The organism is Leifsonia sp. Root4, from assembly GCF_001425085.1.
Taxonomy (GTDB): domain Bacteria; phylum Actinomycetota; class Actinomycetes; order Actinomycetales; family Microbacteriaceae; genus Microterricola.
In genome coordinates this window covers 281,085-338,755 of sequence record NZ_LMDN01000001.1, presented here as the reverse complement: position 1 = coordinate 338,755, position 57,671 = coordinate 281,085, and the positions used below count along the sequence as shown (strand labels likewise).

General features: G+C 68.5%; 51 protein-coding genes and 3 tRNA genes (2 of these 54 cut by a window edge). 36 read left to right on the top strand and 18 right to left on the bottom strand.

Translation table 11 applies throughout. The features are described 5' to 3' along the window. Positions 1-232, top strand: the 3' portion of a protein-coding gene (locus ASC66_RS01650) for a PHP domain-containing protein (RefSeq protein ID WP_055833797.1). 638 nt of this gene lie to the left of the window's left edge; the window shows 232 of its 870 coding nt (coding positions 639-870); the start codon falls outside the window, past its left edge; the stop codon is at positions 230-232. Positions 233-471: 239 nt separating this feature from the next. Here the strand turns inward: ASC66_RS01650 and ASC66_RS01645 are convergent, their stop codons facing one another. Both ASC66_RS01645 and ASC66_RS01640 read right to left on the bottom strand, forming a co-directional pair. After that, complete coding sequence (locus tag ASC66_RS01645) at positions 472-2,094, bottom strand: DEAD/DEAH box helicase (RefSeq protein ID WP_200944675.1); 1,623 nt, start codon at positions 2,092-2,094, stop codon at positions 472-474. Positions 2,095-2,260: 166 nt separating this feature from the next. Further along, the gene (locus tag ASC66_RS01640) at positions 2,261-2,623 is read right to left on the bottom strand and encodes a cupin domain-containing protein (RefSeq protein WP_055836128.1); all 363 of its coding nucleotides are present in this window, start codon (positions 2,621-2,623) and stop codon (positions 2,261-2,263) included. 251 nt (positions 2,624-2,874) lie between these two features. Here ASC66_RS01640 and ASC66_RS01635 point away from each other — a divergent pair, with 251 nt between their 5' ends. Then, on the top strand, positions 2,875-3,603 hold the full coding sequence (locus ASC66_RS01635; RefSeq protein ID WP_055833791.1) for a ferritin-like fold-containing protein: 729 nt from the start codon (positions 2,875-2,877) through the stop codon (positions 3,601-3,603). A gap of 36 nt (positions 3,604-3,639) precedes the next feature. Further along, positions 3,640-5,355: a long-chain-fatty-acid--CoA ligase gene (locus tag ASC66_RS01630; RefSeq protein ID WP_055833788.1), complete on the top strand. Its 1,716-nt coding sequence runs from the start codon at positions 3,640-3,642 to the stop codon at positions 5,353-5,355. A gap of 108 nt (positions 5,356-5,463) precedes the next feature. On the opposite strand, the gene ASC66_RS01625 is transcribed toward ASC66_RS01630, so the two are convergent. Both ASC66_RS01625 and ASC66_RS01620 read right to left on the bottom strand, forming a co-directional pair. Continuing rightward, entirely contained in the window at positions 5,464-5,760 is a 297-nt protein-coding gene (locus ASC66_RS01625) for a hypothetical protein (protein WP_055833786.1), read from the bottom strand. Between the two features lie 2 nt (positions 5,761-5,762). Next, a complete protein-coding gene (locus ASC66_RS01620; protein ID WP_055833783.1) occupies positions 5,763-5,987 on the bottom strand; it encodes a DUF3107 domain-containing protein in 225 nt (74 codons plus the stop codon). Positions 5,988-6,111: 124 nt separating this feature from the next. Here ASC66_RS01620 and ASC66_RS01615 point away from each other — a divergent pair, with 124 nt between their 5' ends. Further along, complete coding sequence (locus ASC66_RS01615; RefSeq protein WP_055833780.1) at positions 6,112-9,321, top strand: ATP-dependent DNA helicase; 3,210 nt, start codon at positions 6,112-6,114, stop codon at positions 9,319-9,321. Next, entirely contained in the window at positions 9,318-12,656 is a 3,339-nt protein-coding gene (locus ASC66_RS01610; RefSeq protein ID WP_082491936.1) for an ATP-dependent helicase, read from the top strand. Before ASC66_RS01615 ends, ASC66_RS01610 begins: the two co-directional genes overlap by 4 nt. A 27-nt stretch (positions 12,657-12,683) precedes the next feature. Here the strand turns inward: ASC66_RS01610 and ASC66_RS01605 are convergent, their stop codons facing one another. After that, a complete protein-coding gene (locus ASC66_RS01605; protein ID WP_082491935.1) occupies positions 12,684-13,904 on the bottom strand; it encodes a phosphotransferase in 1,221 nt (406 codons plus the stop codon). Between the two features lie 139 nt (positions 13,905-14,043). On the opposite strand from ASC66_RS01605, the gene nudC reads away from it, so the two are divergent. After that, on the top strand, positions 14,044-14,970 hold the full coding sequence (nudC, locus tag ASC66_RS17995) for an NAD(+) diphosphatase (protein WP_353612507.1): 927 nt from the start codon (positions 14,044-14,046) through the stop codon (positions 14,968-14,970). Continuing rightward, complete coding sequence (locus tag ASC66_RS01595) at positions 14,967-16,706, top strand: ATP-dependent helicase (RefSeq protein ID WP_055833775.1); 1,740 nt, start codon at positions 14,967-14,969, stop codon at positions 16,704-16,706. Before nudC ends, ASC66_RS01595 begins: the two co-directional genes overlap by 4 nt. Positions 16,707-17,743: 1,037 nt before the next feature. On the opposite strand, the gene ASC66_RS01590 is transcribed toward ASC66_RS01595, so the two are convergent. Continuing rightward, positions 17,744-19,075 carry a zinc-dependent metalloprotease gene (locus tag ASC66_RS01590; protein ID WP_055836119.1) on the bottom strand — a complete coding sequence of 444 codons (1,332 nt, stop codon included), beginning with the start codon at positions 19,073-19,075 and terminating at the stop codon, positions 17,744-17,746. A gap of 198 nt (positions 19,076-19,273) precedes the next feature. Here ASC66_RS01590 and ASC66_RS01585 point away from each other — a divergent pair, with 198 nt between their 5' ends. From ASC66_RS01585 to ASC66_RS01555, 7 genes are all read left to right on the top strand, one after another. Continuing rightward, on the top strand, positions 19,274-20,398 hold the full coding sequence (locus ASC66_RS01585) for a YlbL family protein (RefSeq protein ID WP_055833772.1): 1,125 nt from the start codon (positions 19,274-19,276) through the stop codon (positions 20,396-20,398). 62 nt (positions 20,399-20,460) lie between these two features. After that, positions 20,461-23,397, top strand: a complete 2,937-nt coding sequence (locus tag ASC66_RS01580; protein WP_200944673.1) for a UPF0182 family membrane protein — start codon at positions 20,461-20,463, stop codon at positions 23,395-23,397. A gap of 201 nt (positions 23,398-23,598) precedes the next feature. Then, positions 23,599-23,672, top strand: a tRNA-Met gene (locus ASC66_RS01575). Between the two features lie 272 nt (positions 23,673-23,944). Next, a complete protein-coding gene (locus tag ASC66_RS01570; protein WP_082491934.1) occupies positions 23,945-25,198 on the top strand; it encodes an AI-2E family transporter in 1,254 nt (417 codons plus the stop codon). Between the two features lie 69 nt (positions 25,199-25,267). After that, a tRNA-Met gene (locus ASC66_RS01565) sits at positions 25,268-25,341 on the top strand. A gap of 108 nt (positions 25,342-25,449) precedes the next feature. Beyond that, a complete protein-coding gene (locus tag ASC66_RS01560; RefSeq protein ID WP_055833770.1) occupies positions 25,450-26,580 on the top strand; it encodes a hypothetical protein in 1,131 nt (376 codons plus the stop codon). Positions 26,581-26,615: 35 nt separating this feature from the next. Continuing rightward, positions 26,616-27,440, top strand: coding sequence for a carbon-nitrogen hydrolase family protein (locus tag ASC66_RS01555; RefSeq protein WP_055833767.1), 825 nt, complete (start codon positions 26,616-26,618; stop codon positions 27,438-27,440). Here the strand turns inward: ASC66_RS01555 and ASC66_RS01550 are convergent. After that, entirely contained in the window at positions 27,437-28,648 is a 1,212-nt protein-coding gene (locus ASC66_RS01550) for an aminotransferase class I/II-fold pyridoxal phosphate-dependent enzyme (protein ID WP_055833764.1), read from the bottom strand. The two genes, ASC66_RS01555 and ASC66_RS01550, sit on opposite strands and share 4 nt — an antisense overlap. Before the next feature lie 180 nt (positions 28,649-28,828). Here ASC66_RS01550 and ASC66_RS01545 point away from each other — a divergent pair, with 180 nt between their 5' ends. From ASC66_RS01545 to ASC66_RS01525, 5 genes are all read left to right on the top strand, one after another. Next, positions 28,829-30,589 (top strand): S1C family serine protease, encoded by a 1,761-nt coding sequence (locus tag ASC66_RS01545; RefSeq protein ID WP_082491933.1) that lies wholly within the window; start codon positions 28,829-28,831, stop codon positions 30,587-30,589. Between the two features lie 119 nt (positions 30,590-30,708). Further along, the gene (locus ASC66_RS01540) at positions 30,709-31,764 is read left to right on the top strand and encodes a glycosyltransferase family 2 protein (protein WP_200944671.1); all 1,056 of its coding nucleotides are present in this window, start codon (positions 30,709-30,711) and stop codon (positions 31,762-31,764) included. A gap of 2 nt (positions 31,765-31,766) precedes the next feature. Then, positions 31,767-32,579, top strand: coding sequence for a CDP-alcohol phosphatidyltransferase family protein (locus ASC66_RS01535; protein ID WP_055833761.1), 813 nt, complete (start codon positions 31,767-31,769; stop codon positions 32,577-32,579). 31 nt (positions 32,580-32,610) lie between these two features. Next, the gene (locus ASC66_RS01530; RefSeq protein WP_235496715.1) at positions 32,611-33,531 is read left to right on the top strand and encodes a glycosyltransferase family 2 protein; all 921 of its coding nucleotides are present in this window, start codon (positions 32,611-32,613) and stop codon (positions 33,529-33,531) included. 62 nt (positions 33,532-33,593) lie between these two features. Beyond that, entirely contained in the window at positions 33,594-34,892 is a 1,299-nt protein-coding gene (locus ASC66_RS01525) for a CDP-glycerol glycerophosphotransferase family protein (protein ID WP_055833758.1), read from the top strand. A gap of 211 nt (positions 34,893-35,103) precedes the next feature. On the opposite strand, the gene ASC66_RS01520 is transcribed toward ASC66_RS01525, so the two are convergent. Next, positions 35,104-36,084, bottom strand: coding sequence for a hypothetical protein (locus tag ASC66_RS01520; RefSeq protein ID WP_082491932.1), 981 nt, complete (start codon positions 36,082-36,084; stop codon positions 35,104-35,106). A 95-nt stretch (positions 36,085-36,179) separates the two neighbouring features. Here ASC66_RS01520 and ASC66_RS01515 point away from each other — a divergent pair, with 95 nt between their 5' ends. Next, positions 36,180-36,800 (top strand): tetratricopeptide repeat protein, encoded by a 621-nt coding sequence (locus ASC66_RS01515; protein ID WP_055833752.1) that lies wholly within the window; start codon positions 36,180-36,182, stop codon positions 36,798-36,800. A 77-nt stretch (positions 36,801-36,877) separates the two neighbouring features. Continuing rightward, positions 36,878-37,180: a helix-turn-helix domain-containing protein gene (locus ASC66_RS01510; protein WP_055833750.1), complete on the top strand. Its 303-nt coding sequence runs from the start codon at positions 36,878-36,880 to the stop codon at positions 37,178-37,180. Between the two features lie 183 nt (positions 37,181-37,363). On the opposite strand, the gene ASC66_RS01505 is transcribed toward ASC66_RS01510, so the two are convergent. The 4 genes from ASC66_RS01505 to ASC66_RS01490 all read right to left on the bottom strand — a co-directional run bounded on the left by ASC66_RS01505 (position 37,364) and on the right by ASC66_RS01490 (position 40,098). After that, positions 37,364-37,666 (bottom strand): hypothetical protein, encoded by a 303-nt coding sequence (locus ASC66_RS01505; protein WP_157509595.1) that lies wholly within the window; start codon positions 37,664-37,666, stop codon positions 37,364-37,366. Between the two features lie 109 nt (positions 37,667-37,775). Next, the gene (locus tag ASC66_RS01500; RefSeq protein ID WP_055833747.1) at positions 37,776-38,522 is read right to left on the bottom strand and encodes an ABC transporter ATP-binding protein; all 747 of its coding nucleotides are present in this window, start codon (positions 38,520-38,522) and stop codon (positions 37,776-37,778) included. Beyond that, positions 38,522-39,334, bottom strand: coding sequence for an ABC transporter permease (locus ASC66_RS01495; RefSeq protein WP_055833744.1), 813 nt, complete (start codon positions 39,332-39,334; stop codon positions 38,522-38,524). Before ASC66_RS01495 ends, ASC66_RS01500 begins: the two co-directional genes overlap by 1 nt. A 71-nt stretch (positions 39,335-39,405) precedes the next feature. Next, positions 39,406-40,098, bottom strand: a complete 693-nt coding sequence (locus ASC66_RS01490) for a phosphocholine cytidylyltransferase family protein (RefSeq protein ID WP_055833741.1) — start codon at positions 40,096-40,098, stop codon at positions 39,406-39,408. Between the two features lie 291 nt (positions 40,099-40,389). Here ASC66_RS01490 and ASC66_RS18640 point away from each other — a divergent pair, with 291 nt between their 5' ends. Genes ASC66_RS18640 through ASC66_RS01470 form a run of 3 tightly spaced genes read left to right on the top strand, consistent with a single transcriptional unit; the run spans position 40,390 to position 43,964 of the window. Beyond that, on the top strand, positions 40,390-42,084 hold the full coding sequence (locus ASC66_RS18640; RefSeq protein ID WP_502691542.1) for an ABC transporter ATP-binding protein: 1,695 nt from the start codon (positions 40,390-40,392) through the stop codon (positions 42,082-42,084). Beyond that, positions 42,060-43,634, top strand: coding sequence for a hypothetical protein (locus ASC66_RS01475; protein WP_235496628.1), 1,575 nt, complete (start codon positions 42,060-42,062; stop codon positions 43,632-43,634). The genes ASC66_RS18640 and ASC66_RS01475 overlap by 25 nt, the downstream gene beginning before the upstream one ends. A gap of 42 nt (positions 43,635-43,676) precedes the next feature. Beyond that, positions 43,677-43,964 carry a DUF3039 domain-containing protein gene (locus ASC66_RS01470; protein WP_055833735.1) on the top strand — a complete coding sequence of 96 codons (288 nt, stop codon included), beginning with the start codon at positions 43,677-43,679 and terminating at the stop codon, positions 43,962-43,964. Positions 43,965-44,040: 76 nt separating this feature from the next. On the opposite strand, the gene ASC66_RS01465 is transcribed toward ASC66_RS01470, so the two are convergent. Then, a complete protein-coding gene (locus ASC66_RS01465) occupies positions 44,041-45,372 on the bottom strand; it encodes a nicotinate phosphoribosyltransferase (protein WP_200944669.1) in 1,332 nt (443 codons plus the stop codon). Positions 45,373-45,400: 28 nt separating this feature from the next. On the opposite strand from ASC66_RS01465, the gene murI reads away from it, so the two are divergent. Genes murI through ASC66_RS01445 form a run of 4 tightly spaced genes read left to right on the top strand, consistent with a single transcriptional unit; the run spans position 45,401 to position 48,586 of the window. Beyond that, complete coding sequence (murI, locus tag ASC66_RS01460; protein WP_055833732.1) at positions 45,401-46,231, top strand: glutamate racemase; 831 nt, start codon at positions 45,401-45,403, stop codon at positions 46,229-46,231. A gap of 8 nt (positions 46,232-46,239) precedes the next feature. Beyond that, a complete protein-coding gene (rph, locus tag ASC66_RS01455; RefSeq protein ID WP_235496626.1) occupies positions 46,240-46,998 on the top strand; it encodes a ribonuclease PH in 759 nt (252 codons plus the stop codon). Next, on the top strand, positions 46,995-47,621 hold the full coding sequence (locus ASC66_RS01450) for a non-canonical purine NTP pyrophosphatase (protein WP_055833729.1): 627 nt from the start codon (positions 46,995-46,997) through the stop codon (positions 47,619-47,621). Before rph ends, ASC66_RS01450 begins: the two co-directional genes overlap by 4 nt. 50 nt (positions 47,622-47,671) lie before the next feature. Next, complete coding sequence (locus ASC66_RS01445; protein ID WP_055833726.1) at positions 47,672-48,586, top strand: cation diffusion facilitator family transporter; 915 nt, start codon at positions 47,672-47,674, stop codon at positions 48,584-48,586. A gap of 17 nt (positions 48,587-48,603) precedes the next feature. Here ASC66_RS01445 and ASC66_RS01440 read toward each other — a convergent pair whose 3' ends face one another. The 3 genes from ASC66_RS01440 to ASC66_RS01430 are packed head-to-tail and all read right to left on the bottom strand — an operon-like array spanning position 48,604 to position 50,778. Next, positions 48,604-49,341 (bottom strand): DedA family protein, encoded by a 738-nt coding sequence (locus tag ASC66_RS01440; protein ID WP_200944745.1) that lies wholly within the window; start codon positions 49,339-49,341, stop codon positions 48,604-48,606. Positions 49,342-49,396: 55 nt separating this feature from the next. Further along, positions 49,397-50,089 carry a DedA family protein gene (locus ASC66_RS01435; protein WP_082491930.1) on the bottom strand — a complete coding sequence of 231 codons (693 nt, stop codon included), beginning with the start codon at positions 50,087-50,089 and terminating at the stop codon, positions 49,397-49,399. Between the two features lie 2 nt (positions 50,090-50,091). Next, positions 50,092-50,778: a biliverdin-producing heme oxygenase gene (locus tag ASC66_RS01430; RefSeq protein ID WP_055833721.1), complete on the bottom strand. Its 687-nt coding sequence runs from the start codon at positions 50,776-50,778 to the stop codon at positions 50,092-50,094. A gap of 207 nt (positions 50,779-50,985) precedes the next feature. Between ASC66_RS01430 and ASC66_RS01425 the strand changes: the two genes are divergently transcribed. After that, positions 50,986-51,429 (top strand): hypothetical protein, encoded by a 444-nt coding sequence (locus ASC66_RS01425; RefSeq protein ID WP_157509594.1) that lies wholly within the window; start codon positions 50,986-50,988, stop codon positions 51,427-51,429. Positions 51,430-51,456: 27 nt separating this feature from the next. On the opposite strand, the gene ASC66_RS01420 is transcribed toward ASC66_RS01425, so the two are convergent. Beyond that, positions 51,457-51,538 (bottom strand) — tRNA-Leu (locus ASC66_RS01420). A gap of 75 nt (positions 51,539-51,613) precedes the next feature. Next, positions 51,614-53,197 carry an MFS transporter gene (locus ASC66_RS01415; RefSeq protein ID WP_055833715.1) on the bottom strand — a complete coding sequence of 528 codons (1,584 nt, stop codon included), beginning with the start codon at positions 53,195-53,197 and terminating at the stop codon, positions 51,614-51,616. 151 nt (positions 53,198-53,348) lie between these two features. On the opposite strand from ASC66_RS01415, the gene ASC66_RS01410 reads away from it, so the two are divergent. The 7 genes in view from ASC66_RS01410 to ASC66_RS01385 are tightly spaced (at most 26 nt apart) and all read left to right on the top strand, a layout consistent with a single transcriptional unit that may run on beyond the window. Continuing rightward, positions 53,349-54,611 (top strand): TadA family conjugal transfer-associated ATPase, encoded by a 1,263-nt coding sequence (locus ASC66_RS01410; RefSeq protein ID WP_235496624.1) that lies wholly within the window; start codon positions 53,349-53,351, stop codon positions 54,609-54,611. Further along, positions 54,608-55,498, top strand: a complete 891-nt coding sequence (locus ASC66_RS01405) for a type II secretion system F family protein (RefSeq protein WP_055833709.1) — start codon at positions 54,608-54,610, stop codon at positions 55,496-55,498. The genes ASC66_RS01410 and ASC66_RS01405 overlap by 4 nt, the downstream gene beginning before the upstream one ends. Next, positions 55,495-56,433 carry a type II secretion system F family protein gene (locus ASC66_RS01400; RefSeq protein ID WP_055836086.1) on the top strand — a complete coding sequence of 313 codons (939 nt, stop codon included), beginning with the start codon at positions 55,495-55,497 and terminating at the stop codon, positions 56,431-56,433. The genes ASC66_RS01405 and ASC66_RS01400 overlap by 4 nt, the downstream gene beginning before the upstream one ends. Positions 56,434-56,458: 25 nt before the next feature. Further along, a complete protein-coding gene (locus tag ASC66_RS18305; RefSeq protein ID WP_165397283.1) occupies positions 56,459-56,614 on the top strand; it encodes a hypothetical protein in 156 nt (51 codons plus the stop codon). Between the two features lie 15 nt (positions 56,615-56,629). Continuing rightward, the gene (locus tag ASC66_RS01395) at positions 56,630-57,037 is read left to right on the top strand and encodes a TadE/TadG family type IV pilus assembly protein (protein WP_055833706.1); all 408 of its coding nucleotides are present in this window, start codon (positions 56,630-56,632) and stop codon (positions 57,035-57,037) included. Next, positions 57,012-57,482, top strand: coding sequence for a hypothetical protein (locus ASC66_RS01390; RefSeq protein WP_055833703.1), 471 nt, complete (start codon positions 57,012-57,014; stop codon positions 57,480-57,482). Before ASC66_RS01395 ends, ASC66_RS01390 begins: the two co-directional genes overlap by 26 nt. Before the next feature lie 26 nt (positions 57,483-57,508). Beyond that, positions 57,509-57,671, top strand: the 5' end (the start) of a protein-coding gene (locus ASC66_RS01385) for a pilus assembly protein TadG-related protein (protein WP_235496623.1). 278 nt of this gene lie beyond the right edge of the window; 163 of the gene's 441 nt are visible here — the first part of the coding sequence; the start codon lies at positions 57,509-57,511; the stop codon falls past the right edge of the window.

The following is a 57,671-nucleotide window of genomic DNA, read 5'->3' as shown; positions in this document are numbered from 1 at the left end:
GCTCGCCGATGCCGGGCTGTTCGGCCTTGAGATCGACCACCGCGAGAACCTGCCGGACGCCAAGAAGCGGCTGCACGCCCTGGCCGACAAGCTCGGCCTCGCCGTGACCGGTTCCAGCGATTACCACGGCGACGGCAAGCCGAACCGTCTCGGCGAGAACACGACGGCGCCAGAGGTGCTGGAGCGCATGATCGCCGAGTCAACGGGCAGCGAGCCGGTCTACCCCGACTGACGGGCCTCTGGCCGCCCGTTCGGGCGGGCGTGCATCCGACCGATGCTCAAGTAGGGGGCGGCATTCTCACGCTGGCTTGAGGGAGCGCCAGCGACCGAAGCCCTGATCGGATGGCCGAATCGGCTCGCCGCCGATGTCGAGACTGCCGTTTCGACGGAGCCGCTCAGGGCTTCGCGTGCGGCGCTGCTCCTTCGTCGCGGCGCCGCTCGCTCAAGCCAACGTGTAAATCGGCGCTGGTGCTACTCGGCGCTGGGGGCGCTGCGGCGCGAGCGGTTGCGGCTGCGACGGCGCGGTGCGCTGTTGCCGTCGTGGTGCTCGTGCCCGCCGCCGTCGTGCACGCCGGATGCCGGGTGGCCAGGAGCCTGGAACGGGTCGGCGATCGCGGCAACCGTCGCGGTCCCGGTCGTTGCCGTGGCCTCGCCGGTCGATGATGCTGCAGCGGTCTGGGCGACGGCCGGTGCGGCCGAGCCCTCTCCGCCGCGGGTGCGGCGACGCGAGCGGCTGCTGCGCGATGCGGTCTCACCCGTCTCGCCTGCGGGAGCCGCCGTGGCCGAGGAGTCTCCCCGTGCTGAGCCGCCGCGGGACGAGCCGGAACGGCCACCGTCGCGTGAGCCGTCACGGCCGCCGCGAGCGGCATCCGACGTGCCCTCGCGGGGAGCGCGCTCCTTGATCGGCGTCGGCTTGAGGCGGCCCTTGGAACCGGCCGGGATGTCGAGTTCGGCGAACAGGTGCGGCGAGGAGGAGTACGTCTCGACGGGCTCCGGCTGGTTCATCTCGAGCGCGCGGTTGATGAGCGCCCACTTGTGCAGGTCGTCCCAGTCCACGAAGGTCACGGCGATGCCGGTCTTGCCAGCACGGCCGGTACGGCCGGCGCGGTGCAGGTAGGTGTCGTGGTCGTCGGGGACCGTGTGGTTGATCACGTGGGTCACGTCGTTGACGTCGATGCCGCGGGCCGCGACATCCGTGGCGATGAGGATGTCCTTCTTGCCCGCCTTGAACGCGGCCATGGCGCGCTCGCGCTGTTCCTGGTTCAGGTCACCGTGCACGGCTGCGGCGTTGAAGCCACGGTCGTTCAGCTCCTCGACCAGCTTCGCGGCAGCACGCTTCGTGCGGGTGAAGACCACGGTCTTGCCGCGACCCTCTGCCTGCAGGATGCGGGCGACGACCTCGTCCTTGTCGAGCGAGTGCGCGCGGTAGACGACGTGCTTGATGTTTGCCTGCGTGAGTCCCTCGTTGGGGTCCGTCGCGCGGATGTGGATCGGCTTGCTCATGAAGCGGCGGGCCAGGGCAACGATCGGGCCGGGCATCGTCGCAGAGAACAGCATCGTGTGGCGGTCGGCCGGGGTCTTGGCGAAGAGCTTCTCGATGTCGGCGAGGAAGCCGAGGTCGAGCATCTTGTCGGCCTCGTCGAGCACCATCTCGCGCACCTTGCCGAGGTCGAGCAGGCGCTGCGACGCCAGGTCGAGCAGACGGCCGGGGGTGCCGACGACGATCTGGGCGCCGGCCTTGATCTCTTCGATCTGACCCTCATAGGCCTTGCCGCCGTAGATGGCGACAATGTTGGTCGCGCGGTTGGACGTGGCCAGCTCGAGGTCCTGCGCCACCTGCACGCAGAGTTCGCGGGTCGGCACGACGATGAGTGCCTGCACGCCGGGCTCCGGGTTCAGGCCGAGGCGCTGGATGAGCGGGAGGCCGAACCCGAAGGTCTTGCCCGTTCCGGTCTTCGCCTGACCGATGATGTCCTGGCCGGTCAGTGCCAGTGGGATCGTCTGCTCCTGAATGGGGAACGGTTCGATGATGCCCTTCGAAGCGAGGGCGTCGACCATGTCTTGTTCAATGGTCAGATCTGAAAATGTAGTCACGTGTGAGGCCTGTCAGTACTGCGTTCAAGAGGATGCGCCCTTGGTTGCTCAGGCGCACGACCGCGGATCCATCGCCCGCGGGATGCCTCCAGCCTAGCGCGGCGTGTCTGAATGGCCGCCTGACGCCGCGCTGGCCGAAGGCAATCTGCGCTTCGGATGCCGCGGCTCAGCGCTTCGCGTAGTCGCTGAAGCCCTGCCAGTCGATGAAGACGCACGGCTCGTCGCCGATGGTCCAGGCGTCGTGGCCGGGCGCCATGCTGGCGTAGTCGCCCGGCCCGTACTCCATCTCCTCGCCGTCATCCATCACGACCTTCATGCGGCCGGAGAGGAAGTAGCCGACATGGCTGGCCTGGCAGCTGTCGGTCTTCGCGATGGGCTTCACGTGCTCGGACCACCGCCATCCCGGCTGGAAGGTGGCGCGACCGATCGCCCCCTGCTCGGTGTTGACGAGCTGCAGTTGTCCGGCGTCGGCCTCGAACGGCCGTGTTTCGTCGGGTGTGTCGAGACTCTTACGGACGAGACTTGACATGATGACCTCCTTGATCGATTCGTTGATCGAAGGCAGCACGGAGACGCGGGCTCACAGTCGAGGGGTTCGGAGGTGCGTCCCGCCGTCAGCGAGCCCGCAACGGTCATGAGCGGCATCAGCCCAGCCGCTTCGAGCGCAGTCTACGCCGGGGCTCTCTGCCTGTCACCCGCTGCCGGGGAGCCCGCGCTGCGGTGCTCCCGGCCACACGGACGGCTCGCGCGTCGGGTTCACGCACGCCCTAAGCTGAACTCGTGGTCTCATGGTTCTCGCAGAACAAGCTCCGTGTGGAGTTGCCGCGGCTCAAGCCCCGTGGTGAGTCTTCGGCGACCAAGGTCGACTTCGCCGAATACACGCCGCAACTCCTGCCGTTCCTCGGTCAGGTCGCGGCCCTGAACCTCGAGGTGGCCGAGAACCTGGCCCGCGCGCTCGCCGTGGCCCCCGGCTTCGAGACCAAGCAGCGCATCAGCTATGCCACGGCGCAGGTGCTCGCCACGCAGCACGCGCTGGTCGCCGAGATCCGCTCGCTCCACGCCGACCCCGACGAGCACATGCGACCATTCGCCGATGCCCTCGAGCGCTACCGCACCCTGGCGACCAGCTCCGACTGGCACGAGCTCCTGCTCACGTGCTACCTCAGCGGCGGCATGCTCGGCGACTTCTTCGAGCAGCTCGCGCGCGGCATCGGCGGCGACGTCGGCAGACGGGTCGCCATCCTCCTGTCCAAGGATGCCGGCGCGGCCGATCTCGCCGCCATGCTGCGGGCCTCGATCAGCGCCGACGCGGTGCTCGCCTCCAGGCTGGCGATGTGGGGACGCCGTCTGGTCGGCGACACCCTCCTCGTCGCCCGCTCCGCCCTGGCCGATGTCGACTCGCCCGGCACGCCGCTGCACCACGCGGCAGAGGCCAACATCGAACCCGTCTTCACCGAGCTCATTGCCGCACACACCCGCCGCATGGACGGGCTCGGACTCACCGCCTGACGGCCGGCCGCACGGCCGCATTCCAGAGAGGTCGTCATGACCACCGCATCACCCTTCTCCAGCCGCCCGTGGCTCGGTTCCTACGCCCAGGGCGTTCCCGCCGACGTCGTCGTGCCGGAGGAGAGCCTCGTCGACATGCTCGACGCCTCCGCGCGGGCGAACCGGGCATCCGTCGCCCTGGAGTTCTTCGGTGAGACGACGACGTACGCCGAGATGGCCGACCAGATCGCCAGGGCGGCCAACGGCCTGCGGAAGCTCGGCGTTCGCCACGGAGACCGGGTGGCCATCGTGCTGCCCAACTGCCCGCAGCACATCGTCGCCTTCTACGCGGTGCTGCGCCTCGGCGCGATCGTCGTCGAGCACAACCCGCTCTACACGCCGAGTGAACTGCGCCACCAGTTCGAGGACCACGGAGCGACCGTGGCGATCGTCTGGGACAAGGTGCACGACACGGTCATCGACTTCCCCGCCGACATGGGCGTCGAGCACGTCATCGCCGTCAATCTCACCCGCGCGATGCCCATGCTCAAGCGGATCGCGCTGCGCCTGCCGATCAGCAAGGCGCGCGAGGCCAGGGGCGCCCTGACCGCGCAGCCTCGGGCCAAGAATGCGCTGCGCTGGGAAGACCTGCTGGAGACGCGCCGCCTGAAGAAGTCGCACCCGCGCCCGGTCGCGGCCGACACCGCGGTGCTGCAGTACACGAGCGGCACGACGGGCAGCCCGAAGGGCGCGATCCTCAGCCACCGGAATCTGCGCGCCAACGCGCTGCAGGGTCAGGCCTGGGTGCCTGGTCTGCGCCAGGGCAAGGAGGTCTTCTACGCCGTGCTGCCGATGTTCCACGCCTATGGGCTCACGCTCTGCCTGACCTTTGCGATGAGCATGGGCGCCAGGCTCGTGCTGTTCCCCAAGTTCGACGAGGGCCTGGTCCTGGATGCCGCGCGCACGAGCCCGCCCACCTTCCTGCCCGCCGTTCCGCCGATCTATGAGCGTCTGGCGAAGGCTGCAGAGAAGCGCAAGGTGAGCCTCGGCAGCATCCGCTTCGCCATCTCGGGCGCGATGAATCTGCCGCTCAGCACGGTGGAGAGCTGGGAGCGCTCAACGGGCGGGCAGCTGGTCGAGGGCTACGGCATGACGGAGAGCTCTCCGGTCGCCGCAGGCAACCCGTTCAGCCCCGCACGGAGGGCCGGCACCGTCGGTGTGCCGTTCCCGAGCACTGAGATCCGCGTCATCGACCCGGAGAACCCGCACATCGACAGGGGCGTCGGCGAGGAGGGCGAGCTGCTGCTGCGCGGTCCGCAGGTCTTCAGCGGCTACTGGAACCGGCCGGACGAGACGCTCGCCGTGCTGCTGCCTGCGTCGGACGGCGGCGCACCGTGGCTGCGCAGCGGCGACATCGTCACGGTCTCTGCCGACGGCTTCATCACCATCGTCGATCGGATGAAGGAACTCATCATCACCGGTGGGTTCAACGTGGCGCCGAGCGAGGTCGAGGAGGCGCTGCTCTCCCACGAGTCCATCGCCGATGCCGCCGTCGTCGGGCTGCCGTCGCCGGGCGGCGGCGAGGTCGTCACTGCCGCCGTCGTGCTCGCGGCCGGATCCTCGCTCGACGTCGCGGCGCTCCGCGAGCACTGCCGCGGCAAGCTCAGCGCGTACAAGGTGCCGCGCCAGATCGTGGCGGTTGACGAGCTCCCGCGCTCACTGATCGGCAAGGTGCTGCGCCGCCAGGTGCGCGAGCAGCTCACCGCGCGCTAGCGAGCTCTGCGGCCCCAGGGCTCGCCAGTTCGGAGGAGAAAGCACGATCGGGAGGACGAAACTCGACGTTTCGTCCTCCCGATCGTGTGAAGTCCTCCCGTGCGGCCGCTAGGCGGCGGCGGCGCTCAGCTGGGCGAGCAGACGATCATCGGATGCCGCGCGGGCACGCCCGAGCAGAAGCGCCGTGACCGCCGAGGCGGCCGCTGCCACCGCGAGCGTGACCAGCCAGATCCAGCCGCTGTCCCACTGCATGCCGAGCCAGGTCAGCGCGACCCAGACGACTGCTGCCACGGCCGTTCCGACAGCCGGCACGAGTGCGACGCCGTATTCGGCCCGGTTCGGCAGCGCGTAGCGGGCCGCGAGTCCGAAGATCGCACCGCCGAGCGCGACGAAGAGCAGCTCCACGGCTAGCCCACGAACCCGATGCGACGGCTCTCTTCTGTGCCGATCTCGATGTAGGCGAAGGTTGCGGCGGGAACGATGTAGGTGTTCCCCTTGTCGTCGCCGAGCTTCAGATAGCCCACCTCGCCGGCGAGCACGGCCGCCACGGCCTTCTCGATCTCGGCGACCGGCTGGGATGTCTCGAAGCCGATCTCACGGGGAGAGTTCTGAATGCCAATGCGAATGTCCACCGAATGCGCCTTTCCTTGCGTTGATGCCAGAGTACGGCAGATCGTGGTGGCGCCGTCGCCCGTTCACTGTTGGCGCAACGCGTGGCAGACGGGGCGTGTCGGTTGGCCGCGCTAGCGTTGTGGCGTGGCCAAGCAGACAGAGACCGAGCGCGTGTTCGTGCCCAGAGCAGCCGCGGGGCACCCGGTCGACGCCGCCGGTCGTGATGGCACAGGGCTCGACGCCTCGCAGCGTGCCGTGCTCGAGCTCCCGCTCGATGCCACCGCCGCTGTGCTTGGCGCTCCGGGCAGCGGCAAGACCCTCAGCCTCGTCGAGCTCGTCGCCGATCGGGTGCTCAGCCAGGGTTTCGCGCCAGAAGAGGTGCTCGTGATCGCGCCCAACCGTGTCAGCGCCACCCGGCTGCGCGACCGGCTGGCGGTGCGGCTCGGCGTTCCGAGCAGCGGGCCGATCGCGCGCACGGCGAACTCGGTCGCGTTCCAGATTGTGCGGGCGGCATCCGCCCAGCCCGTGACCCTGCTCACCGGCGGAGAGCAGGACGCCATCATCGCCGAGCTGCTGCTCGGCGACATCGAAGACCAGAGTGGGCCGGAGTGGCCGCACCCCCTCGGCGAGGAGGTGCGCCAGATGCGCGGCTTCCGCACCGAACTGCGTGAGCTCAGCATGCGCGCGGCCGAGTACGGCGTGTCGGTGGCGCGGCTGGCCGAGCTCGGCCGGGCGCACGGGCTCCCGGAGTGGGTCGCCGCGGCCGAGTTCCTCGACGCCTACTCCGACAACAAAGAGCAGGCGCGTCCCGGGCAGTACGACTCGGCCGAGCTCTCGAGCGAAGCCGCCGTGCGCGTCGCCAACGCCGAAGCCGGGCAGGCAGGAGCCGCAACGCTCGGCGCGCTGGCCGGGCTGCGACTGATCGCGATCGATGATGCACAGGACGCCACCGGATCGACCATCGCGCTGCTGCGGGCCTTCGCGGGCCGCGGCGTCGCCGTCGTGGCCTTCGGCGATCCGGATGTCGCGAGCACCGCGTTCCGCGGTGCGCGCTCGGAGATCCTCGGCCGTCTCGGCGCAGCCCTCGGCGTGCCTGCGGCACGGCGCCTCCTGCTCTCCACCGTGTACCGCGGCCGTCCGGAACTGCGTGCCATGATCGGCTCCGTCGTCGGCCACATCGGCACGGCGCTCGCGGGTGTCCAGCGGCGGGCAGAACTCGCCCCGGCGCTGGCCGATCTGGAGCATGATGCCGCACACGACTTCCCCGCGACCGTGCGGATCGAGGCGCCGTCGCACGCAGCAGAGAGTGGAGAGCTGGCCAGACTGCTGCGCGAGCACCACCTGCTGCGCGGCATGCCATGGTCGCGCATGGCGGTCGTCGTGCGCTCGGGCGGCGACATCGCCGGACTTGAGCGCGGCCTCGCACTGAGCGACGTGCCGACCCGCAACGCCACGGCCAGGCGGGCACTGCGCGACGACCAGGCGGCCGCCCAGCTGCTCGCCGCTGCCGCCGTCGCCGTCGGCTCAGACAGCCTCAGCGCCGAGCGCGTCGTCGAGATCCTCACCGGGCCGCTCGGGCGCCTCGACGCCATCGGGCTGCGACGACTCCGGCTGGCGCTGCGCCAACAGGAGCTCGCCGGCGACGGAAACCGCACGAGCGACGAGCTGCTCGTTGAGGCGATGAGCGTGCCTGGCGGCTTCGCGACGATCGACTCCGGGCCGGCGGCCAGGGCGGCTCGCGCCTCGGCGAACCTGGCCGAGGCGACGCGCATCGCCCGTGATGGCGGATCGATCGAGGAGGTGCTCTGGCAGCTCTGGCAGGGGGCCGGCCTCGCGAAGGAGTGGGGCAAGCAGGCGCGCGGCACCGGAGTGCTCGCCGATGAGGCCAACCGCGCCCTCGACGGCGCCGTCGCGCTCTTTGCCGCGGCGCAGCGCTTCGTGGAGCGGAGCCCGGAGCTGCCGGCCGCCCAGTTCATCGCCGATGTGTTGGCGAGCGACCTGCCAGAGGACTCCCTGGCACCGCAGGCAGAGGGGGAGGCCGTGCTCATCTGCACACCGGCCGCCGTCGTCGGCCAGGACTTCGACGTCGTCGTGCTCGCCGGGCTGCAGGAGGGCGTCTGGCCGAACCTGAAGCCGCGCGGATCGCTGCTGCACCCGGAGCTCGTCGAGGAACTCGCCGGGCTCTCCGCTCCGCGGGGCGTCGATGCCGGGGCGGATGCCGCACCCCGCCACGCCGACGACCGCGCCGCCGTGCGCAGTGACGAGCTGCGCATGTTCGCACTTGCCGCCTCCCGCGCGCACCGGCAACTCGTGCTCAGCTGCACGAGCAACGACGACGAGCAGGCGAGCACCTTCATGGCGTTCGTTCCCGAGCTGAGCCCGCTGCACCGTGGCCGCCCGCTGCACCTGCGCGGTCTCGTCGGAACGCTGCGCCGCGAGCTCGTGGAGCGCGGGACGCCGGCCGCGGCATCCGCCCTCGCCCTGCTGGCCAGCGAGCAGGTTCCCGGCGCGGACCCGGAGAGCTGGTACGGGCTGCGCGAGCCGTCGACGAGCGAACCGCTCGTCGATCTCGATGCGGAGGGCGCCACGGTCTCGGTGTCGCCGTCACAGATCGAGAAGGCCGAGAAATCGGCCGTGGCGTGGTTCGTCGATACGGTCGCCGCCAGCCCGGGAGGGCTCGCAGCATCGATCGGGACGATCGTGCACGCCGTAATGGAGACGGCGAGCACCCGCGACGACGCCGACCTCAGCGTGGACGGGCTCTGGGCGGAGGTCGCCGAGCGCTGGAAGGAGCTGCGCTTCGATGCGCCGTGGCTCGCCGAGCGCGAGAAGCGGGGCGCGGTGCGGCTGCTCGGCGGACTGAGCGAGTACCTCGGCGATTTCGCCGACGACAGCAAGACGCTGCTGCAGGCGGAGGGCAACTTCACCGTGGAGTTCGACCACGTCACCCTGCGCGGCAGCGTGGACAGGGTCGAGCGCTCCGCCGACGGCACGACGGTGATCGTCGACCTCAAGACGGGCTCGCGGATGCCGACCCAGACGAGCATGCCAGAACACCCGCAGCTGGCCGCCTACCAGCTCGGATTCGCCAGCGGCGCGATCCCCGCTGAAGACGCGGTGGCCGGCGGCGCGAAGCTCGTCTTCGTCGCCAGCGGCGTGCGCGGCAAGAGTTACAGCGAGAGGACCCAGCAGCCGATGGACGACGAGGCGCTGGAGGCGTTCCGCGAACGCCTGCGCGGGGTGGCCGCCGCCATCTCCGGCGCACAGTTCGAGGGCCCGGCGCAGCTGGACTTCAACGACCCGCTCGCCCGCTGGGAGTACCGCATCCACCTGGTCCCAGCGGTGTCGGCATGAGCGTCTTCGAGTCGGCTGGCACGGCGCCCAGCCTCGACACCGGGCCCATTCTCGCCCTCGTGCCCGCACCGCAGCCGATCGGGGCCGCCGCGCTCGCCGCCGCGCTCGAGCTGCCACCGCCGACGCCGGAGCAGATCGCCGTGATCGAGGCCGCGCCGGGCGGCCAGGCCATCGTCGTGGCCGGTGCGGGCAGCGGCAAGACCGAGACGATGGCGAACCGGGTGGTCTGGCTGCTCGCCAACGGCCACGCCGCCGTGCCAGAGGTGCTCGGGCTCACCTTCACCCGCAAGGCCGCAGGGGAACTGGCCGTGCGCATCCGGGAACGCGTCGAACAGCTCGTGAAGGCCGGGATCGCCGACGTCGAGTTCGACATCTTCGAGTCGGCATCCGTCTCGACCTACAACTCCTTCGCCAGCGCCATCTACCGCGAGAACGCCATGCTGATCGGGCGCGAGCCCGATGCCGTCGTGCTCGGGGAGGCCTCCGCCTGGCAGCTCGCCAGGCAGGTCGTCAGCGACACGGCAGACCCCCGCCTCGTCGAGATGGACAAACGCCTCGACGCCGTCACCGGGGCCGTGCTCGGACTCAGCAGGGCGCTCGCCGAGAACGTCGTCGATGTGCGCGATGTGCACGCGATGACCCGCGAGTTCCTCGGCATGGCCGATCTACCGATCGGCGGAACGGGGCGCAAGAAGACCCCGTACACGAGCTTCACCTCCGCGCTGGAGGCCGTCGGTTCGTTGCCGCCGCTGCTCGATCTGGCCGAGCGATTCCAGGCAGAGAAACGCCGCCGCGGCTACGTCGAGTTCTCCGACCAGGTCGCACTCGCCCTTGAGGTCTGCCACCGCAACCCGACCGTCGTCGCCAACTATCGTGAGCGCTACCAGGCCGTGCTGCTCGACGAATACCAGGACACCTCCGTCGTGCAGACGCGGCTGCTGGCCGCGCTCTTCGCCGGGCACGGCGTGATGGCGGTCGGCGACCCCGATCAATCGATCTACGGCTGGCGCGGTGCGAGCGCGGCCAACCTCGCGCGCTTCGCCCCCGACTTCCGCGGCCCGGAGCTCGGTGGTGCACGCGCGGCCGAGGCCGAGCGCTTCGAGCTCTCGATCAGCTGGAGGAACCCCCGCACCGTGCTGGCGGCCGCCAACGAGATCGTCCGCCCCTTCACGTTGCAGGTTGCGGACACCCCGCCGAAGTCGCCGTTGTCTGCGCCGGGCTTCGCCGGAGACGGCCTGCTCGACGTGACGTTCCAGGAGACCGTGGAAGACGAGGCGGCGGCCGTCGCCGACTGGTTCGCCGCGCGGCTCGGGTCCGGGGCGCGGCAGGCGGATGCCGGCGACGGCGCGCAGCCGAAGAGACGCTCTGCGGCGATGCTCTGTCGCAGTCTCGGCAAGATCGACGTGTTCACCGACGCGCTGCGGGCCCGCGGCGTCCCGTACCACGTGCTGGGTCTCGCCGGGCTGCTCGACCAGCCCGTGATCGTCGACCTCGTCTCGGCGCTCCGGGTGCTGCACGACCCGAGCCGCGGCTCGGAGCTGCTGCGCGTGCTCGCCGGGGCCAGGTGGAACATCGGCGCGAAGGACCTGCACGCGCTCGGCCGGCTGGCCGGCGAGCTCGCCTCCCGCGACCACAAGCTGGCCAAGCTGAGCGATGAGGTGCGAGCACGGTTGCGCGGCAGCGTCTCGGCCGACGAGGGCCGCTCGATCGTGGACGCACTCGACTTCCTGGTCAGCGCCAGGGACGGCCACGGCCTCGTCACCGGTTTCAGCGAGCTGGGCCTGACGCGGCTGAAGCAGGCCGGCGAACAGCTCATCGCGCTCCGCCGCCGCGCCGGCCTGGAGCTGCTCGACCTCGTCACCCTCGTGCAGCAGGAGCTGTTGCTTGACATCGAGGTCGCCGCCAACGGCATCCGCCCGCTCGGCGCGCCCAGCCTCGAGGCCTTCGATGAGCTGGTCAGCGGCTTCCTGGCCGCCAGCGAGCAGAGCTCGCTCGGCGCATTCCTCGGCTGGCTGGAGGAGGCGGAGCAGCGCGACCGCCTCGCGCCGCGGCAGGAGGAGCCGGAACCCGGAACCGTGCAGATCCTCACCATCCACGGCTCGAAGGGACTGGAGTGGGACGTCGTCGCCGTTCCGCGCCTCGTGCACGACGAGCTGCCGGGCAAACCGCGCAGCACCGCAGGCTGGTTGGCCTTCGCCGAGCTGCCGTTCGAGTTCAAGGGCGACGCGGCCGAGCTGCCGGAGCTCGCATGGCGCGGCGTGCACGACCAGTTCCAGTTCGACGAGGCCGTCACCGACTTCAAGGCGCAGAACGGCGAGCACTACGCCGCGGAGCAACGCCGGCTGGCCTACGTTGCCGTCACCCGCACCAAATCCGATCTGCTGCTCAGCGGCTCGTGGTGGTGGAACCAGAAGGCACCGCGCGGGCCGAGCCCCTACCTGCGCGAGCTGGCCGTCGCCGGCCTGATCGACCCGGCCGTGCTGCCATCTGCGCCCGCCGAGGAGGAGAACCCGCGCAGCGAGACCAGGGAGCGCGCACTCTGGCCGTTGCAGCCGCTCGGTGTGCGCCAGGGCGCCGTCATGCGCGCGGCGGAGCTCACGAGCGCCGCCATGGAGAGCGGGGTCGGTGCCCCCATCCCCGAGCGGATGCGTGCCGAGATCGACGCGCTCCTGGAGGAGCGCAGGCGCCGGATGCGGGGGAGGGCAGCCCTCGCGCTGCCGACGCGCATCCCGGCATCGCGGTTCAAGGATTTCATCGACGCCCCAGCCGATGTCGCCGAGCAGCTGCGGCGCCCGATGCCGCAGCGCCCATACCGGGCGACCCGCCTCGGCACGCTGTTCCACAGCTGGGTGGAGCAGCGCTCAGGGGCCGCGGCATCCGGGGACCTCATCGACGCCGGCATGTTCGAGCTCGAGCAGCAGGACACGGACAGCTTCGGCGGCGAGGGAGCGGAGGCCGAGCAGTTCGCGAGGCTCCGCGCCACATTCGAGGCGTCGCCGTGGGCCGATCTCGCGCCGGAAGACGTCGAGGTCGAGATCCACCTGGTGCTGGACGAGCAGGTGTTCATCTGCAAACTGGATGCCGTCTACCGCACGGAGCACGGCTACCAGATCGTCGACTGGAAGACGGGCAAGGCCCCCAAGGACGCCGCTGATCTCGCACTCAAGCAGACCCAGCTCGCCCTGTACCGGCTCGCCTATGCGCGCTGGAAGGGCGTGCCTGCCGAGCTTATCGACGCCGTCTTCTACTTCGTCGCCGACGACACGGTGATCGCGCCGGACCATCTCGCCGACGAGGCAGAGCTGCTCGCGCTCTGGGCCTCCGTCACCGACTGAGGCCAGACGCCCCCGCCAGCGCCCTGGCTACCGCCCGGGCAGCTCGATCGGGCCGGTGGCGACGTCGTCGGCGGCGCTCTGCTGGTGCGGGCGACGCTCGATGATCGTCGTGCCGTCGCGATCGGCGCTCACGCTGGCACCCGCGGTGTCGGCGATCTGGGCCGCATCGTCCCCGGCATCGAGCTCGAACTCCGACTGGTCGTAGCTGTCGGTGTGCATCGCTCCAGAGCTCTCCCTGGGCGCCGCGGCGCCCTGCGAGCGCGGGGTCTGAGTCAGCAGCTGCTCGACGTCGTCGACGGCCAGGATCGGCCCGGTCGTGGGCGAGAGCTGGTTCATGGTGTGGCTGTGCACGGTCTCCACGAGCGCGTCGAGCATGTGCACGGCATCGTCGACGATGTCCGCATTGTGGCTCTCGACGCCGTGCAACAGCCAGCGTGCCAGCTCGAGTTCGGCGTAGAGCATCGCGCGCTGGGTGAGCATCCTGTCGATGCCGCCGCTCTGCGCTGCCGTGTACGCCGCCAGGGTCGTCTCTCCGGCCTCGCCCGGTGTCGCGAGGATCCAGTGCAGGTCGCGGGCGGCATCGCCGACGCGCAGCTCCGACCAGCCCAGCACCGCGGTGACGCTGTCGCCATCGATCAGGAAGGATTCCGCGCTCAGCTTGCCGTGGATCACCGAGGGGGCGAACTGCCAGAGCGCCGAATCGTCGGTTGCCTGTTCCCAGCGGCGAAGCAGTGCGGCGGGCAGCTTGCCGGTGTCGGCCGCGCGCCCGACCAGGGCGATCGTCGCTGCACGCGATTCCTCCGCGCTCTGCTGCGGGAGTCCGGCATCACCGATGAACGAGGTCGGCAGCGAGTGCACTGCGGCAATCGAACGACCGATGGATGCCGCGAGCTCGGCGTTGTGCTCAATCTGGGACGTCTCGGCCGTGGTGCCCGGCAGGAAGATGTAGACGATGGCCCGGGTGCCGCCGGCCGGTGCCTGCCCGACGAATTCCGGAACCGCGAAGGGCAGCCGGCTGCGCACGCCGGCGCTCAGGGCGCGCAGGGCGACGAGGTCGGCCGACTGCTCGGACTCCGCGGCCTGGTTGCGCGGGATGCGCACGATCAGTTCATCGCCGTCGCGCGTGAGCAGAACTGCAGCGTCGAAATCTCCGTGCAGCAGACGAGAGTGATTGCGCGTGGCAACCACGTCGAGCTCGGGCACGGCCGAAGTGGCCAACGCAGCTAAAGTGAGAGGGGATCTGGCCATGCCAACTAGGTTAGGTCGAGATCGGGCCCGTGCGTCTGTGCGCCACGCCTCTGAAGCAACTGCGGCGTGCAATCACGCCGGCATTCGGTCGCTCCGGCCGGCCGTCCACCGCTCGAAACCATTCCGGAAGGATCACGCCGTGTTGCTTGACGCACTGCCACTCGCCCGGCATGAGCTCGACCGTGATGCCGTGGCCCGCGGCGACACCGGGCTCATCACCCGGCTGCGGGCGGACCCCGCGACACGGGTGCTCGCTCTCAGCGCCGGCAGCGCCCTCCGCGCCCAGCAGTTCGAGGGCTCAGCACCGGCCCTGGAGTGGCTGCTCCCCGACGAGCTTCCGGATGCCGCGACCTGGCTCTACCTCGGCCGCGGCACCGCGGGCGATGCGGAGCAGCGCCCGCTGCTCGCCGCGCTGCTCAGCCGGGAACAGGCAGAGGCGCTGCAGCCGGAGCAGCTGCGCTGGGCGGGGCTGCGCGCACTCGCCCCCGTGCTCGGCGACTCAGACAACGCCCTGTTCACCGAGGCGCTCTCCGTGGCGAATTGGCACGACTCCCACGGCTTCTGCCCGCGCTGCGGTGCGGCGACGCTGGTCGAGCAGTCCGGCTGGGTGCGGCGCTGCCCCGTCGAGAACCTCCAGATATTCCCCCGCACCGACGCCGCGGTCATCGTGCGCATCACCGACGCCGACGACCGGCTGCTGCTCGGTTCCAACGCGCTGTGGGAGATCAACCGCTTTTCGCTGCTGGCGGGCTTCGTCGAACCGGGGGAGTCGCTCGAGGCGGCCGTGCTGCGCGAGGTGTTCGAGGAATCCGGGCTGCGCGTCGCGGATCCGCGATACCTCGGCTCCCAGCCGTGGCCGTTCCCCGCCTCGCTCATGGTGGGATTCTCGGCGACGCTCGCCGCCGGGCAGGCGCCGCAGGGAACGATCCCGGACGGCGAGGAGATCCTCGAGTTGCGCTGGTTCAGCCGCGAGGAGCTCCGCGCCGCCGGCGGCGACATCCTGCTGCCTGGCCCCATCTCGATCGCCGGGGCCATCATCAGCGACTGGCTCGGTGCCGACGCGTGATTCCCACAGCGGATGCCCTGCTCGCCGGCCTCGACGAGCAACAACGTGTCGCCGCCGAGGCGCTCGTCGGCCCCGTCTGCATGCTCGCCGGTGCCGGGACCGGCAAGACCAGGGCCATCACCCACCGCATCGCCTACGGCGTCGCCACCGGCGCGTACACGCCGAGCCGGGTGATGGCGCTCACCTTCACCACGCGCGCGGCGGCAGAGCTGCGCGGCCGGCTGCGTGAACTCGGCGCCTCCGGCGTCGCCGCCCGCACCTTCCACTCCGCCGCACTCTCGCAGCTGAACTTCTTCTGGCCGCAGGTGGTCGGTGGGGCGACGCCGAGCATCCTCGACGGCAAGGCCCGTCTGCTCGGCCACGTCGCGGAGCGGCTCAAGCTCAAGCTCGACACCGCGACGCTGCGTGATGTCGCCGGTGAGATCGAGTGGCGCAAGGTCTCCGGCCTCAGCTTCGACGCCTACGCGGCATCCCTCGCCACCCGGGGGCTGCCCGGCCGGCTCAACGCCGAGCAGGCCGTCGAACTGCAGCAGGGCTACGAGACGCTCAAGGATGAGCGCCGCCAGCTCGACTTCGAAGACGTGCTGCTGAGCATGGCCGGCATGATCGAGCAGGAGCCGTCGGTCGCGATGCAGGTGCACGAGCAGTACCGCTTCTTCGTCGTCGACGAGTTCCAGGACGTCTCGCCGCTGCAGCACCAGCTGCTGAACCTCTGGGTGGGGGAGCGGAACGAACTCTGCGTCGTCGGTGATGCCAGCCAGACGATCTACTCCTTCGCGGGAGCCCGCGCCGACTACCTGCTCGACTTCCCGAAGCGGCATCCGAACGCCACCGTCGTGCGCCTCGAACAGAACTACCGCTCGAGCCCGCCGATCATCGAGACCGCCAACCGGCTGATGCGCGGGCGGCCGGGCGCGCTCATGCTGCACGCGGCGCAGGGCGAGTCCACGGCGAAGACGCCGATCACCTTGAGCGCGCACCCGAGCGACATCGCGGAGGCCCGCGCCGTCGCGCAGAAGATCCTCGACCTCATCGCCGCCGGTCAGGCCCCGCAGGACATCGCCGTGCTCTACCGCATCAATGTGCAGGCCGCCGCGCTCGAGACGGCGCTCGGTGAGGCAGGGATCAGCTATCAGATTCGCGGGTCCAAGCGTTTCTTCGATCTGCCGGAGGTGAAGCAGGCCGTCATGTCGCTCCGCGCCGCCTCCGTGTCGATCTCGGGGGAGCCGCTGTTCAAGTCCGTGAGCGACGTGTTGCGCGGCCTCGGCTGGAGCCAGAGCGCGCCGGAGACGCGGGGTGCGGTGCGCGAGCGCTGGGAGTCGCTCAACGCGCTCATGGGCCTCGTCGACCTCGCGGCGCCGGGTACCACCTTCCGCGCCTTCACCGACGAGCTGATGGAACGCCAGGCCAGCCAGCACGAGCCGACGGTCGCGGCCGTCACCCTGGCCACGCTGCACTCGGCCAAGGGCCTCGAGTGGGAGAACGTCTTCGTCGTCGGCGTGAGCGAGGGCCTCGTGCCCATCAGCTATGCCCAGAGCCCGGAGCAGATCGACGAGGAGCGCCGGTTGCTCTACGTGGGCATCACCCGGGCAAAGCAACGACTCGCGCTGAGCTGGGGCGCGATGGGCGCCGGTCAGCGCGCACCGCGGGAGCGCTCGCGTTTTCTGGCCGAGATGGAGCGTCTTGCAACGCCCGACAGCCGCAATCCTGGTGCGGCGCGTGCCGATCGCAGCTGATCCAGGCGTCGACCCCGATGTGAACGGATGCCGTTGACCAGCGCTCGACGGCCGCACGTGTGCCGGCCAGCTGCGCGCTGACCAACTCGGCACAGAGGGTCGCCGCGAGCCGCGCCGTCTGCTCCGTCTCGCCCGGAGCCGTTCGGTCGACGAGCTGACTGGCCAGTGCCGGCCACGCCGGATCCCGATCGGTGTGTTCGAGGTCGATGCAGAACAGGCACGGCCCGACCCCCGGAAGCACGAGCGGGCCGATGCGCACCCCGCTGTCGCCGAAGACGATCGGCAGGTGCGGCACATCCGAGCGCAGCCAGTGCCCGTAGCGGCGCGGCGGCAGGGCGTAGTGCGCGATCAGGATCACGAGGGCGGGGTCGCCTTTCGCGGCATCCGGGCCGGAAGAGGTGGCGACTCCGGCGCGTTCCAGTTCCGCCAGCATGGCGTCGGCACACGGCCCGACCCCGTCGACGAGGACGTGTCCGCGCGTGCGCGTGGACACCGTCGTGCTTGGCAGCAGCACGGCATCGAGCGTGGCCAGCAGGGCGCGCACGTGCGCGGCATCGCCGCCGGCCTTCCGCGCCAGACTGAGCAGGCGCTCCCTCGGGGCGCCGCCGCGGAGCGCGGAGATCAGCAGCTCATCGAGCGAGCCGAGATCGTCGAGCACGAGCCGCGGGCGGTCGACCCCGAACTGCAGCGAGCTCGGAGTGCGCCACACCACCGGAACACGGGGGTCCAATCGCAGGGTCATGGCAGAAGACTCTCGCATTCCCGCTGGGAGCGTCGAAAGTTATCCACAGCCCAAGCTTGTGAGCCGACGCCCTTCGCTGATTGAGCCCACCCCCTGCCCGCTGATTGAGCTTGTCGAAATCAGGTTTCGACAAGCTCAACCAACGGGTGTGTCGAAATCAGGTTTCGACAAGCTCAACCAACGGACGTGACGAAATCAGGTTTCGACAAGCTCAACCAACGGGTGTGACGAAATCAGGTTTCGACAAGCTCAACCAACGGATGGACCGAAGCAACGGGTGGAACGAACCGGCGGTCTAGGCCGAGGGCTCGTTCGGATCCTGCGGGCGTTCCGGGCCGTCCCCGCGCAGCAGCGCCTCGAGAGCCTGGTCGACCTCGTCGGGTTCCGGTTCGACACCGGCGGCCTTCGCGACCACACGGGCGACGAGCGCCTGCGGGTCGTCGAGGTCGGCCGCCGTCGGCAGGATGTCGGGGTGGGCCCAGAGCGCATCGCGGGCGTCGTTGCCGACGGCATCCGTCACCGCCTGCCACATGGCCGCGGCGTCGCGCTGGCGCCGCGGGCGCAGCTCCAAGCCGACGAGTGTTGCGAAGGCCGACTCGGCCGGCCCGCCGGCCGCACGGCGTCTGCGCACCATCTCGGCGATCGACACGGAACCCGGCAGACGGTGGGTGGCCTCGCTCGTGACGACCGTGACCCAGCCCTCGATCAGTGCGAGCATCGTCTCCAGCTGCGCGAGGGCGGCCAGCTGTGCCTCGCTCTTGGGCGGGATCAGGGAGCCGTCGACCATGGCCTGGCGCAGTTCCTCGGGATTCGACGGGTCGAATCCGGATGCCAGCTCCTCGAGCTTGCTCGCGTCGACGCTGATTCCCTGTGCGAAGGAGGTGATCGCGCTGATCAGGTGCAGTCGCAGCCAGCGGGCGTGACGGAACAGTCGGGCGTGCGCGAGTTCGCGCACGGCCAGGTAGATCTGCACCTGGTCGACGGAGACGTCGAGGTCGTCGCCGAACTCCATCACGTTCTGCGGCAGCAGAGCCGCCTGCTGCTCGGCGAGCAGGGGGATGCCGATGTCTCCGCCGGAGATGACCTCCGTGGCGAGCTCGCCGACGACCTCACCGAGTTGCATGGCGAAGAGCGTGCCGCTCAGGGAGCGCATCATCGGCGTGGCCTGGGCCAGCATCGCGCGCATCTCCTCCGGCAGCTGATCGCCGAGCGCGGTGGTGAGGGTGTCCGCGATGCTCGTGGCGACCGGCTCGGCCAGCTGCGTCCACACGGGCATCGTCTGCATCACCCACTGTCTGCGGGTGATCAGCGTCGGGGGCACGGTGATCTCGCTGACCGCGATGACCTCGTCGAGCCACAGCGCCGCGATGTTGAACGCCTGGTCGAACTGCGCCCGCTGCTCCGGCGTCACCTGCTCCTGTGAGGCCGCGACCTTCTCCTCCGCGCGGCGCAGCGCGAGGTCCCAGTTGATTCCATCACCCGTGTTGCTCATCGCCCCCCGCAGCTGACTCATCAGTGCGGCGATGCTCGCCGGATCGTTCGGGAGCCCCGCTGCGCCTGCCAGCTGCGCAGGGTCGATCGAGGCGGCATCCCCGGAGAAATTGCCGGAGAGCAGGTCTCGCAGCATCTTCTGGAAGTCGTCGTCTGGCGTGTTGTCGTCGGGGTTCAGATTGTCACCGGGCTGGGCGTTGTCGGCCACTTCAGCCACCTCTCAGTCGCGTGCTTCTACGCTAGTGCGAGATCCTGCGGCTTCGATGGGAAATGCCCTAGGCTGAGGTGCTCTGCTGTCCGCCTGTCGCGAACAGCAGGGATGAAAGGGAAGCCCGTGGCACTGTTCAGCGAAGGCCAGACGGGCTCCGACGCCCCCCGCAGCCGCCGCGACCGGCGCGTGCGCACCGGCTGGATCTTCCTCGGCGTCGCGATCGTCATCGGCCTCCTCCTCGGCATGGCGCCGGCGCCATACGTGATCGAGCAGCCCGGCCCCGTGTTCAACACGCTGGGCACCGCGGAGCACGAGGGCGAAGAGCGCCCGCTCATCGAGATCCCGGACGAGACCACCTACCCGACCGAGGGCGAGCTGAACCTGCTCACGGTGTCGGTCGTGGGTAACCGCGAGACCCGGCCGGGCTGGTTCGAGGTGCTTTCCGCCTGGGCCAACCCGCAGAAGGCCGTGCTTCCCCTCGACGCGGTGTTCCCGCCGAACGTCTCGACCGAGGACCGCGAACAGGCCAATCAGGCAGCCATGGTCAACTCGCAACAGGATGCCATCGCCGCGGCCCTGGTGGAGCTCGACTACGACTTCCCGCGCCGCATCATCGTCAAGTCCCTCACCCCGGAGTCGGCATCGACAGGGCAGATCGAGGTCGACGACGAGATCCTCGCCGTGAACGGCACCGAGGTGCACGCGGTGTCCGATCTCCGCACGGCGATCGCCGAGAACGGCACGGAGGCCCCGGCATCCGTCACCGTCAGCAGGGACGGCGAGAGCTTCGAGGCGCAGATCGTCCCTGGCACCGTCGGCGACGTCGCGGTGCTCGGCGTCAATGTGGCCATGGAGTACGAGCTGCCCATCGACGTGCAGATTCAGCTCGACAACGTCGGCGGGCCGAGTGCCGGCATGATGTTCGCGCTCGGCATCATCGACAAGCTCACCCCCGGCGCCCTCACGGCGGGGGAGGACTGGGCGGGAACCGGAACGATCGACTCCGCCGGGAATGTCGGGCCGATCGGCGGGATCCAGCAGAAGATGTTCGGAGCACAGGGTGAGGGTGCCGAATGGTTCCTCGCACCGCAGGCGAATTGCGGTGAGGTCGTCGGGCACGTTCCGGATGGACTGAACGTATTCGCGGTGGAGACGCTCGACCAGGCGCTCACCGCGATCGAGACGGTCAGCTCGGGTGGGGACACCTCAGAGCTGCCCTCCTGCTCACTCTCAGCTTCGGCTCCCTAGGATAGATCCAGCACCCCGAGACTCTGTCATCGAAAACACACCCCACCGAGCATTGAGGCCCCGTGACATCCCCTGAAGCCGACGCACCCGCCCGCCCGAACCGAGCGCCGCTCGCCATCACCGTGGCCATCGTGGCCGGGCTCGTGATGGCATTCTTCGCATTCGCGGGTTTCTACGCCGATGTGCTCTGGTTCGACCAGCTCGGCTACCTCAACGTTCTGACGACGCAGTGGATCGCCAGCGCCGTGCTGTTCGTCATCGGATTCCTCGGCATGGCACTGCCCGTGTGGCTCAGCATTCAGATCGCCTACCGCTCGCGCCCGGTGTACGCGAAGCTCAATGCGCAGCTTGACCGCTATCAGCAGGTCATCGAGCCGCTGCGCCGGCTCGCGATGTACGGCATCCCGGCACTTCTCGGCCTGTTCGCCGGTGTCTCGGCCGCCTCGCGCTGGGAGACCACGCTCATGTGGCTCAACCGCACACCGAGCGGCACGACGGATCCGCAGTTCGGGCTCGACATCTCCTTCTACCTCTTCGACCTGCCGTTCCTGCACTCCGTGCTCGGTTTCGCGTCGGCCGTTCTGCTCATCGCGCTCATCCTCTCCGCCGCAACCGCCTACCTGTACGGCGCGATCCGCATCAGCGGTCGTGAGGTCATCATCTCCAAGGCCGCGCGCGTGCAGATCGCGATCATGGCCGCGCTCTACCTGCTGCTCCAGGCCGCCAGCCTCTGGCTCGACCAGTACACGACGCTGACCGATGACAACGGCCTGATCACCGGCGCCGGGTACACCGACGTCAATGCAACGATCCCCGGCCGAGCGATCCTCGCCGGCATCGCCGTCGTCGTCGCGCTGCTCTTCCTCATCACGGCCATCATGGGCCGCTGGCGCCTGCCGATCATCGGAACCGTGCTGCTCATCGTCACCAGCCTCCTCATCGGTTCGCTCTACCCGTGGGTCGTGCAGCGCTTCCAGGTCGTCCCGAGCGCGAAGACCCTCGAGGCCGAGTACATCCAACGCAACATCGACCTCACCCGAGAGGCCTACGGGCTCTCCGACGTCGAGGAGATCGCTTACAACGCGAAGACGGAGGCCGAGCCCGGCGCACTGCGCGCCGACGCGGAGACCGCCGCGAACATCCGTATCATCGACCCAGCGATCGTCAGCGACTCGCTCGAACAGCTCGAGCAGTTCCGTCAGTACTACCAATTCCCCGACCAGCTGGATGTCGACCGTTACACGATCGACGGCAAGTCTCAGGATGCCGTCGTCGCCGTGCGTGACCTGCGCCTCAGCGGCCTGAGCGACGCCCCCGACTGGGTGAACCGCACCATCGTCTACACCCACGGTTACGGCATGGTCGCCGCCTACGGCAACCAGCGCTCTGTCGACGGACAGCCGGTGTTCCTCGAGTCCGGCATCCCGAGCACCGGCTCGCTCGGCGAGTTCGAGCCGCGCGTCTACTTCGGTGAGGATTCGCCGGAGTACTCCATCGTCGGTGCGCCTGAGGGCGCCAAGCCGGTCGAGCTTGACTACCCGGCCGGCGGCGACGGGACCGAGCAGACCTACACGAGCTTCGCCGGCGACGGCGGGCCGAAGCTCGACAACCTCTTCAAGAAGTTGGTCTTCGCGCTCAAGTTCCAGAGCGAGCAGATCTTCCTCTCCGACTCGGTCACCGACTCCTCGCAGATCCTCTTCGACCGGAGCCCGCTCGACCGCGTGCAGAAGGTCGCGCCGTACCTGACGCTCGACTCCGACCCGTACCCCTCGGTGATCGACGGCAAGATCGTCTGGATCGTCGACGGTTACACCACGAGCGCCAACTACCCGTACTCGACGAAGCTCAGCATGAGCTCGGCGATCAACGACGCGCAGACCACGGCGGAGAGCTTCGCGCTCGACGACGTGAACTACGTCCGCAACTCGGTCAAGGCGACGGTTGACGCCTACGACGGCACCGTCACCCTCTACGCCTGGGACGACGAAGACCCGCTGCTCTCCACCTGGCAGAAGATCTTCCCGACCACGGTGAAGCCGATGAGCGACATCTCCGGCGACCTGATGAGCCACGTGCGCTACCCATCCGATCTGTTCAAGATGCAGCGCTCGATCATGGGTCAGTACCACGTGACGGATGCCGGATCGTTCTACTCCAGCGACGACGCCTGGACGACGCCGAAGGAGCCGACGCTTCCCAAGGAAGACAAGACGCTGCAGCCGCCGTACTACCTCACGATGCAGATGCCGGGTCAGACCGCACCCTCGTACTCGCTCTACTCGACCTTCATCCCTGATCAGAAGGGCGAGAGCACCCGCGACGTGCTCACCGGTTATCTCGCCGTCGACGCGGATGCCGGCAACAAGACCGGCGAGCGAGCCGACAGCTACGGCAAGCTCCGCCTGCTGACGCTGCCGAACGACCGCATCCCCGGACCCGGCCAGGTGCAGAACTCCTTCGACTCCGACCCGGCCGTCTCACAGGTGCTCAACCTGCTCAAGCAGGGCCAGTCGAAGGTGCGCAACGGAAACCTGCTGACGCTGCCCGTCGGTGGTGGTCTGTTGTACGTGCAGCCCGTCTACGTGCAGTCCACGGGTGGAACCAGCTTCCCGCTGTTGCAGAAGGTGCTCGTCGGCTTCGGCGACCAGATCGCCTTCGAAGACACCCTCGACGAGGCGCTGAACGTGCTCTTCGGCGGCGACTCCGGCGCCCAGGCCGGCGACGGCGGAACGCAGCCGCCCGGTGAGCCGGTGCCACCGACAGATGGTGAGACGACGCCGCCCACCGATGGTGAGACGACGCCGCCGACGGACGGCGAGACCACGCCGCCCACCGACAGCACGACCGACGCGCAGGCGAAGGCACTGCTCGAGATCGCCAACGAGGCGCTCAAGGAGAAGCAGGCGGCCATGGCCGACGGCGACTGGGCTGCCTACGGCGCGGCCGACAAGAAGCTCGCCGACACCCTGGCCCAGCTGATGTCCGTGCTCGGAGAGTAGTTCCCGTCCCCGCGAGAGCGGGATCGACACAGCCGGCCGGTGGATTCGTTCCACCGGCCGGCTGTGTTGTTGGCGGCTGCCCGGGTCCCGGCGGCTGCATGCGTTCCGGTGGCTGCTGCCGCGTGCGGCGCGCCCGGGACGGCGCCGACACGGCCCTCGATTCGACGGCCCAGCGCAGCTTTGGTAACGTATCTCTTGTAGCGCGGGGTGGAGCAGTTCGGTAGCTCGCTGGGCTCATAACCCAGAGGTCGCAGGTTCAAATCCTGTCCCCGCAACAGATGCGCTCAACGCAATAGAAAGTCCCGGTCTCGGAAGAGGCCGGGACTTTTTGCATGTGCGGATGCCCGTGGCCGCCAGGTGAGCCCCTGGGCCCGCCTTCTCAGCCCGCCCCGCCTGTCTCACCCCGCCTGCATCACGCAGATCACGTGATTCGGACTGCCGGGCTGATCGCTACCGTCGAGCGTGCACGGCAGTGCACGTGGTCGCGAGGGCCGGCGAATGGCAGTCCCCGCTCTGTCGTCGGCGTCAATCGAGTATCGGAGACATCATGAGGTGGACCAGGAAGCGCTCGGCGGAGGTTGCACCAGCCCGGGGGCCGGTCGCCGACACCGCGACACCGGACGCCGTCGTGGCGTCTCCGGATGGGCACCGCAACGCCTTCATCCTGATGGGCCTCGGTGGCGCGACACTCGCGGCGTTCGGTCTCGGGGCGATCGCCGGCATCTTCGCCCCGGTCTTCCTGGGGCTCGTGCTCACCATCTGCGTGCACCCACTGCGGATGTGGATGCAGGGGCACGGCGTACCGCGCGGCATCGCGACAGGCACGGTCATCCTCGCCGTCGTCGCCGTGCTGCTCGCTCTCGGCTACGCGATCCTCGTCGCCTTCGGCCAGTTCGGGGCGCTGCTGCACAACTACAGTGATCAGATCGTCGCGACCGCGAAGGACTTCGCGGCCTGGATGTCGTCGATCGGCATCAGCACCGGCGAGCTGGACGACATCCTGGCCGGCTTCGACCCCGCATCCCTTCTCGCGTTTGTCGGCGGTTTGATCGGGGGACTCACCGGCACGGTGACGCTCCTCGTCATCGTGTTCACGATGATCATGCTGATGGCGATGGATGCCGGCTTCGTGCCTGCTCTGCTGCGCCAGCTGTACCCGGTACGGCCGCTTGTCGTCGCGACCCTCGTCGGATACGGCGCCAACGTCCGGCGTTACATGGTGGCCACAACGGTGCTCGGCCTGGCGCAAGGAATCATTGACGCCATTGCGCTCATCATCATCGGGGTGCCCGGCGCGTTCATCTGGGGCCTGCTCGCGTTCGTGTGTTCCTTCATCCCGAACATCGGCTACTTCATCGCGATCATCCCTCCGATCATCTTCGGCGCGCTCGTCGGGGGCTGGCCGACCGTGATCGTCGTGATCGTGGTCTACGGCGTCATCAACGCCGTCGTGCAATCCATCGTCCAGCCGCGGGTGATCGGCAAGGCCGTTAGCCTCAGCCAGACGATCACCTTCTTCTCCGTGTTGTTCTGGGCCGTCGTCATCGGGCCCATCGGCGCCATTCTCGCGATCCCGCTGACGTTGCTCGTGCGCCTGATCCTCGTTGACTCGAACCCCGCGATGAGCTGGATCCGACCCATGATCGGCGAGCTCGACGAGACGAAGGTGATCATGGCCCAATTCGACGCCCAGGAGAAGGCCGAGCGGAAGAAGCGCAAGGCGGAGGCCGGGCACCGCGGCTCGGCGTCCGCTTCCGGTCACGCGACCGGCACCGGCGCGCCCCCGGGCCCCGCCGGGTGACGGCCGATGCGCCGACGTGCGCCGAGTGGTCTGTGTTCACCCAAACGTCAGGTAGTATTGATCTTGTAGCGCGGGGTGGAGCAGTTCGGTAGCTCGCTGGGCTCATAACCCAGAGGTCGCAGGTTCAAATCCTGTCCCCGCAACAGATGCGCTCGTCGCAACTGAAAGTCCCGGTCTCGAAAGAGGCCGGGACTTTTTCGTTCCCGGTGCCCCTGAGCGCTCCGCGCGTGGGGCTGCGCTAGCCTGACATCGTGAACGACACGGAACGCGCGCAGGACCCGGCATCCCGGCTCGCGCAGTTCCGCTCGGAGTGGCCGGCCACCGTGACGTGGCGGGAGGTGCGCGAGGAGGATCCACGCGTTTTCCGCTCCGCCGTGCAGGGCGCGCTCCTCCTGATGCCTGCTGTGCTCGTCACAGTCCTCGCCTCCAGCCTCACGATGGAGCTCCCCTTCGCGATCGTGCTGCCTGACTGGATCGACTGGATGGGCGGGCTCGCCATCGTCGCTGCGTTGTGGGTGGCGATCGGCTTGTGGATCTGGAGCCTCGTGCTGCTCTCCTTGCCCTTCGACACACGGCGGGGGATCGCCATCGCCCGGTTCGCCGCGGAACGCGGGCTGCTCTACTCTCGCAACGGATTCGCACCCGATCGGCTGGGGATCCTCTTCGCCGAGGGGCGGGGCCCGGCCGCTCCGCGCAGACCCGCACGGCTCGCGCATCGACCCGACCCGTCGCGAGCATCGCTCTTCCGCTCGACGTTCTCGCTCTGGCGAGGGGATCGTGGGCCGAATCCCTCCCTGCAGATCGCCGTCGCGGCCTACGCGGGTGGCAAGAGCGATCCGAAGGGGCCCCGCCACGCCTTCCGGTTCATGGAGATGCGACTCCCGCGCGCCCTGCCGCACCTCATGATCGATGCGCGCCGCAACGGATCGCTGCGCTCGCTCCTGCCCGGCACGCAGCGACTCTCGCTCGAGGGCGACTTCGACCGCTACTTCACCGTGTACGTTCCGCAGGGCTACGAGCGCGACGCGCTCCAACTCCTGACGCCCGATGTGATGGTCTGCCTGATCGACCACGGCAGACGCTGGGACATCGAGGTCATCGAAGATCGGCTCATCGTCGCGTCGAGCAGATTCCGCCGCCGCTCGGATCGTGCCGATGTCACGGCGTTGCTCCTCTTCTCGGAGCTGATCGGTGCGGAACTGGGTCATCAGGCCGCGCATTACACGGATCCGCGCGCCGAACGGCCGCGGACTCAGGTGGCAGAAGCCGGCCGCAGGCTTCGGCTCCGCTCGGCCGCGTGGACAACGGCGGGCTTCGCACTCGTCGCGGCCGCCATGCTCAGCTTTCCGCACGTGCTGGGGTGGATCCTCGACCTGAACTAGCGAGCACTGTCGACCGCGAGCAATAGGCTGGCCGCATGAGAGAGAATTCGGCGAAGCGGCAGGCGATCGGGGTCGCCGTGGCGCAGTTCGCCCCCGGTGCGGACACCACGGCCAACCTCGCCGAGATCGAGCGGATGACGCGGCTTGCCGCCCTGCGCGGCGCGGAGCTCATCGTCTTCCCCGAGTACTCCAGCTATTTCACACCGACCATGGGGCCGGACTGGCTCGCGGCCGCCGAAGCCATCGACGGACCATTCGTGCGGGCACTCGCCGCACTGGCGGACGACACCGACTGCCACATCGTGGCCGGACTCGTCGAGCAGAGCGGGGACTCCGCCCGTGTGCGCAACACGGTCGTCGCGCTCGCGCCGGGCGTCGGGCTCGTGGCGACGTACCGCAAGATGCATCTCTACGACGCATTCGGCATGACAGAGTCCGACTGGGTCGAGGCCGGGGCCATCGCAGAACCGGAGACGTTTGAGCTGGCCGGCATTCGCGTCGGCATGCAGACCTGCTATGACATCCGATTCCCCGAGGTGACCAGGCGCCTCGTCGATGCGGGCGCCGAACTCGTGCTGGTGCCGGCCGAATGGGTGCGCGGGCCGCTGAAGGAACACCACTGGCGCACGCTCTGCACGGCGCGCGCGCTCGAGAACACCGTCTACCTCGCGGCGGCCGACCACGCCCCGCCCGTCGGCGTCGGAACCAGCTTCGTGATCGACCCGATGGGCGTCGAGCTCGTGACGATCGGGGAGGAGAGCGGCGTCGCCGTGGCGTGGATCAGCCGAGACCGCCTGGAAGCGGTGCGCACGCTCAACCCCGCACTGGCACTGCGCCGTTTCCGGGTCACACCGCGCTAGCGGCCTGCTGAGCGAGCGCCGATCCCGGCGAGCTGGGTGGCCGCGCGCTCGAGCAGTTCGAACTTCTTGCAGTACGCGAAGCGCAGGAGCGAGGAGTACCCGGACCGCCGCTCCTCGTGCACGAAGGCCGTGATCGGCACGGCGACGACGCCGCCCAGCTCGGGCAGGCGACGGCAGAGCTCCGCGCCGTCGTCGAATCCGAGGGGGGCGGCATCCGCCACAACGAAGTAGCCACCCGAGGGTTGTGACACGGTGAAACCCGCCGCGACGAGCCCGGCCGAGAGCACATCGCGTTTTGCCGCGAGGGTGGCGGCGATTCCGGTGAAGAAGGCGTCCGGCAGGCCGAGGCCGACGGCGATCGCGGGCTGGAACGGTGCGCCATTGACGTAGGTCAGAAACTGTTTGACGGCCAGGATCGCCGTGATGTTGACCGCTGAGGCGCTCACCCAGCCGATCTTCCACCCCGTCGTGTTGAATGTCTTGCCGGCCGAACTGATGCTGATCGTGCGGTCCCGCGCCCCTGGCAGCGTCGCGATGGGCACGTGGGGCACCTCGAAGGTGAGGTGCTCGTAGACCTCATCGGTGACGATCAGCGCATCGTGCCGCTCGGCGAGCTCCAGGATGAGCTCGAGCGTCGCGCGGGGGAGCACGGCACCGGTGGGGTTGTGCGGGGTGTTGACGAGGATGACGCGGGTGCGATCGTTCACGGCGTCGCGCAGCCGGTCGAGGTCGGGCTGGAAGTCCGGTGCGAGCAGCGGCACCGTGACGTGCTTTCCCCCGGCGAGGGCGATCGTCGCCCCGTAGGAGTCGTAGAACGGCTCGAAGGTGACGACCTCGTCGCCCGCGCGCACGAAGGCGAGGATCACGGCGGCAATCGCCTCGGTCGCGCCGGCTGTGACGAGCAGCTCGCTCTGCGGGTCGAGCGGGATGCCGTAGAAGCGCTGTTGGTGCGCGGCAATCGCCTCGAGCAGCACGGGCATCCCGCGTCCTGGCGGGTACTGGTTCACGCCATCGCTGATCGCCCGGCGCGCGGCATCCAGCACCTCGGCTGGCCCGTCTTCGTCCGGGAACCCCTGCCCGAGGTTGATCGCGCCCGTGCGCTGGGCCAGCGCGCTCATCTCGGCGAAGATCGTCGCGGCAACGGTGCCATCGGCTGCGAGGAGGCCGGCGCCGGCCGCCGCGCGCTGCCAGGGAGCGGGAGTGATCATCGATTTCCTGTCTGCTTGTCAGTCTCATCAGAGTACGCTGGCCGAAGGCGTGAGCGAGTGAATCCCATGGCTCCGACGCGTTCGGAGAAGGCCCAACTGATCCCAAGGTAGCTCCCAGCTTTCCCATAAAGAACCCACAGCCGCCCGGTGGATGCTTGAGCTTGCTTGGAAGGAGCAACCATGACCGACAACATCAACAAGGACTCAGTACAGCCAGAGCCGGCACGCTCCGTGCCTGTCGACGCTGAGGCCGTAGTGACCCCCGAAGCCATCAGCCCCGAAGGCATCAGCGCCGAAACCGTCACCCCCTCCGCCCCCGTCGTTGAGACGGCAAGCGAGGCTCCCGCGACTGCCGCGGTCGAGACCCCGATTCCGGCCGCCGCGACGACCGCGCCGGCCGAAGCCACCGCACCGGCGCCCGCCGCCGCACCGGCGCCTGTCGCCCAGCCCGTCGCTCCCGCTGCGACCGCTCCGGTTCCTCCGCAGCAGCACTCGGCCGCCCCGTACGGCGCTGCGGCACCGAACGCGACCGTATACGCACCGAACACCCCGCCGCAGCCCTACGCGAGCCAGCAGGCTCCGACGGGCCAGCTGCCCTATGGACAGCACCCCACCCAGCAGTACGGCGCCCAGCACACCCAGCCGACGGTTCCGCTCCCCGGAGCTGCCTTCGGCGTCGGCGGCCCCGGCGGCCCCGCCGCACCCGGGCAGCAGCCCGCGGCATCCGCAGCGCCCAAGCGCAACGGTGTCGGCATGCTCGTCGCGGCTCTCGCAATCGGTGCGCTCGTCGGTGGCGGCTCGGCCGCCGGCGTGATGGCCATCGCGGATGCACAGAATCACGGCACCCCGTCGTCGTCCGTGTCGTCGCCGCAGAACGTCGTCGTCAACAACACCGACTCCGTCACCGAGATCACGGCCGTCGCCGCCAAGGCGACCCCGAGTGTCGTGACGATCGCCGTCGCCGGTGAGTCCGGTGCGGGAACGGGCTCCGGCGTCGTGCTCAGCGAGGACGGCTACGTGCTCACCAACACCCACGTCGTCACCCTCGACGGCGAAACCGGCCACCCGCAGATTCAGGTGACGATGAGCGATGGAACGCTGTACGCGGCGAGCATCGTCGGCACCGACCCCATCTCCGACCTCGCCGTGATCAAGCTTGAGAACGCCAGCGGCCTCACGGCACTGAAGTTCGCCGACTCGAGCAAGATCAACGTCGGCGACACGGCCATCGCCATCGGCGCTCCGCTCGGCCTCTCCGGAACCGTCACCAACGGCATCGTCAGCGCGCTGAACCGCAGCATCACCGTGGCCTCGTCTGCCGTTCCGGAGACCCCGGAGGGTGACAGCACGACCCCGGATGACGGCAGCGGCCAGGCCCCGTTCGACTTCTGGAACAACCTGCCGGGCCAGGAGCAGCAGGCCCCACCGGCCAACAGCGGCAGCATCTCGCTCGCCGTGGTGCAGACCGATGCCGCGATCAACCCCGGCAACTCCGGAGGCGCCCTGCTCAACTCGCAGGGCGAGCTGATCGGCATCAACGTGGCCATCGCCACGGCCGGCGACAGCAGTGCCTCAGGCAGCATCGGCGTCGGCTTCGCGATCCCGGCGAACCTCGCCGAGCGCGTGGCCAACGAGCTGATCGAGAACGGCACGGCCACGCACGGTCTGCTGGGCGCGACGGTCTCCCCGGCCGCGAGCGTCGAGGGCAGCACGACGGTCGGCGCGTACATCGCCGATGTCACGGCCGGCGGCCCCGCCGCGGCGGCCGGCCTGCAGAAGGGCGATGTCATCACCACCTTCAACGGTGTTCCGATCACCGACGCCAACGACCTCACCGCTCAGGTGCGCACCGTGGAGGGCGGCGGAGACGCTTCGCTCAGCTACGTGCGGGACGGCAAGAGCTACGACGTCGACGTCACCCTCGGAACGCTGGGCAGCTAGGCCCCGCCTGAACACCGCGGCTCCTTCCTGCGTCGCCGCCCCGCCATCCGGTGGGGCGGCGACGTTCGCGTTCGGGCTGCCTGATAAGCTCTCAAGTCCAGTTCGTTTGAGTGGAAGAGATGGTCGACACGGTGTCGAATGACGCAGTCGCTGCGCTTCCTGGTGTTTCGTATGTCATGCCGGTGCTCAATGAAGTGACCCATGTGAGGGCGGCTGTCGACAGCCTGCTCGACCAGGACTACGAGGGCCCGTTCGAGGTCGCACTGGCTCTCGGGCCGAGCATCGACGGCACGACGGAGCTGGTCGAAGACATGGCCAGGGTCGACCCGCGGATCCGCGTCATCCCGAACGAGATCGGGTCGACGCCGTCCGGACTGAACGTCGCCATCCGCGCCTCCGCGTACCCGATCATCATCCGCGTCGACGCACACTCCGTGCTGCCGCGTGACTACGCCCGCGTCGCCGTCGAGACTCTGCTGCGCACCGGAGCCGCCAATGTCGGCGGCATCATGGACGCCAAGGGGGACAGGCCGTTCCAACGCGCCGTCGCCCGTGCGTACGGTTCCCGCGTCGGCCTCGGCGGATCGTCGTTCCACGTCGGTGGCGAGGAGGGTCCGGCGGAAACCGTGTACCTCGGATGCTTCCGGCGTGAGGCCATCGAAGCTGTCGGCCTCTTCGACGAGGGCATCAAGCGCGGGCAGGACTGGGAACTCAACCGCCGCCTGCGCAAGGCCGGCGGCGTCGTCTGGTTCACGCCGAAGCTCACCGTCACCTACCGGCCGCGGCCGAGCGTCAAGCGCCTGGTCAAGCAGATGCTCTCGACCGGGCTGTGGCGCGGCGAGCTGGCCCGCCGCTTCCCGGAGAGCAACGGCATCCGGTACTTCATCCCACCGGCCATGGTGCTCGGCGTCGCCGTCGGCCTGCTCATGGGCATCGGTGGCCTCATCCAGAGTCTGCTCGGCGCGACGCCATGGCTCCTGGTCGGTCTGCTCGCGCCGGCCGTCTATGCCATCTTCGTCATCGTGGCGACGCTCGGCAGCCTGAGGGCGCTCGGATTACGCAGCGCGCTGTGGTTTCTCCTAGTGTTGCCGTGCATCCACTTTTCGTGGGGCATCGGATTCGTGCTGGGCTATCTCAAGCTCACGAGCAACATCACGGCACACAACGGAAGGTAACCATGGGGCAGGCAACACCCAGGCAGGAACGCCCCTCGTCGATCGCCGAGCTGCGTGCCGTCGCCCAGCCGCCGGAGGTGCGCTTACGGCGCAACGCCGAACACTGGACGGCCTCGCTCTACCTGCGTGACCTCTCGCCCTACCTCACCTGGATGCTGCTGAAGACGCGCATCTCGGCGAACGGCGTGACCGGGTTGATGATCCTTGTCGGCTGGTCGACCGCCGCGGCGCTGCTCATCCCCGGCATCTGGGGTGCGGCCCTCGCACTGCTGCTCGGCCAGCTGCAGATGCTCGTCGACTGCAGCGACGGTGAGGTGGCCCGCTGGCGGCGCACATCCTCGCCCGCCGGCGTGTTCCTGGACAAGGTCGGGCACTACTCGACCGAGGCGCTGATTCCGCTCGCGCTCGGCATCCGTGCCGCCGCCTACCCCTTCGAGACCCCAGCCGACTTCCTCTGGACGACCCTGGCCGGCCTGCTTGCCCTGTTCATCGTGCTCAACAAGGCGCTCAACGACATGGTGCACGTCGCCCGCGCCAATGCCGGTCTGCCGAAGCTCGCCGACACCCACGGCGAGTCGGCTCCGCGCGGCGGACTGATCGCCACGCTGCGCAAGATCGCTCGCTTCGTGCCGTTCCACCGGCTCTACCACTCGGTCGAATTGACCATGCTGATCTTCGCCGCAGCACTGATCGGGCTCTTCACCGGCCAGCCGGAGACGGACCGCGTCCTCCTCATCGTCCTCGTGCCGCTCTCGCTGCTCGCGCTCCTCGGGCACTTCCTCGCGATCATGGCCTCCAAACGTGTCCGCTCCTGACTCTCCGTCCAGTGAGCTTGGCTCTCCGTTGATTGAGCCTGTCTCTCCGCTGATTGAGCCTGTCTCTCCGCTGATTGAGCCTGTCGAAATCCCGACGGTCGGTGTCGTCGTGCTCACGCAGGGCACGAGGCCGGATGACCTCGAGCGCGGCCTGCGGAGCATTCTCGCTCAGCAGGGCGTAGCGCTCGACATCGTCTGCGTCGGCAACGGCTGGCAGCCCACCGGGCTCCCCGCCGGGGTCAAGACGCTCGGCCTGCCGGAGAACCTCGGGATTCCGGCCGGGCGCAATCGCGGCGTCGGGCAGGTCAGCGGCGAGTACATCTTCTTCCTCGACGACGACGCCAGCATTCCGGATGCCGGCTTCCTCGCCGCCGCGATCGGGAAGCTCCGCGCCGACCCCAGCATCGGCCTGCTCCAGCCCCAGGTCGTCGACCCCAGCGGCACCACCTCGCCGCGGCGCTGGATCCCACGCATTCGCAAGGGCGACGCCAGCCAGTCCAGTGACGTCTTCTCGGTCTGGGAGGGCGCCGTGCTCCTGCCGCGCGCCGTCTTCGACGCGACCGGCGGCTGGGCCGAACCGTTCTTCTACGCCCACGAGGGCATCGAGTTGGCCTGGCGGGTCTGGAACACGGGCAAGCGCGCCTGGTACGCCGGCGATCTCGTGGCCAACCACCCCGTGATCCAGCCGACCAGGCACAGCTATTACTACCGCCTCAATGCCCGGAACCGTGTCTGGCTGGCCCGGCGCAACCTGCCGACCCCGCTCGTGCCGCTCTACGTCGGCAGCTGGACGGCGATCCAGCTGTTGCGCTGGTGGCGGCATCCGGCGGCGCTCTCGGCGTGGTTCGGAGGCTGGCGCGAGGGCTGGCGTGCCGACCCGGGAGAGCGCAAGCCGATGGCCTGGCGGACCATCTGGCGCATGACACGCGCTGGTCGTCCACCGATCGTCTAACGATTCGGTCAGCGCCACCCGTTCTGGGGTCTCGACGCCGAACCCCTCTGTACTCTTGACAAGTGGGTATTCAGAAAGACGCGCGCAACGCGATCAAACTCGTCAAGGGCGTCTTGGCGTCACGCAAGGCGCAGCGCCTGCTGCGCGAGAAACTGGCCGAGCAGGGTGCGCTCGAGCCGCACAAGTACAGGGTGGCCGTGTACTTCGCCGACGGCAAGGTGAACATGTACCAGATGCGGCAGTGGTACAAGCCGCTGGCGAAGCTCGCCGAGACGTGGCCGGTTCTCGTGCTCAGCCGGGCATCCGGCGCCGCCATCACCATGTTGGACGAGTCCCCGCTCCCCGTTGCCTACGTGCGCAAGGTCGTGGACCTCGAGAGGGTGATCCACGAGCAGGACCTGCGCGTGATCTTCTACGTGAATCAGAACGCCAAGAACTTCCAGATGATGCGCTACGGGCGCCGCTGGCACGTTTTCATCAACCACGGTGAGAGCGACAAGATGTACATGACGACCAACCAGTTCAAGGCATACGACTACTCGCTGATCGCGGGGGATGCCGCGCGCGCCCGTCTCGGCAAGGTGCTCTGGGACTACGACTTCGACAAGCGGGCACTGCCGATCGGCCGCCCACAGGCCGATCACTACCTCGACGGCGCTCCGCTGCAGTATGTGCAGGACGAGCGTGAGGTTGTGCTCTACGCGCCCACGTGGGAGGGCGACCGCGGGGCTGCGGCCTACGGCTCAATCGCCACCCACGGCGTCGCACTCGTGCGCGGGCTTCTCGCAAGCCCCAGGCACCGCCTGATCTACCGCCCGCACCCGCGTTCCGGCGTGTTGGACCCCGCCTATGCCGCGGCCAACCGCGAGATCGTCCGCGCGATCGAGACCGCGAACGCGGCCGATCCTGCCGCGCGGCACATCTACGACACCGGCTCGCAGCTCGGTTGGCAGCTCGTCGCCGCCGATGTCGCGATCGTCGACATCTCCGCCATGGTCTACGACCGTCTGGCCGCCGGCAAGCCGCTGCTCATCACCCGGCCGGCGAACCCGGCGGCGGAGATCGACACGAGCGGCTACCTCTCCGATTGCGAGTGGCTGCCCGCGGATGACGCGGCCGGCATCGTCGCGATCGTCGACGAGCTGAGCCACGGCGACGCTGCTCAGCAGCGCCTCAAGCAATGGGTCGAGTACTACTTCGGTGACACGACGCCTGGCGCTGCCACGCGCCGTTTCCACGGTGCCGTGCAGCACCTGATGACCGAGTGGGACAAGAACGCCGCCCTGCACGCCGCAGACGGCGAGATCGACGACCACGACGTCAAGGGCGACCTCGACGACGGCGACGAGATCGACGTCTAGCCGGCTCCCGCGCCGACGCCGCGCAGCTGCGGGACGCACAGTGTTCGGCCGCGCAACTGTGCGCAGGACCCCGCTCGGTGCGCAGTTCGCGGTGGGGCGCCCGACGGCGAGAGTGCAGATACTGCGCTGGATGGCGGGTTGTCGCGCGAATACTGCACTCTCGGCACGGCTCGCGAGCCGAGAACGCCGCGGGCGTGACGGGATCGCTGCGCTACTGCGTGTGCCGATCCGCGGTGTTCGCCGGTTCGGCCGACCCGCCGGCATCCTCGCGTGAGGACGGCGGTGTGCCCTTGCCGCGGGGGAGGGCCTTGCGCACAACACCGCCGACGCCGCCCGCTGCGCCCTTGACGACACCACCGACGCTCGTCGCCGCTCCGACCATGGCCCCGCCGACGCTGCTGCCGACGCGCGAACTGCCGCGCACGGCCCGCTCCCGCAACGACACCGTGCGCACGCGCGGCTCCAGTTCGGGCGGCAGGATCACCGGGGCGGCACCGAAGCCGAGGCGCGCATTCCGCAACACACGTTTTCCGAGCATGTTGTTGCCGATGCCACCGATGGCGGCCCCGACGCCGAAAGGCAAAGCCTTGCCGATGACGCTTGCTCCGCCGCGCACGGCGAACTGCCGGATGAAGGCCGTCTTCAGCCGATCGAGGAGCGGCCCCATGACGACCTGCGGGATCGCGCTGGTCACCATCTCGCCCCAGTACATGTTGCGAGTGAATGTGCCGCCCGTGAACTGCCCGGCGAGGTTGCGCACGAGATCGGTGCCCTCTCGGCCGAGCATCAGCGTCATCACCAGGGCGCGAGCCCGATCGGGGTCCTCGACGGCAATGCCGTGCACCTCGGCGACGGACTGGGCGAAGAGCGCTGTCGCCTCCAGGAAGCCAGCCGTCTCCACGCTGGAGAGCGCGAGCGTCACACCGGTTCCGATGGCGGGAATGACCGCCGTCGCGCCCACCGCTGCACCGCCGGTGGTGACCGCGGCGAGGTAGCGCAGTTCGAGAATGCGCACGAGCTGCTGCGGCGTCGCGTCCGGGTTCTTGCGCCGGATGCTGCGGATGTGGGCGAGCACGATGGGGCGCTGCACGGCCAGCACGCGGTCGATGCCGCGCACGAACCCGCTCGGCAGCTCTCCGCCCTGCGGAGTGCCGCCGGTCGGCGAGATGAAGGGTTTCACTTTTCGAGCCACGAGGCGATCATATGGGCAGCCGCTGTGCGTCTGGCTGAGCATTCCCGGCCCGGCGCGACCGGTGATCGGGCCCGGTGAGCCGCTAGCCTTGACGCATGGCCACTGTGATCACCGAAGACGACGTCGATGAACTTGAGCTTCGGGACTTCGACCCGATGACCGGCAGCGTGACGGGAGGCGTCGCCGAGCATCTCGAGAAGGCGGCGATCTTCGAGCAGTGGGCGACGGATGCCGAGAATTACACGCTCGACGGCGGGCTCACACCCGCGCACCTCCTGGTCGTCGCGGCCGAACACCTGCAGATGGCCCATGACACCGCCGAGGCATTCCGGCTCGTCGAGGCGGCGAGGGCGCACTCCAGCGTGAAGCCGTTTGAGGCGCACCCGACTCTCATCAGCCTGCACCTCGAGCAGGAGGATCGCACCACGGCGATCGCCCTCGCCGATGAGGTGCGGACGACCGGAAGCGACGATCTCGGGGTCTACCAGCAGATCGCCGAGGGCTTCGAGATCGCTGGCGAGCTCGCCCTCGCCGAGCGCTGGTACGCCATCGCCCTGCGCGCGCTCGACAAGGTCGGACTCGAGAGCCCGAGCGATCGGATCGCCCTCCTCGCCGGGCGATACCGCGTTCGCCGTGACGGTGGCAAGCCGCTCGATGTGCTTGACGTCGAGACCGAGCAGCTCCGTACAGAGCACGGTCTGGACCCGCTCGACTGAGCGTGCATGCTTGAGGCGCAAACGCTTCAATGCTGAACGCTCTGGTCTCGAAAGCGCAGGGCAAGTAGTCATGAGTAATGGCCTCAACGCACTCGGAAGCAGCTCGAATTCTGGGTGAGCGCATCCGTGGCGTGCGTCTTGGCCTCGGCATGAGCCAGGAGGAGATCGCGCAGCTCGCCGATATCCACGTGACCAATCTCGGCAAGATCGAGCGTGGACAGGCGAACCCGAGCCTCACGACGATCGTGCGGGTCTCCGGCGTGCTTGGAACCGATCCCGCCGAACTCGTCCGGGGCCTCGGCCTCGAGGATCTGCCGGACACGACCCGGCCGTTGACGGTGGCCGACTTCGTGCGCGAGCGCCGCTCCCGCGGCCGCTGACGCCGACGCTCGCCCGGCCATCGTGCATTCTCACGCTGGCTGGAGGGAGCAGCCGAGGAACGAGGCCGCCCCCGAAGCCCTGAGCGTCTGACCGGATAGGGCGGCTCTGGTCTCGATACGGCCGCGGGCGGCCTACTCGACCAACGTGGTGAGGGCGGGTGTCGGCCGACGCTGCGCGTCGCGCTAGAAGCTCACACGCCAGAGGTACTCGTCACCGTTCGGGCGTGACCAGCGAACGATGACGACGGTGGCCCGCGCGGGATCCTCCGCATGCAGCGTGAAGCGCACGGCAGCGCCGGCCTCGACGGCGGTCGGCAGGCCCCAGATCAGTGTGCCGGGCCCGAGTACGGCCAGTGTGAACGCAACGAGGCGTTCACCGCCCACATTGCGCAGCTCGAAGCGCGGCGCGCGGCGACGATCCAGACGCCATGGCACGCGGTAGGCGGGGTCGCTGGGGGAGTCGAGGGGCGCCGCAGGCTTCACCATGCCTCGCACGGTAGCGGCGGCATCCGACGGTGGGGGCCGATTCTCGCGCCCGTATCTGGCGGCTGTGGAGAACCGCGCACTCCCTGGCCCTGGGTGGGGGAGAAAGCGCCTACTTGACGCCGTAGTCCTCGTTGTAGCGCCCGAGCACATCGGCGATCGGGGCGTCCAGCACAAGGGCGCCCTTGTCGAGGTAGAGTCCGCGGGTGCAGAAGCGTCGGAGGTCGCGCTCGTTGTGCGAAACGAAGAACAGCGTGCGGCCACCGGCGAGCAGCTCTTCGATCCGGCGATAGCACTTCTCCCGGAAGGCCTTGTCACCGACCGCGAGCACCTCGTCGACGAGGATGATCGGCTCCTCGAGCCGGGAGATCACCGCGAAGGCGATGCGCACCTTCATGCCGCTCGAGAGGTGCTTGTACGGGGTGTCGAGGAAGTCCCCGATCTCGGCGAAATCGATGATCTCGTCGAAGCGGGAGTCGATCATGGCCTTGGTCATACCGTGCAGCCCGGCCGTGAGGTAGACGTTGTCGCGCACGGAGAGATCGTCGACGAAGCCGCCGGTGATCTCGATCAGCGGGGCAACGCCGCCCTTCACGTCGACCGTCCCCTCGTCGGGCAGGATCACGCCGGCGACGAGCTTGAGCAGCGTCGACTTGCCCTGGCCGTTGCGCCCCACGACACCGATCGCCTCGCCGGCGCGCACGTCGATCGTCACATTCCGCAGCGCCCAGAACTCGCCGGGGCGGCTGCGCCGGTCGCGACCGGCGAAGAGATCCTTGAAGTTGCGTCGACCGCGGCGATTGCGACGAAAGCGGATGCCGGCATCCTGCACCGTCATCACCACCTCAGCAGCTGACATCAGATCTCCTTCAGCACGGAGCGCTCGAGGCGGCGGAAGACGAGGATGCCGATCACGAGGAAGGCCACGGACATCAGCGCGGACACCGCGACGGCGAACCAGTCGAGCTCGCCGGGGAAGAATCCGGCACGGTACAGGCCGAAGATGCCGGTGAGCGGGTTGAACGCCGCCCAGAAGTGCAGCTCCTCCGGCAGGTTCGAGGTGCCGTAGATGATCGGGGAAGCGTAGAACAGGAAGCGCAGGACCAGCTTGGTGGCCCGCTCCAGATCGCGGAAGAAGACGACCAGGGGCGCGACGATGAGGCCGATGCCGACGGTGAGGACGGTCTGCAACACGATCGCAACGGGGAAGAGCAGGAGATCGATGTTGAGCTTGACCGTGTCGCCGGCGAGGAACGCGAAGACCACGAAGAGGGCGAGCACGGGAATGGACGCCAGGAACTCGATGCCCTTGGAGAGTACGAGTCGGTTCACCCAGATCGTGCGGGGGATCTTCGTCGAGCGGATGAGCTTCGCCTCGCGAAGGAAGGCACGGGTCGAGTCAGAGACGGCACCGTTGAACCACATCCACGGCAGCAGAGCGGCAAGCAGGAACACGATGTACGGTTCGCTGCCGACCGGGCGCTGGAATACCTGGGTGAACACGAACCAGTAGATGCCGGCCATGACCAGCGGATCGAGGATCGACCAGACATAGCCGAGCGCGGAGGTCGAGTACCGAACCCGCAGATCGCGCCGCGTGAGCAGCCAGAGCGCATGCCGGTAGCGTGCGAACGGCGTCCACTGGGGGCGCTCTTCAGCGATTGAACTCACAGGCACTATCGTATGGGCGCGCGCGGGGTGATTCGCGCAAGCCCATACGTGCAGCGAGTGATGGCTACTACTTAGACGAAGAGGTTGGCGCGGGCCAGGTCTTCGGCGAAGTCGACCTCGACCGCGTACAGGTCGGAGATGTCGACCGGCTCGACCAGCAGGCCGAACTTCTCGATGGCGACCTCAAGGCCACGCTCGAAGTAGTCCTGGTCGCCGACCTTGACGAGCTCGCGCTGGAACATTGCCTTGTCGGTGCTCGAGATGTAGTTGATGCCAACGGCCTCGCCGAGTCCGCCCTTGACGGTCTTGGAGAGCTCCTTGATGTAGCCCTCGGCGCTGGTCGTGTACTTGACCTCTTCGTCGGAGACCTTCGAGGTGTTCACCGTGACGAAGCTCTGGTCGCGCGCGATCATCGCGGCGGCACGGTCGAGGATGCGCGGGTCGAAGACGACGTCACCGTTCATCCAGAGCACGCCGCCCGGCTGCGAGGCCTGCAGGGCGCGCAGAAGGCTCTTGGACGTGTTGGTCTGGTCGTACTCTTCGTTGTAGACGAAGGACGCCTGCGGGAATGCCTCGATGATGTGCTCGAGCTTGTAGCCGACAACGATGGTGACCTTGGCGTCTGTGCCGAAGGCGTGCTCGATGTTGTCGAACTGCTGGCGCATGATCGTGCGGCCATCGCTCAGCTCGGTGAGCGGCTTCGGCAGCGAGCGACCGAGGCGGCTTCCCATGCCTGCGGCAAGAATTACGACCTGTGTGGTCACGATGGGCTCCTCAAAGAAAATTCGGGCGGACCGGGAAATCTTGTTCTGCGCAGAAGCGGCCCTATTGCCGAGTCCTCCACGCAAGATTCACGTCCGGTTCACCCTTACGTTTACGTTAAGGCACGCCATTATGCCTACGTCATTCTATCGTGACACCCTCTCGGGGGTGTCTGTCGGATGCCGGGTTGTTTCCACTTCGTTATGCGGCGCTCGGCACTTTCACAGATTCGGATTCTCGCCGATGGCGGCAGGGGCCCGGTCTTGGGCCGGTGTCTTTGGTAGCTTGGCTGAGTGACTTCTCTGCCGCACGATGCCCCTGACTCTGTCCCGAGCGAATCGACTCCGGGTGCCGCTGCGCCCCGGAAGCGTGCTCCGCGCAGCGCAGCGGCTCTCGCGGCCACGACGAGTGCCGCCAAGACGAGCGCCGCAAAGTCCACGGCCGTGAAGTCCAGCGCCGCCAAGACCACAACGTCCAAGACCACGGCCGCCAAGACGGCAGCCAGAAAGCCCGCCGCAGGCAAGGCGGCCACTCCGGCGAAGGCGGCAGCGGCCAGAACGACTGCAGCCAAATCCGCCGCGGCGACGACGACGGCAGCCAAGGCGCCGGCGGCGAAGACCACAGCGGCGAAGACGACGGCCGCCAAATCCGCCGCCGTGAAGACGACCGCCGCACAGACGCCGGCGGCCAAAGCAACGGCCGCGAAATCGACGGCAGCACGAACGACAGCCGCCAGCTCAGCCGCGGCCAAGAAAGCGAGCGCAACCAAGGCGAGCGCCGCCAAGGCGAGCGCGGCCAAGGCGAGCGCTGCGAAGGTGGCGGCCGCCACCGCAGCCGAGATCGTCGATGACGGCCAGGCCGTCGTCGCCGAAACGGTTGCCACGCAGAAGACCACCGCGCCCGCTGCGGTCGCGACGCCGCTCGCCGCTGCGGCCGCAGCCGAGACAGCTGTAGCCGAGACGACTGCTGAGGCTCCTGCGGCTCCTGCTGCCGAGGCTCCTGCTGCCGAGACCGCTGCTGCTGAGGCTCCTACTGTTACGGCTCCTGCTGCCGAGGTCGCTGTCGCAACGGCAGTGATAGCCGAGGTTCTCGGTGCCGAGGCGTCGGCCGTCGAGACCGATCCAGCAGTCGCGGATCCGACCCCGGCCGCACCCGTCGTGCGTGCGAAGTCACCCGCCAAGAAAAAGGGCACGCGTCGCGTCGCGGCTGTTGCGCCCGCCGTCGATGCCCCCGTCGTCCTGCAGATCAGCGCGCTGAGCAAACACTTCGGCGAGACGACGGCCGTCGACCAGATCGAGCTCGCCGTGCGCACCGGTTCGTTCTACGGCATCGTCGGCCCCAACGGCGCGGGCAAGACAACGACGCTTTCCATGGTCACCGGGCTGCTGCGCCCGGATGCCGGCACCGTCAGCGTGCACGGGATCGACGTCTGGGCCGACCCGGTTGCCGCCAAGCGCACGATCGGCGTCCTGCCCGACCGGCTGCGTCTCTTCGACCGCCTCACCGGTGCGCAGCTCCTCTACTACTCCGGCATCCTGCGGGGACTCGACAACGCAACGGTGCGCGAGCGCTCGGCCGACCTCGCCGCCGCATTCGGGCTCGAAGACGCCCTCAACCGTCTCGTCGCCGACTATTCGGCCGGCATGACCAAGAAGATCGCACTGGCCTGCGCGATGATCCACTCGCCGCGCCTGCTCGTGCTCGACGAGCCGTTCGAGGCCGTCGACCCGGTCTCGGCGGCGAATCTGACCGAGATCCTGCAGAGGTATGTCGCGGCGGGCGGCACGGTCGTGCTCTCCAGCCACGGCATGGATCTGATCGAGCGCGTGTGCGACAGCGTCGCCATCATCGTGCACGGTCAGGTGCTGGCATCCGGAACCCTCGACGAGGTGCGCGGCGCGGCAACGCTCGAAGAGCGCTTCGTCGAGCTCGCCGGCGGACGCAAGGCAGCGGAGGGGATGGAATGGTTGCACAGTTTCTCGGACTAAAGCTCCGACTGCTGGGCAATCTGTTCCGGCGCAGCCCATGGCAACTCGTCGGCATGATCGTCGGGCTGCTCTACGGCCTCGGTCTGGCCGTGTTCCTCACGACGGGCCTCATCGCCCTGCGGTTTGTGAACGAGACGGAGGCGATCCGCGACTTCATTGTGCTCGGCGGCTCCCTCGTTCTGCTGGGATTCCTGATCGTGCCGCTGATCTTCGGGGTCGACGACACGATGGATCCGCGCGCCTTCGCGCTGTTCGGGATGCCGAACCGCCGGCTCTCGTTCGGCCTCGCTCTCAGCGCGCTCCTCGGAATTCCGGCCGTCACGCTCACGATCGTGCTGCTCGGCTTCGTCGTCACCTGGTCGCGCGGAATCGCTGAGACGCTGCTCGCGGTGCTCGCCGCGGCGCTCGCGCTCGGCAGCTGTGTGCTGGTGGCGCGGGTGACGACGTCGATCGCCTCCTTCCTGCTTGCGACCCGTCGTGCCAGGGAGTTCACCGGCGTGCTCGGCCTCTTCGCGCTCGTCATGATCTCCCCGGTCGTCATCTTGCTGAGCAACCTCGACTGGGAGGAAGACGGCGCCGCCGTGATCTCCCAGCTGGCCGATGTACTCAGCTGGACCCCGCTCGGCGCCGTCTGGGCTGTGCCGGGCGATGCCAGCAACGGAGACTGGGGTGCGGCATTGCTCAAGCTCCTGATCGCCGCAGCAACGCTCTGGCTGCTCTGGCTGGGATGGCAGGCGCTGGTCGCGAAGATGCTGGTGACGCCGGGCCGTGAGGCCGCGAGCAAGGCGTACCACGGCATCGGCTGGTTCGACCGGCTTCCGCACACCCCGGCCGGCGCGATCGCCGCGCGCAGCATCACCTACTGGACGCGGGATGCCCGCTACTGGGTGTCACTCGTGATGATCCCCGTGCTGCCCGTGATCCTCATGCTCTCGCTCAGCATCGGCGGCGTCAGCGGTGAGTACCTCGCGCTGCTGCCGGTGCCCGTGATGAGCCTGTTCCTCGGCTGGACCATCCACAACGACGTCGCGTACGACAACACCGCGATCTGGCTGCACGTGGCATCGGGCACGAAGGGCGGGGCCGATCGCATCGGGCGACTCGCTCCGGCACTCGTGCTGGGCGTCATCGTGATCGGTCTCGGCACCGGGGTCAGCATGCTGCTCAGCAAGGACTGGAGCGCCATGCCGGCATTGCTCGGCGTGAGCACGTGCCTGTTCCTCGGCGGTCTCGGTTTCGGCAGCTACACCTCTGCCCGCTTCCCGTACCCGGTGACAAAGCCGGGCGACAGCCCATTCGCCCAGCCGCAGTCCTCCGGAACGGCGGCCGCGCTCGTGCAGTCGTTGACCCTGTTCGGCACCGTCGTGCTCAGCCTGCCCGCCGTCGGCTTCGCCATCCTCGGCTTCACCGACAACCCGGAGTGGCACATCGCCTCGCTGATCGCTGGCTGCGGCGTCGGCGTCATCGCGCTGATCGTCGGTGTCTGGGTCGGCTCGCGCACCTTCGACGCGCGTGGGCCAGAGCTGTTGGCAGCGGCACTCCGCGCCTGAACGGGTGGCCGCGGCATCCCGTATGCGCGTTATTCTTGAGGCATGTCTGAACACTTCCGCGCGAGCATCGCCGACCCGGGAATGCCCGGCGGCGGAACGTCCACTCTCGACCGTGAGCTCGAAGAGCTGCTCAACCAGGAGGCCATCGAGCCCGGTGATCACGAGCGCTTCTCGCACTACGTCAAGAAAGAGAAGATCCTGCAGTCGGCCCTGACGGGCAAGCCGGTCAAGGCCCTGTGCGGCAAGAAGTGGACGCCGGGGCGCGACCCGGAGAAGTTCCCGGTCTGCCCGAGTTGCAAAGAGATCTACGAAAAGATGAAGGCCGAATGATTTCGATCCTTCGACAGGCTCAGGACGAGTCGAGCTCAATCAGCGGTGGACCGCTGGTTGAGCCTGTCGAAACCCTTTAGCGGTACACGGTGGGGATGACGGGCTCGCCCTGACCCAGCCGGAACGCCTCGATCGGCAGTTCCTGCATCACGGCTGCGCGGTGGTTGCGGGCGAGCACGGTGCCGGCGTGGCCGAGGAAGCGCTCGTCCGGCACGCCGCCGTTCACGAGCTGCACGAGCAGCTCGCGGTGGCTCTCGCTCGGCAGGTCGACCGGGAGGTCGACGCCGCTTCCCTGCACATCGACGATCTCCTCGCGGGCCGTGCGTGTGCTGTCGATGCGGCGCAGGGCGCGCTTGCGCCCACCGAGGCTGGCCTTCGCCACGCTGGCCTTCGCCACCGGGATCCAGTCGCCGGCATCTGCTCCTCGCCCATCACCCTTGTGGGCGACGAGCTTGTAGACCATTCCTGCGGCCGGGGAACCCGATCCGGTCACGACGGAGGTGCCGACACCGTAGGCGTCGACGGGGGAGCCGGAGAGGCCGGCGATGGTGTGCTCGTCGAGATCGCTCGTGACGGTGATGCGGGTGTTCACGGCGCCCAGGCTGTCGAGCTGATCGCGCACGGCGGCCACGACGGTGGGCAGGTCACCGGAGTCGATGCGCACGGCGCCGAGCTCGGTGCCGGCGACCCTGACGGCGAGCTCGACGCCCGTCTTGATGTCGTAGGTGTCGACGAGGAGCGTGGTGCCCGGCCCGAATGCGGCCACCTGGGCGCGGAACGCGTCCTCCTCACTGTCGTGCAGGAGGGTGAAGGCGTGGGCGGCGGTTCCCATGGTCGGGAGCCCCCAGCGGCGGCCGGCCTCCAAATTGCTCGTGGCGTCGAAGCCGCCGATGTACGCGGCACGCGCGGCGGCGACGGCGGACTGCTCACCTGTGCGTCGGGACCCCATCTCCGCGATCGGGCGACCGAGCGCGACGGACACCATGCGGGCGGCCGCGCTGGCCACAGAGGTGTCATAGTTCAGCACGCTGAGGATCAGGGTCTCGAGGATCACGCCCTCTGCGAATGTCGACTCGACGGTCAGCAGGGGAGAGCCGGGGAAGTAGGCCTCGCCCTCCTGGTAGCCCCAGATCTCGCCGTTGAAGCGATAGTCGGCGAGCCAGTCCAGTGTCGGCTGGCGCACGACGCCGTTCTCGCGCAGCCAGTCGAGTTCGGAGTCCCCGAAGCGGAAGGCCTGGATCAGCTCCAGCAGTCGGCCGGTTCCGGCCACGATGCCGTAGCGGCGGCCGTGCGGCAGCCGGCGGGCGAACGCCTCGAACAGACACAGCCGATCGGCGGTTCCGCTCTGCATGGCGGCATCCACCATCGTGAGTTCGTAGCGATCGGTGAGAAGGGCAGAGCTGTTCACGCAGGCCAGCCTAGTAGGGTTGACAGACGTGACGGATGCACCGATTGGGATCTTCGACTCAGGCGTTGGCGGTTTGACCGTGGCCAGGGCCGTGAAGGATCAACTGCCGAACGAGTCGATTCTCTACATCGGCGACCTCGCGCATTCCCCGTACGGCCCGAAGAAGATCGCGGCGGTCCGCGGCTACGCGCTCGAGGTGCTCGATGACCTCGTCGAGCAGGGTGTGAAGATGCTCGTGATCGCGTGCAACACGGCATCCGCTGCGATGCTCAGAGACGCCCGCGAACGCTACAGCGTCCCCGTGATCGAGGTGATCCAGCCGGCCGTGCGCCGCGCGGTCGCCAGCACCCGCAACCAGCGCGTCGGCGTCATCGGCACAGAGGGCACGATCGCCTCGCGGGCCTACAACGACGCATTCGCCGCCGCGCCCAGCCTTGAGCTGTTCAGCCAGGCCTGCCCGCGCTTCGTCGAGTTCGTCGAGGCCGGAGTGACAACCGGCGCTGAGGTGCTGGCGACGGCTGAGGAGTATCTGGCGCCATTGCGGGCGGCGGATGTCGACACCCTCGTGCTCGGATGCACCCACTATCCCTTCCTCAAGGGCGCCATCAGCTATGTCATGGGGGAGAGCGTCACCCTCGTCTCGAGCGACACCGAGACCGCCAAGGACGTCTACCGCACCCTCGTCAGCCAGGGGCTGGAGCGCACGGCGCCGACGCCACCGAGCTACCGCTACGAGGCGACCGGTGACAGCGCATCCGATTTCCTCGATCTCGCCCACCGGCTCATCGGTCCAGACATCTCCGATGTCGAACTCGTCGAGACGGGCATCATCAACACGATCACCCCCACAACCGTCTAGGAGACACCGTGACCACTCTGAACAGCTCTGACATCGTCCGTGTCGACGGTCGATCCGTCAGCGAACTGCGCCCCGTCACGATCGAACGGGGCTGGAGCGATCAGGCGGAGGGCAGCGCGCTGATCTCCTTCGGGCGAACCAAGGTGCTCTGCACCGCCTCCTTCACGAACGGCGTCCCGCGCTGGATGGCCGGCAAGGGCAAGGGCTGGGTCACGGCCGAGTACTCGATGCTGCCGCGCAGCACGAACTCCCGCATGGACCGCGAGTCGGTCAAGGGCAAGATCGGCGGGCGCACCCACGAGATCAGCCGGCTGATCGGGCGGAGCCTGCGCGCCGTCGTCGACATGAAGGCGCTCGGCGAGAACACCATCGTCATCGACTGCGACGTTCTGCAGGCCGACGGCGGCACCCGCACAGCGGCGATCACGGGCGCGTACGTCGCCCTCGCCGACGCGCTCGAGTGGGGCCGCGGCAAGAAGTTCCTCGCGCAGAAGGCGCAGCCGCTCATCGACAGCGTCGCCGCGGTCTCGGTTGGAATCATCGACGGTGAGCCCATGCTCGATTTGGCATACACCGAGGATGTGCGCGCGGAGACCGACATGAACGTTGTCGTCACGGGCCGCGGCCTCTTCGTCGAGGTGCAGGGCACGGCCGAGGCCGCCCCGTTCGATCGCCGCGAGCTCGACTCGCTGCTCGACCTCGCCGTCTCCGGCGCGGCCACCCTCACCGAGCTGCAGCTTGCAACCCTCGCCGAGGCGCGCGCGTGAGCATCGAGTTCGTCCTCGCCACGCACAACCAGCACAAGGTCGAGGAGTTCCAGCGGATCCTCGCTGCCGTGCTGCCGGACGCCGTCGTGCACGCCTACGACGGCCCCGAGCCCGTCGAGGACGGCACCAGCTTCGCCGCGAACGCGCTCATCAAGGCGCGGACGGCGGCGGCACACACCGGTCTCATCGCGCTGGCGGACGACTCCGGGATCGCCGTCGACGTGATGGGCGGCGCGCCCGGCATCTTCTCGGCGCGCTGGGCCGGGTCACACGGCGACAGTGCGGCGAACACACGGCTTCTGCTCGATCAGCTCGGCGACATCGGCGATCCGCACCGGGCCGCGGCCTTCCACTGTGCCATCGCGCTCGTGATCCCGCCCGCCGCGGCATCTGGAACCGGATTCGAGCACGTCGCATCCGGTGTCTGGCCCGGAACACTGGCCACCGAGGTCTCCGGCGCGCACGGCTTCGGCTACGACCCGATCTTCATCCCGGATGGCTTCACCGTGACCGCGGCGGAGCTGGACCCCGAGGTCAAGAACGCCAACAGCCATAGGGCGCGCGCTGTGCAGGCGTTGCTCCCGGTGCTGCTCGAATCTATTGAGAATGGCACTCATTCCTAACTAGCGGGGCGCGTTGGCGTGGCGCGTTTTCGCGGCCTAGCGTTGATGTCATGGGTCACGATCACAGCCACGCCACCGCAACGACGAACCGGAAACGCCTGCTGATCGCCATCGGCATCATCGGAGTGTTCCTGCTCGTTGAGGTCGTCGGTGCCCTGCTCAGCGGTTCGCTGTCCCTGCTGGCCGACGCGGGCCACATGTTCTCGGACCTGACCGGACTCATCATCGCGCTCGTCGCGACGGTCATCGCCGCGCGGCCCGCGAATGACCGCCAGACCTACGGCTATCAGCGGGCAGAGGTGTTCGCCGCGCTCTTCAACGGCATCGTGCTCACGGTCGTCGCCGTCAGCGTCACGATCGAGGGCATCCGCCGGCTGACCGAGGCCGGTGGCCCGGAGGTGCAGGGCGGCACGATGCTGCTCGTGGCGGTGCTGGGCCTCGGCGCCAATATCGCCGCCATGTTCGTGTTGCGCGGGGGAGCGAAGAACTCGATCAACATGCGGGGCGCGTATCTCGAGGTCTTCGGGGACATGCTCGGCTCCATCGCCGTCATCATCGCGGCTGTCGTGATCATGACCACCGGCTTCGAGAAGGCCGACGCGATCGCCTCTCTGGCGATCGCCGTGATGATCATTCCGCGGGCGTTCTCGCTGCTCCGCGATGTGGTGCGCGTGCTCAGCCAGGCGGTGCCGGCGGACACGAGCGTCGCCGAGATCCGGGCTCACATCCTCGCCACCACGGGCGTCGTCGACGTGCACGATGTGCACGTCTGGGCGATCACGACCGGTGCTCACGTTTTCAGCGCCCACGTCGTCGTCGAGCCGGAGGTGCTCCGTGGGGATGCCGGCGGCTGCCTGCTCGACGAGCTCAGCGAGTGCCTCGAAGAGCACTTCGACGTCGCGCACTCCACGTTCCAGCTCGAGCCGGCGGAGCACGCCGAGCATGAGGAGCACTCGCACGCCTGACGGGCGATGGAGCGGCGTTACTTCTCGTGCGGGCTGTCGAAAACGTCCGGGTCGAGGGCGAGGGCGGCTGCCTCCTCGGCATCCGTCACGTGGTCGGGGCCGGCCGCCGTCGAGCGCTTGGCCTTCCGCACAGAGCTGATGTAGTGCCAGACCGTCGGGATCAGCGTGATCGTCACGGCACCGAGCAGGATGATGTCGATGTACTCCTGCACAAAGTTCGCGATCGGGGGGATGTAGCCGAGCAGGTAGCCGAAGTAGGTCAGGCCTGCACCCCAGATGAGCGCGCCGATCAGGTTGAACAGCGTGTACTTCTTGTAGTTCATGTGGCCGACGCCCGCGGCGACGGGGGCGAAGGTGCGCACGATCGGAACGAAGCGGGCCAGGATGATGGCCAGAGCGCCGAAGCGGTCGAAGAACGCGTTGGTGCGGCGCACATTCTCGACGCTGAACAGTCCGGACTCCTTGCGCTCGAACACCTTCGGGCCGAGTTTGTGCCCGATCAGATAGCCGACCTCACCACCGAGGAATGCGGCGAAGCCGATCGCGAGGCAGACCCACCAGATGTCCACACCGAAGACGAAGAGCGTGTGGGTGAGCAGCCCGGAGATCACGAGCAGCGTGTCGCCCGGCAGCAGGAACCCGACGAGCAGGCCCGTCTCGGCGAAGACGATGGCGCACACCACCAACAGAGCCCATGGGCCGGCGGAGGAAATGATGACCTCGGGGTCGAGCCAGGGAATGAGGGAAGTATGAATCACGAGAGGCAGTCTAACTTTCGGGAGGGGGAGATTACCGGGCGTGAGGGGAAGATCATCCCTCGGATGTATTTGTTCCCGCCACCGACGCGCGCAATGTCTCGTCCGCGCGCTCGGCCTTGTCGGCACGCCACGCTCGGATGCCGGCGATGATCGATGCGGTGATCACGATGCCGGCGATCACGTACGAGCCGGCCTTCACCCCGGGGATCGACGCGGCGAAGTAGCCGATCACCGTGATTCCGACGCCCCACGCGAGGGCGCCGACGAGGTTGGCCGTGATGAAGCGCATGTACGCCATCTTGCCGAATCCGGCGATGACGGGCACAAACACGCGACCCCACGGTACGAAGCGGGCGATGACGACCGACCACCAGCCGAAGGTGTTGTAGAACCATTCGGTCTTGGCGATGGCAGTTTGGGTGCGGGCCCCTCCACGTTTGTCGAGGTAGGGCCTGCCGTAGCGGCGTCCGATCAGGAAGCCGACCTGGTCGCCGAGGAACGCGGCGATTCCGGTGCCGATGGCGAGGATCCAGATGTCGATGCCCGAGGCGCTGGCCGCGATCAGGCCCGATGCGAAGAGCAGCGAATCGCCGGTGACGAAGGGCACGAAGACGCCGACGAAGAGTGCGGTGCCGGCGAAGACGAGGCCCCAGACGATCAGGTAGAACAGCACAACGCCGACATCGCCGAGCATGCCGGCGAGTTCATCGCTGACGCTCATGCCGACGCCGGCCGTTCTCAGCATGATCAGGCTGCTGCAGTTGCGTGCTGCTGCAGCTCGTCGAAGAGCGCACCGTTGAACTCAAAGGCCGCGAGCGCCTCGGCGACGACCGCCGCGCTCTGCTCGTCGCTGAGCGGCAGCGCGTCGAGCTGCTCGCGGTAGGCGCGCTTGAACTGCACGTGGTTGTCGATGCCGTCGAAACGGTAGAACGCGAGCTGCTCGTCGGTGGCCGCGTAGTGGCGCGCGACGAGGCGCGAAATTGCCTGACCACCGGAGAGGTCGCCGAGGTAGCGGGTGTAGTGGTGTGCGACGAAGCGGGGGTCGTTGGTGGCGACGAGCTCGCGCAGACGCGCGGTGTAGCGCTCGGTCGAGGCGAGCGCCGGGTGGCTCGTGCGCCAGTCGGCCGCACCGAGCGCGACCAGGTCCTTCTCGATCTCGGCGAGCCGGTCCAGACGCGCGTCGTAGATCGCGAAATCCGTCTCGCGCGGTGTGCGCGACTCCAGCGCCTCGTACACCCAGGCCATCTGCGCCAGGTAGCGCGTGTAGTCCTCGAGGGACAGTTCGCCCTTCATCAACGCCACAATGAACGGGCGGGACTCGGTCGAGCGGTGCTGCTCGTGCGTCTCTGTGCGGAGCCGTGCTCCCAGGGAGAGTGAGTCCTCTGCGGTGGTGCTGTCAGAGGCGTGCTGCTCGGCGGAGATTAGCTTAGGCATACCTACATAATACGGCCACGGCGTAGAGATTGCTGACATGAGTCCACAATCCCGGAATGGGCCAGCACGGGCGATTTCGGCGGATGACAGCCGATCTGGAGTGAGGGAAATTCGGCGTTTGCATACGCGGCGGTTGCGTGCACAGGCGGTTGCGTGCACAGTGGAATGGTGCCCCGGCACGCGGGGCAGACGATCGGGGATTCCACCATGCGAGGAACCAAGACAACTGCCGTGCTCGTTCTTGCCGGCGCGCTCCTGCTCACCGGCTGCGCCTCGGGCGGAGGAGCCAGCCCGACGACCGCAGCTGACTCGTGCGCGACGCTGCAGTCTGAGGTGCGCGACATCTCCAACGGCGCGCAGAACACGCTCGCCGCTGCCGGCACACCGAGCGAGATTCAGGCCAAGCTCGATGACTACAGCGCACGTGTCGTTGCACTGGAGGAGAAGGCCGATAACCCGGATGTCGCGGACGCGCTCGCGAGGGTCGATGAGAAGATCGCCGAAGTATCGGCGGCCGTAGAAACGCTCCCGACGGACGCCGATGGCGCTATCGACGGTGACGCGATCGCCGAGCAGCAGGCCGGCATCCAAGAGGCGGCCGACAAGCTGAAGACCGCGTGCGCCGGGAAGACCGACTCAACCGGTTACTGAGCGGTGGCCGGATGATGGCCAGCAGAGTGCGGGAGAAGGGACTTGAACCCTCACGCTCGAAAGCACAGGAACCTAAATCCTGCGTGTCTGCCAATTTCACCACTCCCGCGAGTGCCTCCCCAGTTTAGGCGGACAGAGCGGGCCGGGCTGACAGCGCCGTCGGCTCGCGCCGGCATCCGACCCGCTACAGCACCAGTCCCTCGCTCTGCGTTGCAATCGGTGGGTCGGGCACTCGCCGCATCCTGAGGGTGTTCAGCAGACCAAGGAGCGCGGCGAAGATGGGGATGAGCAGCGCGAGCTGAAGCGCGATGGGCCTCGCGTCGGTGTTGATGCGGATGATCTCGTCCTGGATGTCGGCCGGCTGGCCGACCAGGAGCTCTTCGAGTTCGACGTTGCTCATGATCTGCGCGTCCTCTTCGAGCACGGCGGCGACCTGCTCCTTCTCGTCCGCCGGCAGGACCGTGCTGGACATGACCATGCTCGTGAAGATCAGCGAGAGCGCCGCGAGCATGATCGCGCCGGCGAACGCGAGGCCGAACGAGAGCCCGAAGGAGCCGGCGGCGGAGTTGACTCCGGCCGCCTCGCTCACCCGCTCATCCGAGATCGGCGACAGCGTGTAGTTGTTCAGCTGCGAGACCAGCAGGCCGAGCCCGCAGCCGGCGATGAGCAGCGGGACGAGGAGCCACCAGCCGGAATCCGCCCGGGGAACGATCGGGATGAGGATGACGAGCCCAAGCAGCAGCAGCAGGAATCCCCACATGATCAGCGTGGCGGGCCGGCGACCGCCCGAGCGTTTGCCGGCGAGCATGGCGATGGCGAACATACTGAGGGACAGCGGTGCGATCGAGAGTCCGGCCTGGAGTGCGTTGTAGCCGAGCACCATCTGGAGGTAGATCGGCAGCACGATCATCGTGCCGCCGAGCGCGATCTGTTGCAGCAGTTGCTGGCTGACGCCGAGGCGGAACGGCTTCGAGCGGAACAGGGCGGGGTCGAGCAGCACCGCCTTGTCGTGCCGCTTGCGCCGCACCAACCAGTACGCGAGCCCGCCGAGGCCGAAGACACCGACGGCGATCAGCGCCCCGACGGCCTCTCCGCCTTCCTGCCAGACGAGGATGCCGATGACGATGCCGCCCATGCCCACGACCGAGAGCAGCGATCCGACGACGTCGACCTGTCGCGACCCGGTGTACGGCACGTCGTGCACGAGCTTGATGCCGAGCAGCACGACCGCGATCACGACCGCTTCGAGCGCGAAGGCCACGCGCCACGAGAGGAGGGTCGTGATGAGCCCGCCGAGCAGCGGCCCGACGGCCGCGGCGATCGCCGCCGACGCTCCGACGAGGGCGTACACCCGCTTCTGCTCAGCACCGTGGAAGTTGCCGTGAATGAGGGATTGCATGGCCGGCAGCAGCAGCGAGGCGCCGAGCCCGCCGATCACGGCCCAGAAGATGATGATCGGAAGCAGGCTCTGGGCCAGGGTCATCGCGATGGCGCCGGTGGCGTAGCAGAGTAGGCCGATCACATACGCGCGTTTGCGCCCGATCAGATCGCCGACCTTGCTCCCGATCAGGATGAAGGCGGCTGAGACGAGGGCCTCGAGCGCGATCGCCGACTGGACCCCGCTCACGGTGGTGCCGATGTCGCGCACCACGGCCGAGATCGAGACGTTCATGATCGAGGTGTCGACGACCAGGACGAACATCGCCATCGCCAGAAGCAAAGCGAGCTTGCCGTTGAACGTGGCCGTTGGTGTATCCGATGGAGCCATGACGTGCCTCTCTCGAAGCTTCAAGCGTTGTGAATGGAATCTAGCCTGAAAAGCGCCGGATGCCCATGATTTGTTCGGGTGCGCGATTCGGGCGCGAGCGGCATCCGCGGCCTGAAGCGGATACCGGCCTGTGGATAACTTTCGAGGCTGCATGCCGAAAAGGCGCATCATGGTCGGCATGAGCGACGCCGTGCGCATGATCACCGAGCAGGTCCGGGTGCGGGTGCGTGCGGACAGCGTCGACCTCTCCTCTGACGCCGCGCTTGCCGAGAGCTATGTGCGCGCCGAGCTGCAGCGCTACAGCGAACGCGCGCTCGGCAACTCGCTGCCTCTGATCCACGACGAGGAACAGGCGGCGCGGGAGGCCGTCGCGTCGCTCACCGGCTTCGGGCGGCTGCAGCCCTACCTGGACGATCCGAGCATCGAGGAGGTGTGGATCAACTCTCCGACGCGGGTGTTCGTCGCGCGGGCCGGCGTGGCCGAACTCACGACGACGGTGCTCAGCGAGCGGGAGGTGCGGGAGTTGGTGGAGCGGATGCTGCAGAGCTCCGGCCGACGCGTCGATCTCAGTTCGCCGTTCGTCGACGCCTCGCTGCCGGACGGATCACGGCTCCACGTCGTCATCCCCGATGTCACCGCCCGCTTCTGGTCGGTGAACATCCGCAAGTTCAGCCGCCGCATCCGCGAGCTGAACCAGCTCGTCGCCGCCGACTCGCTCAGCCGGCAGGCGGCGGAGTTCCTTCGCATGTGCGTGCTGGCCGGGCAGAACATCCTCGTCTCCGGCGCCACGCAGGCAGGCAAGACGACGATGCTCAACGCGCTGCTCTCTGCAGCGCGCATCCGCGAGCGCATCGTGACGGTGGAAGAGACCTTCGAGTTGGACCTGCGGGCCAGAGACGTCGTTGCGATGCAGTGCAGGCAGCCGAGCCTGGAGGGCACAGGCGAGATCACGCTCCGCCGGCTGATCAAGGAATCCCTGCGCATGCGACCGGACCGGCTCGTGGTCGGCGAGGTACGCGAGGCGGAGAGCCTCGACCTCCTCATCGCGCTGAACAGTGGGATTCCCGGCGCGTGCTCCATCCACTCGAATTCCGCACGGGATGCACTGGTCAAGCTGAGCACGCTGCCGCTGCTTGCCGGGCGGAACATCGACTCGGCATTCGTGCTGCCGACCGTGGCCGGCTGCATCGACATCGTCGTGCACTGCGAGCTGGACCGCCACGGAGCGAGGAGCGTGGGCGAGATCCTCGCGGTGACGGGTCGGGTGGTCGACGAACAGGTGGAGGCCGAGACGCTCATGGTCCGGCGGGACGGGACTCTGGTCGCCCTCGGCAGCGCGCCACACAAGATGGAGAAATTCGACGCAGCCGGGCTCGACCCCATGCTCATCCTCGGCGCGGGGAACCCACCATGAGCGCGCTCGTCCCCGTGCTGCTGGGTGCCCTGCTCGGCGCCGGGCTGTTGCTGGCACTGTCGCCGCTGTTCTGGCCGGCGGGACGGGAGCGGGTGGCCCCTGCGCCGGATGCCGTGCCAGGCGGCATCCGGCATGCCCTCGCGCGCACGCTCAGCCGGGCCGGCATCCGCCGTGTCACGCCGCTCGGCTTCGCCGTGATCTCGGTCACGCTCGCCCTGATCTCTGCCGGCCTGGCCCAGGCCCTGCTCGGCATCACGGCGCTCGCGCTCGTGGTGGGGCTCGCCGGGCTCGCCGCCCCGCTCCTCATCGTGCGCTGGCGAGCGGCGGCCAGGCGCAGCGCGAACCGGGAGATCTGGCCCGAGGTCGTCGACCATCTGATCTCGGCCGTGCGCTCTGGGCTGGCCCTGCCGGACGCAGTGAGCAGCATCGCCAGCGCAGGGCCGGCGAGCGCCCGCGCGCCGTTCGCGGAATTCGAGCGCGACTACCGGGTCACCGCCAATTTCGGGGCGTGCATCGGGCGGCTGAAGGACGCGCTCGGCGACCCCATCGCCGACAGGATCCTGGAGACCTTGCGCATGGCGCGGGAGGTCGGTGGAACCGAGCTGACGACGGTGCTGCGCAGCCTCGCCAGCTATCTGCGCGAAGACGCGGCGGTCCGTGCCGAGCTGCGGGCGCGCCAGGGCTGGGTCGTCAACGCCGCTCGGCTGGGAGTCGCCGCACCGTGGCTCGTCCTGCTGCTCCTCGCCTCCCGCCCGGAGGCGGCGGCTGCATACGACACCCCGGCCGGGTCCGTGGTGATTCTCGGCGGTCTGCTGGTCTCGATTCTTGCCTATCGGATCATGCTGCGCGTCGGGCGTCTGCCCGAGGAACAGCGGTGGTTCCGATGAGCGCGCAGCTCGGTTGGGCGATCGTGCTCGGCAGCACCCTCGGCCTCGGGCTGTGGTCGCTCGCCGCGCTCACCCCACGGTTGCGGCGCGCCCGACTGATCGACCGGATCGCACCGTACCTCGGCGATGTCTCCGAGGAAGCGAGGGAGCGGGCCCTGCGCCACACGGTCGACCCGCTGCCCGTGATCGGCTCGCTGTTCGCGCCGACCCTTGGCCGCGCGGCCACAGCACTCGCCGACGTACTCGGCGGCTCGGATGCCCTGTCGCGACGGCTGCGGCAGGCCGGATCGACGCGTGGCGTCATCCAGTACCGCACCGAGCAACTGCTCTGGGCGGTGTTCGGGCTCGTCCTCGGCCTCGCGTTGACGATCGCGGGTTCTCTGGCGGGGAGTATGACGCCGCTCGTGCAACTCGTCCTGCCGCCGACGGCGGCGCTCGCCGGGGGAGCGCTGCGGGAGTGGACGCTGCGGCGGCGGGCACGGTCGCGGCTGCGCCGCATCGAGGGCGAGCTGCCGCTCGTGTTGGAGTTCCTGACGCTGAGTCTGTCTGCCGGCGAGGGGTTGTTCGACGGGCTGCGCCGCATCGCACGCACGAGCTCCGGCGAGCTTGCGGCCGAGCTGGGCGTCGTCGTGGCGCGGGTGAACGTCGGTGTCCCGCTCGCGGCGGCCCTGCACGAGCTCGCCGATGAGCTCCGCATCCCCGCGCTCTCCCGCTGCGTCGATCAGATGATCGCGGTGCTTGAGCGGGGCACGCCGCTCGTCGAGGTGCTGCAGGCGCAGGCCAGCGACGCCAGGGGATCAGCGAAGCGAGAACTGCTCGAGAGCGGTGGCAAGAAGGAAGTGTTGATGCTCGTACCGCTGGTCTTCCTGATCCTGCCATTGACCATCATCTTCGCGATTTTCCCGGGAATCTTCGTATTGCAGGCCGGGTTCTGACGAACCAGAACAGGAAGGAATCACCATGTCACGACTCACAGAGGAGGACCGCGGCGACGTCCCCGGCTGGGTGCTGATCTCGCTGATGACGGCGGGCCTCGTCGTGTTGATCTGGGGTCTCGCGGGTCCGGCGCTCGCCGGAGTGTTCGAGCAAGCGATCCAGCGCGTCACCGAGTTCTGATTCCGGCGCCCCGCTATGCGACGCGGTAGGCTGCGCAGACTCGACGTCGGGAGCGAGCGCGGCAGCGCCGTCGCCGAGTTCACCCTGGTCGGCGCGCTGCTCACGCTGCTGTGCCTCGCCGTCGTTCAGCTGGCCCTCGCCCTGCATATCCGCAACACGATTCAGGATGCCGCGGCCGAGGGCGCGCGCACCGCGGCTCTGGCCGGGGCGACGCTGCAGGATGGTGCCGAACGCACTCGGCAGCTCATCACGATGGGGCTGGGGCCCGCCTACGCCGAGCAGATCACCGCGGGCTACGCCGACGTCACCGGCCTGCAGAGCACGGAGGTGCGCGTCGTCGCCCCGCTTCCACTGATCGGCCTGCTCGGAATCGAATCGGCGCTGGAGGTGACCGGGCATGCGGCGCTTGAGCTTCCCGAATAGCTTCCGGAGGAACTTTCGGAGCGAGCAGGGGTCGGCCTCGCTCGAGTTTCTGACCGTCGGCATGATCCTGCTCGTTCCCCTCGTCTACCTCGTTCTCGTCATGTCGGCTCTGCAGGCGGGCGCTTTGGCCGCGGAGGGCGCGGCCAGGCAGGCGGCACGCGCCTTCGTGTTGGCCGAGAGCGACGCAGCGGGGCAGAGTGCGGCGGCCAGGGCCCTCGCCGTCACCCTCGACGACTACGGCCTGACGCAGGATGAGAGTGAGCTGGTCGTCGACTGTTCGGCCGGGGGTGCCTGCCTCGTGCGCGGCGAGACTGTCACCGTGCATGTGCGCATCTCGGTCAGCCTGCCATTCGTTCCCGATGTGCTCGAGCTGCAGAACAGGGCGAGCGTGCCGATGACGGCCGCTTCCACGCAGCGGGTCTCGAAGTTCTGGGGCGGCGGCTGATGCGGCGGCAGCGGCAGTGGGAGCACGTGAGGCTCACACGTCTCGGCGACGACCGGGGATCGAGCCTCGTTCTCACCATCTTCTATGGGGCATTCGCGCTGCTGCTAATCCTTCTCGTCGTCGCCGCGACCTCCCTGTCGCTCGATCGGAAGCGGCTCTTCGGCATCGCGGATGGAGCAGCGCTCGCCG

What these genes read in the sequence shown, in the direction of transcription:
- ASC66_RS01640 (WP_055836128.1), bottom strand. Translation starts at nt 2,623, where the DNA reads ATGTCAAGTCTCGTCCGTAAGAGTCTCGACACACCCGACGAAACACGG.
- ASC66_RS01630 (WP_055833788.1), top strand. Translation starts at nt 3,640, where the DNA reads ATGACCACCGCATCACCCTTCTCCAGCCGCCCGTGGCTCGGTTCCTAC.
- ASC66_RS01610 (WP_082491936.1), top strand. Translation starts at nt 9,318, where the DNA reads ATGAGCGTCTTCGAGTCGGCTGGCACGGCGCCCAGCCTCGACACCGGG.
- ASC66_RS01605 (WP_082491935.1), bottom strand. Translation starts at nt 13,904, where the DNA reads ATGGCCAGATCCCCTCTCACTTTAGCTGCGTTGGCCACTTCGGCCGTG.
- ASC66_RS01590 (WP_055836119.1), bottom strand. Translation starts at nt 19,075, where the DNA reads ATGCTGCGAGACCTGCTCTCCGGCAATTTCTCCGGGGATGCCGCCTCG.
- ASC66_RS01570 (WP_082491934.1), top strand. Translation starts at nt 23,945, where the DNA reads ATGAGGTGGACCAGGAAGCGCTCGGCGGAGGTTGCACCAGCCCGGGGG.
- ASC66_RS01555 (WP_055833767.1), top strand. Translation starts at nt 26,616, where the DNA reads ATGAGAGAGAATTCGGCGAAGCGGCAGGCGATCGGGGTCGCCGTGGCG.
- ASC66_RS01550 (WP_055833764.1), bottom strand. Translation starts at nt 28,648, where the DNA reads ATGATCACTCCCGCTCCCTGGCAGCGCGCGGCGGCCGGCGCCGGCCTC.
- ASC66_RS01545 (WP_082491933.1), top strand. Translation starts at nt 28,829, where the DNA reads ATGACCGACAACATCAACAAGGACTCAGTACAGCCAGAGCCGGCACGC.
- ASC66_RS01540 (WP_200944671.1), top strand. Translation starts at nt 30,709, where the DNA reads ATGGTCGACACGGTGTCGAATGACGCAGTCGCTGCGCTTCCTGGTGTT.
- ASC66_RS01535 (WP_055833761.1), top strand. Translation starts at nt 31,767, where the DNA reads ATGGGGCAGGCAACACCCAGGCAGGAACGCCCCTCGTCGATCGCCGAG.
- ASC66_RS01515 (WP_055833752.1), top strand. Translation starts at nt 36,180, where the DNA reads ATGGCCACTGTGATCACCGAAGACGACGTCGATGAACTTGAGCTTCGG.
- ASC66_RS01510 (WP_055833750.1), top strand. Translation starts at nt 36,878, where the DNA reads ATGGCCTCAACGCACTCGGAAGCAGCTCGAATTCTGGGTGAGCGCATC.
- ASC66_RS01505 (WP_157509595.1), bottom strand. Translation starts at nt 37,666, where the DNA reads ATGGTGAAGCCTGCGGCGCCCCTCGACTCCCCCAGCGACCCCGCCTAC.
- ASC66_RS01500 (WP_055833747.1), bottom strand. Translation starts at nt 38,522, where the DNA reads ATGTCAGCTGCTGAGGTGGTGATGACGGTGCAGGATGCCGGCATCCGC.
- ASC66_RS01475 (WP_235496628.1), top strand. Translation starts at nt 42,060, where the DNA reads ATGGTTGCACAGTTTCTCGGACTAAAGCTCCGACTGCTGGGCAATCTG.
- ASC66_RS01470 (WP_055833735.1), top strand. Translation starts at nt 43,677, where the DNA reads ATGTCTGAACACTTCCGCGCGAGCATCGCCGACCCGGGAATGCCCGGC.
- ASC66_RS01445 (WP_055833726.1), top strand. Translation starts at nt 47,672, where the DNA reads ATGGGTCACGATCACAGCCACGCCACCGCAACGACGAACCGGAAACGC.
- ASC66_RS01435 (WP_082491930.1), bottom strand. Translation starts at nt 50,089, where the DNA reads ATGCTGAGAACGGCCGGCGTCGGCATGAGCGTCAGCGATGAACTCGCC.
- ASC66_RS01430 (WP_055833721.1), bottom strand. Translation starts at nt 50,778, where the DNA reads ATGCCTAAGCTAATCTCCGCCGAGCAGCACGCCTCTGACAGCACCACC.
- ASC66_RS01425 (WP_157509594.1), top strand. Translation starts at nt 50,986, where the DNA reads ATGCGAGGAACCAAGACAACTGCCGTGCTCGTTCTTGCCGGCGCGCTC.
- ASC66_RS01415 (WP_055833715.1), bottom strand. Translation starts at nt 53,197, where the DNA reads ATGGCTCCATCGGATACACCAACGGCCACGTTCAACGGCAAGCTCGCT.
- ASC66_RS01410 (WP_235496624.1), top strand. Translation starts at nt 53,349, where the DNA reads ATGCCGAAAAGGCGCATCATGGTCGGCATGAGCGACGCCGTGCGCATG.
- ASC66_RS01405 (WP_055833709.1), top strand. Translation starts at nt 54,608, where the DNA reads ATGAGCGCGCTCGTCCCCGTGCTGCTGGGTGCCCTGCTCGGCGCCGGG.
- ASC66_RS01400 (WP_055836086.1), top strand. Translation starts at nt 55,495, where the DNA reads ATGAGCGCGCAGCTCGGTTGGGCGATCGTGCTCGGCAGCACCCTCGGC.
- ASC66_RS18305 (WP_165397283.1), top strand. Translation starts at nt 56,459, where the DNA reads ATGTCACGACTCACAGAGGAGGACCGCGGCGACGTCCCCGGCTGGGTG.
- ASC66_RS01395 (WP_055833706.1), top strand. Translation starts at nt 56,630, where the DNA reads ATGCGACGCGGTAGGCTGCGCAGACTCGACGTCGGGAGCGAGCGCGGC.
- ASC66_RS01390 (WP_055833703.1), top strand. Translation starts at nt 57,012, where the DNA reads ATGCGGCGCTTGAGCTTCCCGAATAGCTTCCGGAGGAACTTTCGGAGC.